This is a genomic window from Coprococcus sp. AF99-45 (assembly GCF_027663865.1).
Taxonomy (GTDB): Bacteria; Bacillota; Clostridia; order Lachnospirales; family Lachnospiraceae; genus Allocoprococcus; species Allocoprococcus comes.
Genome location: NZ_JAQDGZ010000015.1, coordinates 1 through 57,671, shown reverse-complemented (window position 1 = coordinate 57,671; position 57,671 = coordinate 1). Strand labels below are relative to the sequence as shown.

The following is a 57,671-nucleotide window of genomic DNA, read 5'->3' as shown; positions in this document are numbered from 1 at the left end:
CAGACCAAGTAATAAAGAAGAAAGAATATTCCTGGAGCAAGAATATGATGGCCATTGCCAGATCTGTTTAAAACAGATACGAAAATATAATGGAGAACATTACTTTGAAGCAATCAACATTATAAAATTTAGTAAACTACCAGAGAAGTTGGCAAATAGTGGGAAATACGGATGGAATTCGTTGTGTTTATGTCCAAATTGTGCGGCAGAATATAATTATTGCTCTAAGAAGATATCTTCTTTATATGATCAGGTAATGCAGATGGAAGTTGAACCAGGATCTGAGGAAACTTTAGATATTGGAATAGAGATGCCTGAAGGTAAAGCACGCAGGATTAGATACAGTCCAAGACATTTTATGGCATTGAAAGAGGCCTTCAAAATATTTGCCGATGAAAAATAAAAGGGATTAGAAAAATGGCATTAAATTTCTTTAAACAACGGGATATTGACGAAATAGACGTAAATGATATTCCGGAAGAATTTATCAATTATTTAGAGACATTAGATGAAGCTGGGAAAATAGGATTATTAGCTTCAAGACCTGATATAGCTAAAGTATTGGGTGTGTCAGTAGAAGACAGTAATCAAGATACAGTAAATACTACCGATGATTCTAGTGAAATAGTGCAGGAAGATGAAAGAAACCCGAAATCATCAGCAGTATTCGAAGAAGAACAAGACATACGGAATAGTGTGGATGTGGAACCGGATGTTGATGAACCGGAAGAAGTAAATGAAGAGTTTATAGCAATCCAGAATAATTACTATGAAGGAAAAAGATTAGCAGAAATATTGAAGGATAACATGGAGCCGCTGGAGGCATTAGCGATTCCGGATAAGACAGATAAATGTTTCATACATCGGGTTCTATTCAAAGAGAAACAAATTAGATATACGGGGAAAGGGGCAACATATGGTGTTGTCTTGAAAATATGTCCGCAATGTAATCGTATCTATTTGGAAGAATCAGGGAAAGAATATATTCATGAGGCATTAACCAAAAGAAATATTGCTCATACTTTTTATTCCTTGGAGACTAGCAACCAGTATTTAAGAAGTCAGATAAAGGCTTACGAAATTGCAGACCAGGACAAAATCTATATACCTGAAATCTGGACAGAAGACAATCCATTATGTCCTGTCCATGAGGAAGCACTTTTTGAAATTCCTTGTATAAAAAAATATAAAGATCGAAAAGTAGAGTTCACAGGATACTTTTGCGACAAATGCAATAAAATTCTTATGAGAAGTTCTTCTGTTGCAGAACTAGAAGACAACTGTGCCTTAAATGGTGTTCCGGTAATAGAAACAGAATCATTCGTTAAAAAGCGGCCGAAGAAACAGTTGATTAAAATGAGAGAAATAAAGCCGGACTATATCGTTGAAAACGGTAAACGTGAGATATATACATATAGTCATGCTGCGGATTGCTTCAAGTTGACTGAGGAGGATACCGTAGTAGTATCAGATTCTATTTATTGTTCGCTGGAAGGACATAAAACAGAGGAAGTATTGGTACTGATTTGGGTAAATCAAAAAAAGGGCGGCAGAAAATCTTATATTTTTGTGGTAGGATATTGCTCGCAGTGTCAGAAGTATTATATGGATATTGATGATTATAATGTGATTTACTCTTTGGGAAGACCAGAAGTTACAATCATAAGTGATGTAAATGATGCAGATTATCAAATTACTTCAGGTGAAGTATTTAATTTGGAAAGAAATCACCTTAATAATATAGAGTCAGGAATTACTGGTGAGATTAAAGAAATTCATGAAAGTACGGATTACGTAAATCCATATGCAGTAGGTGATTATGATGACGGAAATTTATCCTTTGCAAAATCGCTCAGTGCAAATAAATACGGGAAAAGATTAGAGGAGTTAGAAAATTATATACCAAAGCCATATTCATACAGAGTAGATATTTCAGCAGATGGTGCGACAGAAACATATTATATCGGTGCATCAGATGTTATTTTGAAAGATGGTAAAAAGGTAATTTCAGCTAATAGTGATTTGGGATATGAGCTGATCAATTATCAGACCATAAAGATTCATAAAGATGGAAAAGAATATGGCATTAAATTATCCAGACAATTTGATATTGATCAGGCGTCTTTATATGGATATGTGAATTTACGAACGGATGAGGATGTAATATTTCAAAGTGGTATTACGGATCCATTTCTGGTACGTGTGCTTAATATACGTAAAAAACAGCATAACCTTACAGATATTTTTGTAACCATTCAGGAAAATCAGAATAAGATTGTTAATACAGATTTTAATAAGAATATTATCGTACAGGGATGTGCAGGATCAGGAAAAACAATGGTTTTACTGCATAGACTTTCGGCACTAAAATATAGGCAACGGTATTTTGACTTTTCACAGAATGCTTTGATTTTGACACCAAACGAACAATTCAGCTTGCATATTAAAGGACTTGCAGAAGGTTTGCAAATAGGATCTGTACATAGAATATCTGTTGAGCAATACTATTTAGATATGCTTTTACAGTATGATTCTGCATTTAAACCGGAAAACAAAATTGTTTCTGAAATGCAGGTACGTCAGGATTATGTGGATTACATTTATTCTGATCAATTTAAGAATGATTTTGAACGTGCATATAACGATATTCTAGAAAAGCGTAATGGATTAGTAGACATTCTGATTCAACTGCAGGAGGCGATGAATCAGGAAAAGAAAACTATTTCCTGGACTGAAGAGAGCAGATTTACAATCCAGATGAAATATAGTGTAGATGCGTTGAATGATCTGTTAAGAAAAAAAGAACAAGATTTTGCATCTGCCCAAGATAAAATTACAAAAGCAGAAGAACGTAGGGCATTTCTGGAAGATCGAATTCCGGCTTCAGAACAGTTTGCAAAGAGCATTGTACAAGAATCTTTGCCAAGAGTTAATACCAAGATTGGTGAATACGTGTTGGAAAAGCAACAGGAGATTGAAGCACTTAATAAGAAAATTCAGGAGTTACAGGAAGAATATGCCCGTATTCAAGGTGCATTGATTATTTTTGGAAAACGGGCAAAGCTGGAAAAACTGGATGCAGATATTGAAGAAGTCAAAGCCAAGGTAATTCCTTTACAGACGCAATTGGATGAACAAAAGAAGATTTTGTCCATGAGACAGGATGGAAAGGAAGATGATGAAATCCTTGCATGGATGAAACAAGTCTCAGTATACATTAAGAAAGTACAGGATGAAGTACGATTATGCAGTAATGCAAAAGAAGAATATAGTCGTTTTTTCAATGAGTTGAGTGAATCTGATGATAATATTAAAGCAGCCTACGAAGGGTATCATCGTGTTGAAGCAGAACAATATTCGGAAGAGATAAAAAAGACAATTCAATATCTGTACGAACAATTAGAAAAATATTCTTTAGTGAATATATATCAGCAAATATATGATGAATCCGTGCAGGTGTTCAAAGAGAAGAATGGTGTTAAAAGCATCACAGGAAAATGTCATAGATATGACTTGTATGTACAGCTGATGTTTGCAATGAAGTATTTTAATAAGAAAATTGGAAATATGCAGTTTATATGCGTGGATGAGGGACAGGATCTGGCAGTAAATGAATATAGATTATTGTCGGAATTAAACCAAAATCATGTGGTTTTCAATATTTTCGGAGACACCAATCAGTTAATGAAATCTGGTAGAGGTATATCAGATTGGAATCTGTTGCTGTCGGAGCTTCAGGCAGAACAATATGTGTTGAATGAAAATTATAGAAATACGAATCAGATTACTCGTTTCTGTAACGATAATTTTGGACTTAAAACACTGCAAACAGGCGTAGACGGACCAAAGGTACGAGAAATCTCACGAAGAGATCTGGAGAAAGAACTTGCAGGGTTAATGATAACAACCGAACGAATTGCTATTTTATTACCAAGAACTGTACAAAAAATGAAATACCTTGATATGGATATTTTGCCAGAAAACATACGAAATATGATAGGCGAAACAATGGATAATGGTTTTATATCTGTTATGTATGTTGATGAAGTGAAAGGCATTGAATTTGATAAGGTTTTTGTCGTAAGTGCAGCGATGCATCGGAATGAAAAGTATATTGCGTATACCAGAGCGTTATCGGAATTGATTGTGGTAGTGGATGAAAAGTTGATGAATAACAATTCAGCGAAAAAAGTAAAGGAAAATATTGAACATAATAAAAAAGCAGGTATACATTCAGCCAAAATGACAGGTACTTTAAAATGGGAAAAAACTAAACAACCTAAAGCATATACACTGGAAAAAACCATTGATAATGACGTAATAACATATCATTTTACTGAAAACACTAAATCTATCATCAAAAATGAATTTGCAAATACAGATTCTATTTTACCATCTTCTATTGCATCTTCACCGTTAACTAATATTAAAAAAAATATTTATGCCCATTGCGTTTATATAGAAAATTCAATCTGCTATAATATTAATTGTAAAGAAAATATGGGAAAAAAATGTAATAAAGAAGGTAATTGCGATTATTATATATCACTCCCTGTTCCTCCTGATGAAGAGGAACTAATAGCAGAAGATATAGATAACGCCAAAAAGTATCTTGCTAAATATTCATGATACTTTGTACATTTCAAAAAATAAATTAACTTATGAGGGAATAAATATGCAAACAAACGATCGACAAATTACAGATTTAATGAAATCAATTGACAACGGCACTACCCAATTACCAGATTTTCAGCGTGGTTGGGTATGGGATGACAACAGAATCCGTGCACTAATAGCCAGTATCACAAACTCCTTTCCCGTCGGAGCAGCAATGTTTCTGGAATATGGGAATGCAAATATTCGTTTTAAATATCGAGTAATAGAAGGTTCACCAGCTAAAGATATTGCCCCATCCGAATTAATTCTTGATGGTCAGCAGCGTCTTACATCTATTTATTCGTCATTATATAATCCTAATCCCGTTCATACCAGAACGGATAAAGGCAAAGATATAAAGAGGTTTTATTATATCGATATTGAAAAAGCATTAGACTCTGCTGCCGATAGAGTAGACGCTATCATTTCAATACCAGAGACCAGACTTATTACATCCAATTTTGGAAGAGATATTGAATTAGATTTATCTACTCCTGATAAGGAATATGAACACAAACTATTTCCTTTAAATATTATCCTTGATAACTCAAAAACCTTTATCTGGATGCAAAACTACATGGCTTATCATAATAATGATGCAACAATTGTACAAGAATGGATGAACTTCCAAGGCAACATTATTATGCCTGTATTTCAGTATAAAATTCCTGTTATTTTATTGGATAAAAACACTCCAAAAGAAGCGGTGTGCCAGGTGTTTGAAAATGTCAATACCGGTGGTGTGTCCCTTACAGTATTTGAGCTCATTACTGCAGTATTCGCAATGGATGATTTTGAGCTTAGAAAAGACTGGGAGCAGCGAAAAAATGCATACTTTAATGGAGATTTATTATCAATTATTTCTGCTACGGATTTTTTAACTGCATGTACTCTACTTTCTACTTATCAAAAAGGTGGCACTGTAAGCTGTAAGAAAAAAGATGTTTTAAATCTTACATTAGACGAATATCAAAAGTATGCAGATGATTTAACAAACGGATTTGTAGAAGCTGAAAAAATTCTTCAGGAAGAACGAATCTTTTCCAGTAAAGATTTGCCATATTCAACACAGTTTATTCCACTTGCTGTATTATGTACAATCCTTTCTAAAAATAACCAGATTAAAACAACAACTATCAAGAATAAAATAAAACAATGGTACTGGTGCGGAGTATTTGGTGAAATGTATGGCAGTGCAAATGAAACACGATATGTTTTAGACGTTGTAGGTGTTATGGATTGGATTTCAGACGATACCAAAGTGCCAAAAACTGTTCAGGATTCCTATTTTAATCCTACAAGATTGCTATCATTACAGTCCAGATTATCCGCTGCTTATAAAGGGATTATGGCATTGATATTAAAAAATCATTGCCAGGATTTTATTTCTGGAAGAGAAATGGATTTTTCTGTTTATAAAGCAGAAAATATTGATATTCATCATATATTTCCAAAAGATTACTGTGAAAAACAGAAATATGATAAAGCAAAATGGAATTCGGTAATCAACAAAACGCCTATTACTTACTCTACCAATCGAGAAATTGGGGGTGTTGCACCAAGCGTATATCTTACAAAAATTGAAAATAAAGGACAAGTTTCTTCTGATATATTAGACACTTATTTGACAACTCATTGGATTGATGTGGTTTCTTGTAGAAATGATAATTTTCAAGAACATATTATTAAACGTGCAAAGATGTTATTAAATGCAATTGAAAAAGCTACAGGAAAATCGATTTCTGGAAGAGATAGTGAAGATGTTGTAAATGCATTTGGCGGAAAATTAAGTTAAACACTATTAGGGAATATTTTTGTAATCTATTAAAAGTTCTAAATCAGAAGGTATTTCGAATTAATGTACCATTGAATGAAAATTATTCTTACGATTATTGTTCAAATACCAAAGCAGTAAGTACAACTTTGGAGATTAAAGATGCAATTTTGGAACAAAAGATGAGTCAGAGATTATTCAGTTGATAAAAAAATCCATTTATCAAACAAAGCAAACTTCAGAAAAAACTGGCATTTCATTAGGAACAATAAAAAATAACATTGTGGATAAATTTAACAATTTCCATTCAGGAGTAACACTAAAATGACTAACGATAAAATCCAACAACTAACCCACGGTCTACAAACTGCTTTCATTGACCAGACAATCACTTCCAACCTGACCTATAAGCCACAGTTTGTGTCCAACAATTATAAAGAAGGACGAAAAGTGATCTCATCCATCGAGGATGAGCTTTTGTCATGCAACGAATTTTATATCAGTGTGGCATTTATTACCCAAGGCGGAATCACACCTCTTCTCCAGACTTTACGAGAATTGGAGCAGCGTGGAATCCCAGGTAAAATTCTTACAACCGATTATCTGACATTTAGTGAACCGAAAGCACTCAGGATGTTGGCAAATTTTAAAAATATCGAACTTAAAATGTTCATGTCAGAAGGTTCCAAAGATGGGTTCCATACCAAGGGATACATTTTCAAAAAAGAGGACATCTATCAGATTATTGTTGGAAGTTCCAATATGACACTTACTGCACTTACAACGAACCGGGAATGGAATACGAAGATCGTAGCAACAGAAGATGGTGAATATACACATACTATATTGGATGAATTTAATCAACTTTGGAACGCTGATCAGGCTTTACCTTATGAAGAGTTTATCGATGCATATAGTACGCTTTATACAAAAAATAAAATTATTCAGAAGCAAAAAGAAATTGCACGGCAGTCAGAAGTTCCTTCATTGGAGATTTATCGGCTTCAGCCAAATTCAATGCAGGTTGGATTTATCAATAATCTACGAAAAATTTATGAGGCAGGAGAGGACAGAGCCTTACTGATTTCTGCGACTGGTACTGGAAAAACATATGCCTCAGCCTTTGCTGCACGTGAACTTGAATTTAAACGTGTTCTCTTTTTGGTACATCGGAATCAAATTGCACGACAGGCACTAAAGTCCTATCGTAAGGTATTTAATGGAACAGTATCTATGGGAATGGTTACTGGGAAACAGCAGGATTATGATGCAGATTTTGTTTTCGGAACCATCCAGACAATCAGCAAAGAAGAAACTTTGAAACACTATGAGCGGGATCACTGGGACTTGATTATTATTGACGAAGCTCACCACAGTTCTGCTGCCAGTTACAAACACATCATGGACTATTTTATCCCTCGGCTCTGGCTTGGAATGACTGCCACACCGGACAAACGAGATGACAATCTGGAAGGAAGAAATATTTATGAGATTTTCAATCATCAGATTGCTTATGAAATCCGTTTGCAAAATGCAATGGAAGAAGATTTACTCTGTCCTTTTCACTATTTTGGAATTACAGATCTGGAAATTATCAGTGACTGTGGAAAATCATCGGAAGAGAAGATGGAGAATTTCCGGTATTTAACTTCGGATACCAGAGTCTTAAATGTTATGAAGCAGGCTGAGTTTTTCGGATGCAGTGGAGAGCGTGTCAAAGGACTTATTTTCTGTAGCCGAATTGATGAAGCAAAAGAATTATCCGTCAAATTCAACGAAAAGGGGTGGCGGACGATTGTTCTCAGCGGAAGCGACTCAGAATCAGTGCGTGAAGACGCAATTGAACGCCTTACGGGAGATGACAGCAAAAATGCCTTAGACTATATCATTTCTGTTGATATATTTTCTGAAGGTGTAGACGCACCAGAGATCAATCAGGTTATCATGTTGCGTCCAACAGAATCACCAATTGTATTTATCCAGCAGTTAGGACGTGGTCTTCGAAAAGCGGAAGGAAAAGAATACGTGGTCGTACTGGATTTTATTGGAAATTACCGAAATAATTTTATGATTCCAATTGCCCTGTCCGGCGATCGCAGTTACAATAAGGATAATATCCGCCGTTACATAACAGAAGGCGGCAGAGTAATTCCCGGTGCAAGCACGATCCATTTTGACGAGATTTCCAGGAAACGAATCTTCCAGGCGATTGATAATGCAAATTTCAGCGATATTAAGCTGATCCGCGAAAACTATACGAATCTGAAAAATAAACTTGGACATATCCCGGCACTTGCTGATTTTGACAAATATGGTGAAATGGATGTTTTGAGGATTTTTGACAATAACAGTCTAGGATCGTATTATAAATTTCTCGTAAAATATGAGAAAGAATACAAAATCCGTTTATCTGCTGACGAAGAAAAAGTAATCGAGTTTGTTTCAAAGAAACTGGCAAGTGGTAAGCGAATCCACGAACTGGAATTGCTGAAACGTTCATTGAAATATCATCACGGTCTGCTCGGTCTTTTGCAGGAGTCACTTTCCGAAAATTATCAGCAGTCCATGGATGAGAATTGTGCTGAGAATATCATAAACATGATGACTAATCATTTCCCGACAAACGCTGCGCAAAAGACTTATGCAAACTGTGTTTTCCTCGAAAAAGAAGAGGATGACTATGCCGTTTCAAAGACTTTCGAAGCAATGCTGCAAAACCCAGATTTCTATCATATTTTAGAGGAATTAGTAGACTTTGGTATTTCGCGGTACCATGCAAACTACTGCAATCGCTATCAGAATACAGACCTGGTATTATATCAGAAATACACATATGAAGATGTCTGCCGACTGCTGAACTGGGAAAGAAATGAAGTCCCTCTCAACATAGGTGGTTATAAGTTCGATAAGAAAACAAAGACTTTTCCGATTTTTATCAATTATGATAAACAGGATGATATCAGTGACACTACCAAATATGAAGATCATTTTGTAGGGGATAACCGTTTGATCGCTATTTCCAAAAGCGGAAGAACCATTGCTTCAGAAGATGTACAGAATTTTTTGCATGCAAAAGAACGGGGAATTGATGTTCAGCTTTTTGTGCGAAAAAATAAAGATGATAAGATTTCCAAAGAATTTTATTATCTTGGACGCGTGAATGCGACCGGGCAGGTAAAGGAATTCGTTATGCCGAATACGGATAAGACAGCAGTGGAGATCGAATGGATTCTGGATACACCGGTGAGAGAAGATATCTATGAATATATTGTAAATGGATAAAACGAAAACACTTTAACACTACTATACAACAGGAGATAACTACCATGAAAACAATCAGAGTCGTTGCAGCAATCATTCTTGCTGACAATAAAATATTTGCAACCCAGCGAGGTTATGGAGAATTTAAAGACGGCTGGGAATTCCCCGGTGGAAAGATCGAACCAGATGAAACGCCAGAACATGCCATCATAAGGGAAATTAAAGAGGAATTAGATACGGAAATCGAAGTCATTCAGCTACTTGACACCGTAGAATATGACTATCCAAAATTCCACCTATCAATGGATTGTTTTATCTGTAATGTAAAATCCGGCGATCTGATCCTAAAAGAGCATGAAGCTGCCAAATGGCTCACCAAAGAGACTCTTTACAGCGTAGACTGGCTTCCGGCAGATCAGGCGCTGATTGGAAAGATTGAAAAATATTTAGAGGAGCATGCTTAATTATGCCATTACAAATCGTCAGAAATGATATCACAAAAATGCCCGTAGACGCCATTGTCAATGCCGCGAATTCTTCCCTGCTCGGCGGCGGTGGAGTGGATGGCTGCATTCACCGTGCAGCAGGGCCAAAGCTTTTAGCGGAATGTCGCACTTTGGGCGGCTGTCATACCGGAGATGCAAAGATTACAAACGCCTATGATCTGCCTTGCAATTATGTCATTCACGCAGTAGGTCCTATTTGGAGAGGCGGACAGTTTCATGAGCGGGAGCTGCTTACTTCCTGCTATGAAAATTCCTTAGCACTTGCAAAAGAAAAACATTGTGAAACCATAGCATTTCCACTGATTTCTTCCGGAATTTACGGCTATCCGAAAGCTCAGGCGCTGAAGGTTGCAATCGACGCGATCAGCGCATTTCTTATGGAAAATGATATGACAGTATACATCGTCATTTTTGATAAAGCAGCTTATCGGATCAGCAGCAAACTGTTTTCTGATATTGCATCTTATATCGATGATCATTATGTAGAAACACACATTAACAAAACATCCGAAGCAATGAGGCGCCAGAAGCAGTTCCGGGAAATGGATCTCTGTGAAAGCATATCTTTACCAGAGCCATCAAATGTACCGTTAAGTAAGGCTGCAACTTTGGAAGATGCCTTGCAGCAAATGGATGAAAGCTTTTCTGAAATGCTGCTTCGGAAGATTGATGAAAGTGGAATGACCGATTCTCAGTGTTATAAGAAAGCCAATATTGACCGGAAATTATTTTCCAAGATTAAAAATGACAAGTACTACAAACCATCCAAACCGACCGTTCTTGCATTTGCGCTGGCACTTGAGCTTCCGCATCCGGAAATTCAGGATATGCTGATGAAAGCAGGATTTGCCCTGTCTCATTCCAGCAAATTTGACGTAATCGTTGAATATTTTATCTTAAAGCAAAATTATAATATTTACGAAATCAATGAAGCACTATTTGCCTTTGACCAAAGCCTGATTGGAGGCTAAGAAGAAAATAATTTTGCACACAGCGTTGTTCGCCTGATATGATTCTGTAGAAATTTTCTGATCCATAAAAAAGTGTCGCTTTTCATGCGACCATTTCCCCAGAAAATGGCAGTATCCTATAGTTACAAACAAAATAAGCCATTACTTAGGAGGAAATTTAGTATGAGAAAAAATCTGACAGAAGTTGTATTTATTTTAGATCGCAGCGGATCCATGAGCGGACTGGAAAAAGACACCATAGGCGGCTTCAATTCTATGATTGAAAAGCAAAAAAGAGAGGCAGGGCAGGCGCTGATTTCTACCGTGCTTTTTAACAATAACAGTAAAGTCCTTTATGACAGAGTAGAGGTGCAGAAGATTCCCTCTATGACAGAAGACGATTATTCTGTGTACGGCTGTACGGCTCTCCTGGATGCGATCGGCGGTGCTATCCATCACATTGGAAATGTCCACAAATATGCACGCACGGAAGATGTACCGGAGCATACCGTTTTTATCATCATGACTGATGGAATGGAAAATGCAAGCCACATTTATCGCATTGATAAAGTAAAGCAGATGATCGAACGACAAAAAGAAAAATATGGATGGGAATTTCTCTTTCTTGGCGCAAATATTGATGCGATTGAAACAGCCAGTCATTTTGGAATTGACGCCGATAAAGCTGCCAATTATCAATGTGACTGCGAAGGAACTGCATTGAATTATGAAGTATTAAATGATGCCATATCTGCTGTTCGGTGCAATGCAGCGCTTGATTCTAGTTGGAAAAAGCGGATTGATAAAGATTACAAAAAACGCGGGCAACATAGCCGCGTAGATTGATGAAACACACAAAGAGCAGGGGATGAACTTTCCAAAGTTCTTTCCCTGCTCTTTCCACATTCATTTATTCCATCACTTCTCCGATCACCTTCATCATTTCATCCACCCGGAACGGTTTCATAATAAACCCATCCATCCCAGCATCCAGCGCATGTTTCCGGTCTTCCTCAAATGCATTTGCAGTCATGGCAATGATTGGAATCTGTGCCTTCTTCACATCTGCAAGCTGACGGATTTTCTGTGTCGCTTCGTATCCATTCATCCGTGGCATCTGTACATCCATCAGGATAAACTGATATGTGCCTGCTTCCTTATCTTGAATTTCTTCCACACAGGCGCATCCATCCGGAACCCAGTTCACAAGAACCCCTTTATTTTTCAAAACTTCCATGGCAATTTCTGCATTTAATTCATTATCTTCCACCAAAAGTACATGCATTCCGTCAAGACCTATTTTGTATTCCTTTGCTTTATCTGATTGATGAAGCTGATTTTCCGTTGCAATCCGAAGGGGAAGTGAAATCTGTATTTTGGTTCCCTGACCGGAATTACTTTGGATTATCACATCACCATGCATCAGATCTACCAGTTTCTTCACAATCGCAAGTCCAAGCCCTGTTCCTTCAGTCTTGCTCTCGGTAGAAGTTCGCTCTCTTTCAAATGCCTCAAACGCATGTTTCTGAAATTCTTCAGTCATACCGATTCCGGTATCCTTTATCGTGAATTTGTATTCGGCAAATCCAGGTGCGATCATTCTCTGGACGCAGCTAAATGTGATCGTTCCTCCCGCTGGGGTAAATTTAACTGCATTATTCAGTACATTTACCAGTACCTGCTGCAGTTTTGTCGCATCACACCATACCAGTGGATTCTCTATTTGATCCTCAACTTTGAAATCAATCATTCCCTTTTGGATGCTGTATTCGAGCATCATTTTCAGATTTTCTTCCATTTGCTTCAGGTCAGTTACCATCTCCACAATTTCTGCCTTTCCACTTTCGATTTTAGACAGATCCAACACATCATTGATGATCTTCAGAAGAATCTCACCAGATGCCTGAATTTTGGAAATTGCATTTTTTACAATTTCTTCATCATCCGGATGTTCTGCAATGATATCAGAAAATCCAATGATCGCATTCATCGGGGTACGGATATCATGGGACATATTTGCAAGGAAAGCATTCTTTACCTCACCGGCTACTTTCGCTTTCCGTGTCGATTCTTTTTCCAGTTCCAATGCTTTGGACAGTCTTTTCCGGTGTTCAAACTCCATCTGATCTTGCTGGTGCTCCACCATGAACAGGTAGGAGAGCAGTGCTCCGATTACCAGGCAGTACGGTTGGAACGGATATGCCCCATAAAGTGGAATGATATAGGTATTTGCCAGAATTCCGATCAGTGGGACTGCTGAAAACAGTGCCGATTTTATGAGATATCTGACACCCTTTGTATTGTTCATGAATAAAATAAAGAATGTCTGTGCAAATGTATAAACGTAATAAAACAGATTGAGTACGGCAAACACTCCGAAAAATGTACCGCGTATATAGGTCCGGTTCCGTGAAAATCTCCAGACAATTCCCGTCGGAACTGAGAGAAGCACCATCAGAACCAGGAGAATGAACGGAATCATTTCCGCAAATCTTTGCTTCTTTGAACGGTTAATCCCCATATAACTCTGCATAAACAAATGCCACACATATGGCATGATTACATAAACCAGATAAAAGAAAAACACAACCATCTTAAACTGCAAAAGGTTTCCTGACTTACCTAAGAGTTCTTTCATAAACAATGCATCCATTAACACATAAAGCTCTACCATGCCAATAAAGATCATCGTATATTTTTTACTCGGGCTCCATGTAATATAATACCGGATCCTTAAAAAGATGATCGTCAGTATTATCATCATAAATATTGCGTTGCTCAAATAAATACTACTCATTTTCCAGTCCCTTTTTTCTTTCGTTTTGTCTCATTATTTCTTTCATTATTGTATACTTTTTCTATGCGTTTCGCAATCCATATGTTATACTATTGAGTAAAGGTATCTCAAGGAGGATTTTACAAATGAAAATAGCAGTAACATACGAAGGCGGATCTATTTTCCAGCACTTCGGAAAGACAGAAACTTTTAAAATGTATGAGGTAGAAGACGGAAAGATCACTTCAATGCAGATTGTTCATGCTGGTGGCGCCGGACACAGTGCGCTTGCAGGATTCCTTTCTGAGCAGAGTGCAAATGTTCTGATCTGTGGCGGTATCGGAGAAGGTGCACAAGAAGCGCTGAAAGAAGCCGGTATCAAAGTTATATCCGGTGCAGCAGGAGAAGTAGATGCGGCAGTGAATGCCTATCTTGCAGGAGAACTGGAATCTGCAGGTACAAATTGTGACCATCACCACGAAGAAGGTCATTCCTGCTGTGGACAGCATGAAGAAACAGCAACAGAAGAAACTTCTGCTGAAGAAGAACATTCCTGTGGCGGACACTGCAGTGGATGTAGCGGATGTGGTGGCGCACATGTGCCGGATTTTGAAGGTCCGAATGTCGGAAAGACCTGCCGTACCCATTACAGAGGTACCTTTGATGATGGTACCCAGTTTGATTCTTCCTATGACCGCGGAGAGCCATTGGAATTTGTATGCGGAGCCGGACAGATGATCCATGGTTACGATAAAGCCGTTGCAACAATGGAAATAGGACAGACCATCAACATCCATCTGATGCCGGAAGAAGCTTACGGCATGCCGGATCCACGCGCCATTTTTACGCTGGAAATCGCACAGCTTCCTGGATCAGAAGATCTGGAAGTCGGTGCACATGCATATCTGACCAACCAGTACGGACAGCCATTCCCGGTAACCGTAACCGAAAAGACAGAAACCAACATCACATTTGATGCCAACCATGAGATGGCTGGAAAAGAACTGAACTTCCAGATCGAACTGGTAGAAGTAAAATAGTAAATACTAAGATTATATTTTTGGAAATCGATAATTAGACAACGGAAGGGAGATTTGCCCGTGCTAGATTCAGAATTAAAAACATATCCATGGAATCCAACCGTAAAAAAGAAAGCCCGCCGCGTGTTCATGCTGAGATGGTTGTTCGTCATCCTGGATGCCGCTGCAATCTTTTTTCTGACCTATCAGAAACTCACTACCAATGTCTGGGGACTTACGGCTTTCCTTTGCCAGCTTCTTGCCGTTATCGAACTTGCTTTCGGGCTCCAGTTTGTAGAAGCCGGATGGAGCAGAAAGATATCGAGTAGAATGCCACTGGACGAACACTATGAGTATGCGCTTTATATGTATCATATACAATCTGTCCGCGATCTTGCTACGAATAACCGCATGCTGCTCCTGATTGCAAGCCTTGAAATCCAGCTTGGGAAATACGATCATGCTACACAGACAATTACACAGATTTCTGTTGAAAAATGCACACCGGTCCAGTTAAAACAGTTGTATTATATGCAGATCTTACTGGCAGCAGAAGTGGGAGATACTGATACAAAAAATCAGTTTTTAACCCGTTATACAGGAATTCCTGACACAAACGGTGAATATCCATCTGAAGCAGAACTTACCACCTGGATTGAAGCAGACGAAATGGACAGACTTATTTCTGCATTAAAAAATTTCACTCCGACAAGAAAAGAGCATATCCTGCGTACTTGTCTGATTACAATCGTTCTGGCATACAGTACCTTTTTCTACGGTGCATGGTATGGTATCAATAAAAGCGCAGGATATGCAATCCGCTATTATTTTGCTGAAATATCCACCATCTGCGTTTCCGTCACCTTGTCCTGCCTGCTGATCTGGGGCATGATCTGTCTGTATAAAAAGCAAAAAAGTCTCCTTAATAGAAAAGCAGCAAGACGAATAATTGCCGTTTCTTATGCCGCACTGACTCTTTTCTTACTTTCTCTGATTGGTTACAGCTTTTTAATTGTGAGCTTTGGCGTAGAAGGAACGGAAACCGTAACTGGTCAAGATCAGCATTATATTTATCTTTCCGTACAGCCTGATTACGGAATCGCTACACAGTACCGAACTGATAACCTGATTTATATGCAAAAAACGGGTTTGTTTTTGCCGAATACAGACACTTTAACAGAATCCTCTGTACCGGATTCTGACCCGAATGATTCGGAAACACAAGATAGTAGTACCACTGATTCTACCGAAAATTCTCCGGCACAGGAATCCCAGAATACTTCACCGCTTCAGGACGAAATGCGTGCTGTGTATCAATATATCCAGCAACAGGATCCACTTCCGGATATGAATTTCACTTACACAGCAAATGCAAAGGGAGAAAATTACGCGATCCTCTCTGAGACAACAGAAGAGAAGGATGGTACAACAGTAAATGTCAATTACTGTCTGTATGATAACGGTTCTAAGACAGATGAAAATAATAATACTTTCGAAGAATTGGTTCTGGAAAAGGTATATCCGGATGGTGGATATGAGACAGAACTGGTTGATTTCTATCTGGTAAATCCGGAGACTTTGGAAGTTATAGATGAGCAGAAATCAAGCTGGTAATTCTATTTATCCTATTTAAAAAATACTTACCAAATGATAAAGATTACCGGTCTGCTCATAAAGCGTCTTTCCGGCATCTGTAAGCGTAATTTTCTTTGTACCTCGCAAAAAGAGTGATACCTGTAATTCTTCCTCCAGCATCTTCATCTGATAGCTCAGCGGTGGCTGGGTCATGTGAAGAACTCTTGCTGCACCGCTGATCGTTCCGGCATCTACGATCGCACGAAAATATTCCAACTGTCTGATTTCCATAAAAATGTAATTCATCTCCTGATTATTTAAAAATGAAAATATATTATCCATATGATTTTTATTGAATTATCATATAAAAACAATAATTTACATATATATTACATCATGTTAGAATTAAAAAGCAAGAAAAATAAAAAGGAATGAATTTACAAATGAAACGAGTCGATTTTGAAAATGGAACGATAACCAGTAATATCCTTGGAGCATCGCTCCCGATGCTGGTTGCCCAGATTTTAAGTTTACTTTATAACATTGTAGACCGGATTTATATTGCACGTATCCCGCACATCGGAACTGCAGCACTTGGTGCAGTCGGTCTTTGTTTCCCGGTAATTGTCATCATTACCGCATTCAGCAATCTATTCGGAAGCGGCGGGGCACCATTATTTTCGATTGAGCGCGGCAAAAATGAGCCACAGGAAGCGAAAAAAATTATGAATATTTCTTTTTCCATGGTCTGTGTCTGTGCCATTGTACTCATGGTAATTGGCTTTTTATTTGCCCGCCCGATCCTGGTACTGTTTGGTGCCTCAAAAGACTCTCTAATCTATGCATATCCGTACCTGATGCTTTACCTGATCGGAACTCTGCCTTCTATGATTGCAACCGGTATGAACCCGTTTATCAATGCACAGGGATATTCAACCATCGGCATGCTTTCAGTTACCATAGGGGCAGTAACGAACCTGCTGCTTGACCCGTTGTTTATTTTTGTGTTCGGGCTTGGCGTGCGCGGTGCCGCAATTGCAACGGTCATTTCTCAGACACTTTCTGCTGCATTTGTCTTTTTCTTTCTTACAAAGAAAGCAGAACTGAAAGTGAGGCTCCTCAAAAAAGAGGAACTTGCCAGCTGTACAGCTTATGCAAAAAACATTGTAAGCCTGGGAACTGCCGGATTTATCATGCAGTTGACAAACAGTCTGGTAACGATTGTCTGCAACAATGTACTTTCCGTCACAGGCGGAGATATCTACATTTCTGTTATGACCATCGTATCCAGTGTCAGACAGCTTGTAGAAACTCCGATTTATGCAATCAACGAAGGAACTTCGCCAATCCTGAGTTACAATTATGGTGCAAGACGCCCATGCCGTGTAAGAAAAGCCGGTGCCATGATGGCACTTATGATTCTCGGATACACAGCTGTGATGTGGAGTATTATCATCATCGCGCCGAAAACCCTGATCGGAATTTTCAGTTCAGATGCTACGTTGATGAAAGATGCAGTTCCTGCCCTGAAGCAGTATTTTGCAGCGTTTATCTGCATGGATATGCAATACATTGGCCAAACGGTCTTTAAATCCCTGAATAAGAAGAAGCAAGCAATCTTTTTCTCACTACTTCGGAAGGTATTTATCGTCGTGCCTCTGACATATCTAATGCCGTATGCCCTGCATATGGGAACAGACGGCGTATTTCTCGCTGAGCCGGTTTCTAACGTCATTGGTGGAGGATTATGCTTCATCACCATGTTACTTACCGTATTGCCGGAATTAAAGCGTATGGAGCGGAAGAATGCTCTCTATGAGACAGGCACGATCTTATAAATGCGTAAACCACTGTCAAGCTGTAGCAAATTTCGTTATACCGAATTATAAATCTACAATATTTCAGGAGGAAATGACAAATGAGCAGTAGAGAAGTAATAGAAAATGTACAAGCAGATCTCTTTGCAATACAGGATCTTGCTTATCGGGATTTTCAGGCAAAACTGATGCCGACAGTCAATAAGGAAACCGTCATCGGTGTGCGGACTCCTTCTTTGCGCGCATACGCAAAAAAATTCGGTAAAACAGACAATGTTTCTGCATTTCTTGAAGTGCTTCCACATAAATATTATGAAGAAAACAACCTTCATGGACTGCTGATTGAACAGATTAAAGCGTACCCATCCTGTATTGCCGCACTGGACCGTTTTCTCCCGTATATAGACAACTGGGCAACCTGTGATATGATCGCGCTCCGGACAGTAAAAAAACATCTGGACATATTTATCCAGGAAGTCTGCTGCTGGATAGCATCGGATCACCCTTATATCGTCCGTTTTGGAATTGGAATGCTGATGCGGTATTATCTGGATGAACAGTTTAAACCGGAATATCCCAAAAAGGTAGCCGAAGTTAAATCAGACGAATATTATGTAAACATGATGCGTGCTTGGTATTTTGCTACCGCTCTTGCAAAGCAGTATGACCAGATCATTCCTTATCTGGAAGAGCAAAGGCTGGACACCTGGACACATAATAAGACGATTCAGAAAGCAATTGAAAGCTACCGGATCACGCCGGAACAGAAGAGTTATTTAAGGACATTAAGAGTAAAGAAATAATAAGTTTTACCGAGCTTTGACAATTTACGGTTCCCGCAATTTTACCACATTTGCAGCACTACGTCGTCTGTCTTCATCGATTGCAGCGTAGTGCTTTTTCGTTGTATTGACATCTTTGTGCCCCAGAACATCCGCTACCAGATAAATATCCCCCGTTTCCTTATAAAGGGCAGTACCATAGGTACTTCTGAGCTTATGTGGCGTGATTCTTTTATTTGTAATCTGACTGGCATACTTTTTAACCATATTTTCAACCGCCTGTACACCGATCCGGCGCCTTTGGGTTGATAAAAACAGAGCATTTTCATAGCCAGCAAGGGGCGTTACCGCTTTACGGTATGTCTCCAGATAATTGCGAAGTGCTTTTTCCACCTCTTCACCAAAATAAACAACCATCTGGCTTCCACCTTTTCGTGTCACCATGACCCCATTATTGTTGAAATCCACATCTGACAGGTCCAGTCCAACTAACTCCGATACTCGAATACCTGTTCCAAGTAGAAGAGTAATGATCGCAATATCACGTTCTTTCGTCTTATTATAATAGGAGAGTGCCTGACCGGTTAATTTGGAACCACAGGATTCCACATAATCCAAAAGCTTTGCAACCTCATCGGTATCCAAACGTATGATCGCCTTATCATGTAGCTTCGGCATGTCTACAAATAAGGTCGGATTTTTCTGAATTATCTGTCTTTTAAAGAAATAATTATAAAAGCTGCGTAATGCAGACATTTTGCGAAATAAGCCGCGTTCAGAGTTTGTGACCTGTTTGGTTTCTTTGGTATGAACATCTGTAGTATCATAGACCTTCAGATATTCCAGATATTCCTCAATATCAACCGGCTGAATAGCTTCCAGATCCTGTACCCGAAAGTCCTTAATTGAGTGATGTTTATAAACAGGATTTTCTTCAATTAAAAACTGAAAGAACAAACGGATGTCATATGCATACGATATTCGTGTCTTTGGTGATGTGGTTGGTTCAATGGCACGAAAATAATCACGTGCAAAGTCAGGCATGGTGTTTAAAACACCACGAAGACGAATAGTATTATCAATATAAGTTTCTTCCTGGTATGTTTTTGTATCAGATGGCATGATCCTAAGAACCTCCTAAATTCCATAAATTTCCCCGATATAGGTATGATTATAGCATGGTTTCGGAAGATTTGTCTATATCTTTTGGAAAAATCGGTATTTGTCGTATAGATTGGTTATTCAAAATACTGCTGTCCCAAGACAACTTTTTGCCAGGGACAGCTGATTCTAATTACTAACACGGTCTGTTTCCTTTTTCAAATGGATATTCAATCCCCCAGTCTTTTCTAAGTCCATCCATCTGTTCCATGATGCGAATACTTTCTTCATGCGGCATTTCCATACATTCAAGTTTTCCTTCACGGATAGCCTTCATAGAAGCGCGTACTTCATATTCAAACCCAGTGATCTGTTCTGGCATTGTAATTTCCCTTACAAATTCCCGATCCGGTGTATATACTTTTACCGATGTAATATCATTAATATTTTCCGCAATCAGATACCCCTTGGTTCCATATATCATACCATATTGTTCTGTACCGGTAAGTGCACTGCTTTGTATAGAAGCCATCGATCCATTTTTGTATTTCAGAATAATGGAATTCTGTGCATCCACTCCACTGTCAAATTTTACGCAGGAAGAAAGCGTTTCTTCAACATCATCGCCTAAAACCATGCTTGCAAAATTCAGTGGGTAAATACCTACATCTAATAGCGCTCCACCGGCAAGCTTCGGATCGATCAGACGTTCTTTTGTATGCATATCATATCCGAGATTTGCTGAAATCCCCTTTATTTCTCCGATTTCACCACTTGCAATAATATCATCGATTATTTTACGGGATGGAAGGTATCTTGTCCAAATTGCCTCCGTAATAAAGACTTCTTTTTCCTTTGCGAGAGCAAATACTTCTTTTGCTCCAACAGCATTTACAGTAAATGGTTTTTCACAAAGTACCGGTTTCCCATGATTGATACAAAGTTTGGCATGTTCTATATGAAACGGGTGTGGTGTCGCGATATAAATCAACTCTACTTCCGGATCATTTACCAGTTCTTTGTATGAGCCATATGCCTTTTCAAATCCCCATTCTTTGGCAAATTTCTGCGCTCTGTCAAGATTTCTTGCAGCAATGGCATATGCAGCCGCATCGTCCATACCGTCCAGTGTTTTCGCCATATTTTCTGCAATTCGCCCAGCACCGATAATTCCAACTTTCATCTGTTCCATTTCTTTACACTCCTTTTTTCACATATTATTCTACATAGAAATCCATCCAAATGCATTCGCCACAGAACTGATCAAAATAATCAGAACAAAGATTGGACACAGATATTTAATCATAACAGCAAAAATCTTCTTTCTGCGGAATGCACTTTCTCCATGAATAATCTCTTCTTCTATCTTCTTTACCCCAACAACTCTAGCTACCAAAAGACTTGTCATCAGTGCCGCGATCGGCATCATTACCGAATTAGTCAGGAAATCAAAGAAATCCAAGAACTGCATACCAATAATTTTCACAAATGCAAGTGGTCCATATCCAAGTGAAGATAAACTTCCTAATACTATCATGATCACACCAACAAGCACAGTAGACTTTTTACGACTCCAGCCGATTTCATCTTCAAATGTAGATACTGCACTCTCTGTCAATGCGATTGAGCTTGTCAGCGCAGCAAAAAGAACAAGCAGAAAGAACAGAATTCCAATTGCTGTTCCCAATCCCATATTCTCAAACACCTTTGGTATTGTAATAAACATCAGTGCCGGCCCTGCCTGTAACGTATCCGGATTTCCACCTGAAAACGCAAATACGGCTGGGATGATCATAAGTCCTGCCATAATTGCAATCGCTGTATCAAATACTTCTACATTTCTTGTAGAATCTTCAATCGAAATATCTTTCTTCATATAAGAACCAAATGTGACCAAAATTCCCATAGCGATCGATAGGGAATAAAACATCTGTCCCATAGCAGCTACCACAGACATCCATGAGAAATTCTTTGGATTTGGCACCAGAAAATACTTCACGCCTTCCATTGCACCTGGTCGTGTTACTGAGTAAATGGAAATGATCAGCGAAAGCACGATCAAAATCGGCATCATAAACTTTGAAACACGCTCAATTCCATTCCGAACACCTGCATAAATAATAATCAATGTAATCAGACAGAATATAATAAAACAGATTTCTGTAGAAAATCCATTTGAAATAAACTCTGAAAAATATCCATCTTGAGCCAGACTACTGCTGTTCCCTTTTACATATTCCAAAAGGTACTTGATAACCCATCCTCCAATTACAGAATAATATGGTACAATCAGAACCGGAATAATCGCATTAATCCATCCCCCAAAAGAAATCCATTTTGACTTTCCGAAAGATTTGAACGCACCTACCGGACTTTTTCTTGTCATACGGCCAATTGCTGATTCAGCAATTATCATCGTATAACCGAAAGTAAGGGCTAACAGAATATAGATAAGCAGAAAAATTCCTCCGCCATATTTTGCCGCAAGATAAGGAAACCTCCAGATATTTCCAAGACCTACAGAAGCTCCTGCTGCTGACAGTACATATCCTAATTTACCAGAAAATGTACTCCTTTTTTTATGATTATCCATAACAAAATCTCCTCTTTTATTCTAAAATTAAATACACTCATTTGATTTTATCATGATAATCCTTTAAAGTCACTAGTAAAATCAAGTATAGCCTTAAAAATATAAAATAAGTTTTGTCTTATAATTTATCCATACATTCCGTGTATTCTTTTAAAACCTGTTCCAGTAATAATTTCTTAGTATAAAATTAAAAAGTCCGGAAAGACTAAGACGGGGTGAGCGATGGGATCTTGGTTAGAGACCTTAAGAATGTCTTAGTCTTTTAGACTTTTATAAAAAATAGAGTGTATATAATGTGCTATCAGGCAGATTATTCGCTGCTACCTGACAGCACAGATGGTCTTTAATAAACAGAATCATCTCCATAATACGAAACAACCAGATAGTCTCCTTCCTGGAGATTATTCCTGTCTTTTAAACTTAAATGATTTGCTTCTGCCAGCTCATCCATATATTCATATATGGAATCTTCTGTTCGTCTGTATCTTTGTGCAATGCTCCAGAGTGAATCCCCTTTTTCAAGCTGGACACTTTTATAATATCTCTCTCCGGAAGGTTCTTCAGCTTTGCTATCGTGCGCACTGGAGAAAAAGCTTCCAAATCCAAAACTCAATGACATAACCATCACCAGAGCCGCAATCCCTGTCACAAACCGTCTGATAGAATTCGTCTTACGGTGCTTTGCATAATGACAGTGCTTCTGTCCTTTTGCTCCTGCATGATATCGATCTGCATACATATCTTTTCTTTTCTCTGATCTCATGATAATTCCTCCCTTTTCTTCTGTAATCTTTTCAGTTCTCCTATATACCAGAAAGCATGTTCTCGAACAACTGTTCTGTTACCAATATACAGCAAGAACATACGTTTGTCAATATGCAAATCGAACGTATTTTCTAAACATTTGTTTGCTATTTTTTCTTCTGTATGATATGATAATTTTAATAGTTCGGATAATAATTCAAATTGATATAGATACAGATTTAGGAGGTCTTTTATGAGTAAAGGTAATATTAGCAAGAAACAGGAAGAGATACTTGAATATATTAAGTCCCAGATCCTGCAACGTGGTTTTCCACCGGCTGTACGTGAGATCTGTGATGCTGTGAATCTGAAGTCAACTTCTTCTGTACACTCTCATCTTGAGACTCTTGAGAAGAACGGATACATACGACGTGACCCAACCAAACCACGTGCAATCGAGATTCTGGATGATTCATTTAATCTCACAAGACGTGAGATGGTTCAGATTCCGATCGTAGGCCATGTAGCTGCAGGAGAACCGGTTCTTGCACAGGAGAATATTGAAGATTACTATCCTGTTCCTACTGAATATATTTCATCAAATAAAGAACTCTTTATGCTGAAAGTTCAGGGTGAAAGTATGATAAATGCCGGTATACTGGATGGAGATTATGTCATTGTGGAAAAGCAGGCAACTGCAGAGAACGGTGATATGGTTGTTGCTCTGATTGATGACGGTGCAACGGTAAAGACGTTTTACCGAGAAGAAGGTGTGATCCGTCTTCAGCCGGAGAATGATGCAATGGAACCATTTATCCTTGAAGATGTTACGATTTTAGGGAAAGTTGCTGCTGTTATGCGCTTCTTCCGTTAATTTTAAAAAAACAGGTGATTACTTGCAGAAGCATCTCAGATAGAAGTGCTTTTTGCAAGTAATCACCTGTTTTTTATATATGTTCTTCTCCATATCCCTTTTTTTCTTACTATCATAAATATTTTTTCAAATGCATCAAAAAAGCCGGATAAGATGTACAGGTATTCTCAACCTGTCATCTTATCCGGCTATTGTTTCCATTGAACAACTCACCCTTCGATGCTCGTATCTATTATGACATATCCAGATAATTCAGTCAGCACTGTTTTCTACTATTTTTTTGCAAGTTCGTACATCGCTGCTGCCGTAATCTGCAGTGCACGGAGAAGCTTTTCTACTTCCACATGTTCATCTGGCTGATGGATCACGTCTGCTTCACCTGGAAATACCGGTCCGAATGCAACCATGTTCTGGAATTTCTTTGCGTAAGTTCCACCACCGATTGCAAGTGGTTCCAAGTGCTCGCCAGTCTCTTCTTCATATACATGAACGAGCTTTGTCACCAGTTCAGAGTCTTTTGGTACATAGAGAATTTTGTGGTTATTTTTCCGGAGCACATCGAATGTGTAACTGTTGATATGATTGATCAGTGTATCATCAACAACTTTCGGATCTGCATTTTTTGGATAACGGACATCTAATGTAAAATAGGTCTCTTCTCCATCATAATAAACAATACCAAGGTTTACGGTTGTCTCACCAGTTTCTTCATCCACATAATGTACTCCCAGTGATTCTCCATTTGTCTCCGTTCCGATCTCTTTCAGAAGAAATTCCATCAGTTGCTGGAATTCTCCACCAAATTCATTCTCTTTCACTGCATTCAAAAGAAGAATTGCTGCATTTACACCAAGATGCGGGGTACTTCCATGTGCACTTCTTCCCACCGCTTCAACGATTGTTTTTCCGTTTTCATGCGTCACAGTGATTCCTTCTGTCTCTGCTACCTTAATGTCTCCTTTTACGATCAGTTTACAAGTTGGAATCACGACATTGTCAGCAATTCCACCACCAAAATATTCCACTTCGATATGACCTTTGTCATAAACCTTAGAACCGCCTTTGATTCCGGTCGTTCCTTTTTCACAGAAAATAACAGGAAAATCTGCATCCGGAGTAAATCCGATCGTCGGCATCTCATATCCGTTCTCTACGTAATACGCCGCGCATGAAGAGCCACATTCCTCATCAGATCCAAAAATAACACGGATTCTACGGTCAATTGGAAGATTCAGGTCACGGATCGCCTTCAATGCGTAAATTGATCCAATGATCGGTCCCTTATCATCCAGACATCCTCTTCCCCAAAGAATTCCATCGTGGATCTCGGCACCATAGGCAGGATAAGTCCAACCGGTATCGCCAGCCGGTACAACGTCTACATGACCAAGAACGCCTACCATCTCTTTTCCTTCTCCATATTCTACCCAGCCTATACGATTGTCTGCCTGCCCAACCTTGAAGCCAAGCTTGCGGCCAAGTTCAAGGGCATCTTCCAGAGCAGCCTTCGGTCCCGGACCATATGGCGCGTCTGGCTGTGCCTCACCACGCACGCTTTCAATTCTCATGTTCTGTTGGATTCCAGCAAGAATTTCATCCTTCATCTCCATAATCCTGCTGTTTAATGCTTCATAACTCATTATTACATTCCCCACTTTCTTGTGTATTCCATCTGTATTCTATTATACACGATACATCTTTAGAAACCAAATAATAATTTAACAAATCTGCTCCGAATCCAGCACGATCGTAAATGGACCGTCATTTAAAAGAGATACCTTCATATCCGCGCCAAAGCTTCCTCTTTCCACAACCGGGATCACTTTCTTACATTCTTCAATAATATATTCATACAGTTCATTTGCCATATCCGGTGCACCTGCCTCAATAAAACTTGGGCGGAATCCTTTTTTACAGTTTGCATATAAGGTAAACTGGGAAATCAGAAGAAGTTCTCCATCCACATCCTTCAGGGCAAGATTGGTCTTTCCGTTCTCATCTTCAAAAATGCGAAGTCCTGTCAACTTCTTTACCATTTTGTCTGCAATCACCCTGGTATCATCCTGTGCCACTCCGATCAGCACCATAAATCCTTTCCCAATCTTTCCGATCACTTCTCCTTCTACCGCAACCTCGGCATGTGTTACTCTCTGAATTACAAATTTCATGTTTTCTTGTCTCCTCTTTCTTCTCTTTATTTGACACTATAATGCCTGTGTTCCGAAATTATCAGAACATAAGTATTTTGCTACAGGTCTAAAAAACGGGGGATTTTTATTTCCCCCGTCTTATAACATTATAATCGCTGTTCTTACTCTTCCAAGCTTGCCTCTAATTCAAGAAAATCCTTGATAGCTTTCACACATCCGTCAACACCAAACTTGGAACTGTTTATACAAATATCATAACTTTCGGCATCGCCCCATTTTTTGTTGGTATAATAATTGTAATAGCTTGCCCTGCGTTTATCTGTCTTATGTATCAGATCTTTTGCTTTGTTATCTGTCAGTTCATTCAGCTTTGCTACATTTTTAATCCTGTCTTCCAGATCTGCATGAATGAATACACTTAGTACATCATCCCGCTCTTCCAGTGCATAATCCGCACATCTTCCTACCAGTACACACGGCCCTTCCTCCGCAATCTTTTTGATCGCATCAAACTGCGCAAGGAAAATCTTGTGATTTAGTGGCATTTCATTGACAGAACCGGATGCAAATCCCATAGAATATGTATCCATTACCAATGAATAGAGAAAACTGTTCGTCGGTTTTTCATCATGTGTCTCAAAAAGCTCTTTGCATATCTTACTGTCCTTTGCTGCCCGTGACAACAATTCTTTATCATAAAACTCAATTCCCAGTTCATCTGCCAGACGTTTTCCAATCTCGCGTCCTCCGCTTCCAAACTGACGACCTATTGTTATAATTGTATGTGTTTTACTCATAAACGTCACGCTCCTTTGCAGGTCATTATTCCATGATTATCCTATACATATTATATAACAATTCATAATAAATGTATAGATTTTCATGACATTTTGCGTAGTTTTTTCAATAAATTTTCAAAATATTCCGGAAGTGGGGCATCAAATTCCATATATTTTCCGGTTCTCGGATGGATAATTCCAAGAATTTTCGCATGAAGTGTCTGCCCCTGTAGTGTCCACGGACATTTTGCCGGACCATATACACAGTCTCCAAGCAACGGATGATGGATACTTGCCATATGCACACGGATCTGATGTGTGCGACCGGTTTCAAGCTCACAGGCAATATAAGTATATTCGCCAAAACGCTCCAGGACCCGGTAGTGTGTCACTGCATTTCTGCCATTTTTCTCATTGATACTCATTTTCTTCCGGTCAATCGGATGGCGTCCGATCGGCGCATTCACAGTACCGGAATCCTCTTTGATATTACCGTGTACAATCGCATGATAAATCCGCTTAATGCTGTGCTCTTTTAACTGTTCTGCAAGGATCTGGTGTGCGGTATCATTTTTACATACCAGAAGAGAACCGGTAGTATCCATATCGATCCGGTGTACGATTCCCGGACGCATTACACCGTTGATTCCTGAAAGCCGGTCTTTGCAATGATACATGATCGCATTGACCAGGGTTCCGGTATAATGACCTGCTGCCGGGTGCACTACCATACCTTTCGGCTTATTAACCACCAGGATATCATCATCCTCATAGAGAATATCCAATGGTATATTTTCCGGCAGGATATCCGGTTCCGTCAAATCCGGTATCGTAATCTGAATTTGATCTCCTTTTGCAACCTTATAGTTAGATTTGATTACTGTGGAATTTACCTTTACATTTTTTTCTTTTATCAGTTTTTGAATATAAGAACGGGAAAGCTCCGGCACTTTCTCTGTGAGAAATTTGTCGATTCTCTCCCCTGCATTTTCTTCACTCTGAAATTCTTTAATCTGCATGTTTCTGCTCCTGTCTGCGCGAATAAATAGAAAAATCTTCGTCCTTATAATAAAAAAAGATCAGCAGAACCAGAACGATAAACGTCACAGTCACATAAATATCCGCCACATTGAAAATCGGAAAATCAATCAGTGAAAAATAAAAAAAGTCAACCACATATCCTCTGGTCAGACGGTCAATAAAATTCCCGATTGCTCCGGCTGTCAGAATGATCATACAGATTCTGAGTGGCAGATATCTTTTTTCTACCGGAGTTCTGCCATAAAACCAGCTCACAATAACAAGGATCACAACGGTCATGATGACAAAGAACCATCGCTGGTTCTGAAAAATCCCAAATGCAGCTCCTCTGTTTTCAAGATAATGCAATTCAAAAACATTATTCCACAACACAAATGCAGACTGATCCTTCAAATGTGCAATTGCCAGAAGCTTTGTATACTGATCCAGAAGCACCAGGATTACGACTCCAAGTGCTGCAAAAATATATTGTTTTAACCCTGGTCTGTTCTTCATATGCTCTCCTTTACTGCTAATGCCATTAGATATACTTTCGGATTGTAACATAATAACGTCCTTTTTTTGTCTCGGAAAGAACTCCTTCGTACTGAAAACGTCCCATCTGTCTTACGGAAATGATATCGTTGTCCTTTACATGATATCCATTACTGGTAATCAGCTTTCCGTTTACGTATACACGCCCAGCCTCAATCAATGCAGTAAGTTTACTTCTGGACGAAGAAAAAGCCAGTGAAAGAAGGGAATCCAGGCGTACTGATGCAACAGTCCCCTTAATCTCTTCGTACTTTGGCTCCCATTTAAAATCTGCATTTTCTACTTCTACGGCACGAACGGTTGTATGACGTACCCTGGTCAGTTCTTTTACAAGAAACTCCGTCAGTTCCTGATGTACAAACACATAAGCTTCCTTATCGTGAATCAGAATATCTCCCGTCTTTGCCCGTGTGATCCCAAGGTTCAGAAGTGCACCCAGATAATCTCTGTGTGATAATTCCTCAGCAAATTTCGGCTGCAGCGGACTGATCTTCAGAATGCGGATCGGATATGTACTGCGGATACTTTCCTCATCCATATACATATAAAAAGCATCAGGTAGAAATGCTGCCATCTGACGCTCTGACGGATCATACCCGCCAAAGGTCCTGTATGGAACAGGGAAAGAATCCTTCGGCGTAGTATGTAATATATTCAGTTCATTCAGGTTCAGGAAATCGGAATACATAATGATTCCTCTCTGATAAGCATTGTTAGACAGCTCAATCAGACGTTTACGAAGTAAAGTCTCTTCTTTTTCCATACCCTGTCTTCTTTCTTCTAGTAACGGTTCTGGATCGGCACATCGAACGAAGTATTCAGAAGATCCTGCATATCGCCGGAAATATCAACATTTGCCGGTGTTACCAGAAAAATATAACTTGAAATCTTCTGAAGATTACCATCAATTGCAAAAGCAGATCCTGATGTGAAATCAATAATTCTCTGCGCGATCTCAAGATCCATACCTTCCAGATTCAAAATAACAGTTCTTCCCGCGAGAAGAGTCTCTGTAATCTCGCGTGTATCATCCATTGCGTTTGGTTTGATTACACAAACTTCCATTGCAGGAGCATTTCTGCGTGTAGAAGGCTGGCGCATCGGGGTGACTTTATTTGAACGACCTGATTTTTTAAGCTGATAATCTTCCTCTTCTTCTTCGTAAGCAGCCGGTTTATCTTTCTTTCCAAAAATATTCTTTTTTGGCTTCTCTTCTTCATATGACTCATCTTCAAAATCGTCATCTTCATCGTAGAAATCATCATCATACTCATCATCGTCGCCGTTTAATTTCATAACGTCTAAAAACTTATCTAATACTCCCATTTTTCTTATACACTCCTATCTGTGGTATCTAAATCTGATGAGCATAATTTCGCTCGCCAAAAATTGCTGTCCCTATCCGAACCATGGTGGCTCCCTCTTCTATAGCAACTTCAAAATCATTGGTCATCCCCATTGAAAGAATACTCATGTTAACATTATCAACTTTTTCCTTTGCAATGTCAACAGATAATTTTCGTAAGTTTGCAAAATGTATACGATTTTCTTCCGGGTTTTCTACAAACGGAGCAATTGTCATCAATCCTTGTACTTTTATGTGTTGAAATCTGACAATTTCATGAATAAAATCCATAACTTCCTCTGGCATCAGACCGAATTTTGTATCTTCTTTTGCCATGTTTACTTCGAGAAGCACATTTACAACAATACCTTTTTTCGCTGCTTCTTTATCAATTGTTTCCGCAAGACGAATAGAATCAACAGAATGGATCAGCTCTGCCTTATCGATGATATATTTTACTTTGTTGCGCTGCAGATGACCAATCATCTGCCAGTGAATATCCTTCGGCATTATGTCATATTTTTCATCCAGTTCCTGCACTTTATTTTCACCAAAATAACGGCAACCGTAAGCATACGCTTCTTCCAGCATTTCTACCGGTTTGGTCTTGCTGACAGCAATCAGTGTTACATCCTCCCGTTTTCTGCCGGAGCGTTCGCATGCAGCGCATACACGTGCTTCCACATCTTTTAAGTTTTCTGTGATCATTTCTTTCACTCCATTTCTTATTGACTTACTATCTGATTATCCCGAACAGAATCTCCGTTCAGGGCAATATGATCATAATTGGATAGACTGTAGCTGTTTCCTTCTGCAATAATATAGTATTCATCACTCTCACTCAGGATCTGAACCTGCTTGAATACAGCATAGCCTTTATTGACATTATAAACTCCTTTGATGCTTTCGGTTTTCAAAAGATCCATCGTATCGGAAGATTCCGGCAACAAAAGAGTATCTCCTTTTTTCAGATTCTCTGTATCCAGATATGCAATACCCGATTCCGTATCCTCGTTAATGATCGTCACCGGAATAAATTCCGTTGTCGTCTTTCCTTTTTTGGTCGTCTGCCTGTAGACACCTTCGTTCTGAGAAGCCCCGCCGCTCGTAATATAATCTATCGGAACAGCATAACAGTCTTTCTCCGTTACCGAGGTTTTCGGAATCTTAAGCCCGGACTCGTCTTCCAGGATCAGTTCAATATTCACGAACCGTTCATCTGCATACCGGATCATGGAATCCTTAAAAGTAATATTGGCATAAATATCATTTTTCTTTTCCGTAAGTCGCATAGTTCCCCACAGGTCTTTATTATCCTTCAGGAATCTGACCTCAACAGAAAGGGAATCTTCCCCGTTCATTTTTGTCTGGAAGGTTTGTGCCAGATCAGAGGTCAGGCGTACCGTTACCGTCCACTCTTCATCTGTGACCAGGCGATATACCGGCTGCCCTGCATCAATCTTCTGGTTGCCTGAAAGCTCTGTGACACTGTAATTTGCCTTATCAAACATCTCATCCGTGATATTATCTGTCGTCAGATTTTCATAGCCATCTACCGAAAGCTCCACGATTCCGTCATCCGGGCTTTGAAATGCATCTACATTTCCGGACTGCAGAATAGAATTCAGCTGTGCAACCCTGCTCTGTGTCGTATTGTTCTGTAAGATCGCTGTTACTTCACTTTTCAGATTTGATGCCGTCTTAAACTCCTCCGGTGAATAGGATTCATTAAATCCCTGTGCCTTCAGCAGAATACTGTTCCATTCATCTGCATTCAGGGAAACTTCTTCATTGCTGTCCTGATCCGTCTGTGTCTCGAGCTTGGAAGACGTAATGGTGTAAATATTGGTTCCAAGTGCAACCTTCTGTGCATCGTCTACAAAATAATTGACATATCCGCTTTTTTCAGCATTTACCACCGTTTCTTTTCTGAGAACCATTCCGGTAAGATTCCTGTCTTTTAAAATGCTTCCTTCCCGTACCTCATATACACTCACTCTGTCTTTTGTAAAATAGATCAGAACGGTAAAAACAAGATACACAAAAATAATTCCAAACAGAATCGTACCAATATTTAAATGTCCTTTTCGTTTATATTTCTGGAGGCTGACGACCTCCGTATTCTTCTTTTTCCCAGCCAAAAATCAAGCCTCCAAATCTATTCGGATTTTAACAGGCACAGTGCCGCACCATTCAGATAATCACAGCACCTGCCCTGATACCTGCCTTCCTCTTCCATCTTCTGCAGCAGTTCGTCCCTCAGCCTCCACCAGCTGCATCCCCAGTTACAGAACACCGCATCTTTCTCAGGAATTCTTGAAAACATTCGTTCTACTGCCACGGTTTCCGGAATCTGTTCAAGAAACGTAATCACTCTTTCAAAATATTCTTCCTTTGAACATACCGTTATTTTACCATTTTCATACCAATCACACAACCGTGTATTTCTGGCAATATAAAGCGAATGCAGTTTCACAATATCCACACCAAGCGCAGTAAGGATTCTTGCAGTCTCTTTTGCATCCGCTGCCGTATCTCCCGGAAGATTAAGAATCACATGGGTACAGATTGAAATACCAGTATATCTTTTAATCCGCAGTACTGCATCGATAAATTCTGCAAGACCATGTCCCCTGTCGATCATCTGCAGTGTATGATAATTTGCTGTCTGTAATCCAAGTTCTACATTCATCTGAATTCCGGTCATCGCGCGGATATCTCTCATAATATCAAGATACTCAGCCGAAACACAATCCGGTCTTGTGGAAACAGATATCTCCACGACACCCGGAATCCTGGTAGCCTCCATCAGATAACTGCGAAATCTATCCGGAGGAAGAAAGGTATTGGTATAATTCTGAAAATATGCAATATATTTGTTGGCATGGTATTTTCTCGTGATCATCTGTCTGGTCCGTGTCAACTGTTCTGTGACAGAAACTGCAGCCGACATTGCCTCAAATCCGGTTCCTGCACCGGCACAGAATGCACATCCATCTCCGTCAAGACGGTTTGGACATGTGACCGGAAGGTTCACCGGAAGCTTGTATACTTTTTCACCATATTTGTTTTTCAGGTAATCCGAATATTTATAATATAACATATTTTTCCTCTCATTTATGAATAATCACAAAGTTTTAACACATACTAACCGTATAGAATCGTATAAGGAGGATATTTACATGAAATGGTTTGATAATACAGCACTCACCGTCGTGATCATCGGTGCTGTGAACTGGCTTCTGATCGGTATATTCCGTCTGGATCTTATTGCCTGGCTTTTTGGAAACATGTCATGGCTCTCACGTATCGTCTACACGATCGTCGGACTGTGTGGACTCTACCTGATCAGTCTTTTTGGTAGAATCGGATCCATGTCCGAATCTTAATACGCCCAGGTAATGTACCTGATACCATCTCGGTGTATTTTCTACATGCTTGAAAAAAAGAAAGGGGCTCCCAGACAAGAGATGCCCCTTTTTGTGTATACGATAAGATTCACACACCACATTTACTGCTGACCAGACGGGATTGCCTCAATCAATGATGTCATATCCTCATACAGAACCGGTTTTTCTGAGGCTCCCATAACAATCGATATGTATGGATTGTCACTGGAATCTTTTTCCATCAGAATCAGACAATATCCTGCTTCATCCGTTGTCCCAGTCTTCCCGCCTACAATCGTAACATTCTCCGGCACATCCACCTCTCCCTGCGCATAGAGATTGGTCGGTGTAAACAACGCCTCCTGGCTGTTACCGTCCACATCTGTATAATATGCGGTATATGCTTCACTCTGTATGATATTTACAAAATCTTTATGCTTTATGCACTCATTAAATATCAGATAAAGGTCATACGCTGTTGTATAATGATTGTCATCATGCAGTCCGTGCGGATTCATAAAATGAGTCCCGTTCGCCATCAATTCCTGGGCTCTGCGGTTCATCATATTAACAAACGCTTCTTCTGATCCACCTACATATTCCGCGATTGCAGTTGCTGCATCATTTCCAGAATACAAAAGAAGAGCTCCCAAAAGATCCCTGAGTGTCCAGACTTCTCCTTTCGCAAGGCCGCACACCTGTGCATCCGCCGGAAAACTGGATGCATCTGCGTTTCCACTGATCGTCACCTGGTCATCCAAATTTGCATTCTCAATAGCGAGAAGTGCCGTCATGATCTTGGTTGTACTGGCAGGATACAGTCGTTCATGCGCTTTATAAGAATATAATACACGTTCTCCTGTAAGATCAAATAATGCAGCACTGTGCAATTCAGTATCTTCTGTATATCCCTCTAACGCCACATCATTTTGTGCTACACACAGCTCCTCTGCATAAAGCTTTCCCTGGTATAAATCCTGATTATAATTTTTAAGTTCATATGCTGTCACAGGTGTTGCTCCTTTTCCTCCGATGCAACCACCTGTAAACAGACTTATCGATGCCACACATACCAGTGCGGCACTTTTTGCTCTACTTATACATCTCACGCCAATCCAAGTCTCCTCTGTCTAATGCAAGTATAATGATTTCTGCCGTTGCAAGATTGGTAGCCATCGGGATGTTGTGCATGTCACAAAGACGAATGACATCATTTACATCCGGTTCATGTGGCTTTGGATTCTGTGGATCCCGAAGAAAGATTAGAGCATCAATTCCATTCTGTGCAATCTGCGCACCGAGCTGTTGTTTGCCGCCCAGCGGTCCCGCAAGATATTTGTGAATAGAAAGATTAGTAACTTCTTCGATCAGCCGGCCGGTTGTACCGGTCGCATACAACTCATGCTTGCTCAAAATCCCACGATATGCAATACAGAAATTCTGCATCAGTGTTTTCTTAGAGTCATGCGCAATAAGTCCGATATTCATTTTCTCAGCTCCTTTTACTGATATTTTTTAGGCTGAAGCCCTATATTTAATACAATGCCAATTCCCATATATAAGCTGATAAGCGAAGTCAGTCCGTAACTAACAAACGGAAGGGGAATTCCTGTATTTGGTAAGATCCCTGTTGCCACGCCGATATTGATAAACGACTGAAATCCTATCTGCGCGGCTACACCGCAGCAAATAATCCGCCCCGCCAGATCTTGTGCCCTGAGTCCTATCAATATGCATTGTACTACAATCAATAATAACAGACCAATCACGATACAGCAACCCACAAAACCTAATTCTTCACCTACAATTGCAAAAATAAAGTCTGTCTGTGGCTCAGAAATAAAATTTCCGTTCTTCACGGATGTGGTTGTATTATTATTCAGTCCTTTACCGGTAAGCTGTCCGGAACCAATCGCCATAATTGCATTATTCTGCTGGTAAGCTTCATCACTTGCATATTTCTGCGGTTCCAGCCATGCCAGAATACGCTTTTGCTGATAATCGTGCAGAAATGGCTGATTTGGCTGTACAACAATACTGATAAAAATAATCGTAACCGGAACCAGAATCGCAATCAGGGTTCCGATAAATCGATAACTCAGTCCCGCCAGATACATCATAGCACAAAAAACAAGCGCTATGGATAAGGTTGTTGAAAGGTCTGGCTGAAGAACGATCAGGATCAGTGTTGGTGCAATCAGTCCTACTGCTTTCAGGATGGTTGCAGCACTGTTCAGATCATCCTCATGATTCATCAGAAATTTTGCAAAGAATACGACAACCAGTATTTTGCTGAGCTCTGATGGCTGAAAATTCGTCACTCCGATATCGATCCACCGCTGTGCACCATTTACATTGGTTCCAAACAGCTTTACACATACCAGTGCAATGATATTGATCCCGTATAAAATCCAGTAAAAGTTCAGAAGCCATACATAGTCTATCATCGAAAGAATGATCATCAGGATCACTCCGGCGACAAGTCCTATGATCTGTCTTCCCTGTACTGCCTGCTTTGCACTTCCGATTACCATAACTCCGATAATCGATATAGCAATAACAGAAATGACCAGACCGAATTTCACATCTTTTAAATGATAAGGTTTTGTCTTTTTTGGTAATCTCACGATTTTTCTCCTGTCAAGTTGATTCTAATCTGTGAACGTGTTATTTCCACTTTAAAATTATCTTCGGTTATCTTCATGTATTTTCCGATTGTGTGGTATAATTCTCCGCACAAAAGTTCATAAGTATCTGGCTGACACTGCACCCGGTCCGAAACAAGAAGGCTTTTCAAACGTTCTTTTGCAATGCGGACAGATGAATGGTGCATACCTCTTTCAAATACATGCATGATACATCCTCCTAATTTCTTTTAAACATATGGGAAAGTTTGTAAAACAAACTTTCCTGTTTATCCAGATCGAGAAATGGCACTTCTTCACCGGTTATACGCCGGCAGATATTGGTATATGCTTTTCCTGCCAGCGAATCCATATCTACAACCGCCTCTCCCTGGTTCGTTCCGATCACGACCTGTTCATCATCCGGAATTGCTCCGATCAGATCGATAGGAAGAATCTCTGTCACATCTTCTACTGACATCATCTCTCCTCTTTTCACCATATCCATCCTGATACGGTTAATAATAAGATTCAGTTTTTTCATGTGATTCTGCTCCAGCAGCCCAATGATGCGGTCAGCATCACGAATGGAGGATACTTCTGGCGTTGTCACAACAAATGCTCTGTCAGCTCCGGCAATCGCATTCTGGAATCCCTGCTCAATCCCTGCCGGACAATCCAGTAAAACGTAATCAAATTCATCTCGAAGCTCATTTGTAAGCTTGATCATCTGCTCCGGTGTGATCGCTGACTTATCCTTTGTCTGTGCCGATGGCAGCAGATACAGATTTTCATGACGCTTATCACTGATCATCGCCTGCTTCAAACGGCAGCCACCTTCGATTACGTCGACCAGATTATATACGATCCGGTTTTCAAGTCCCATGACAACATCCAGATTCCGAAGACCTAGATCCGTATCGATCACCAGTACCTTTTTCCCGAGCCTTGAAAGTCCGGCACCTATATTTGCTGTCGTTGTTGTTTTTCCGACACCGCCTTTTCCCGATGTCACTACAATAATTTCACCCATTTTTCAGATCCTCCTACCACTCTAAATTCTCCAGTGGATCGATATAAATGCGCTTGCCGTCAAGACGGGCGATACTTGGTCTTACGGTTTCGTCCTGAAGATATGTATGTGTTGATACAATATCTGCAATCTTCATTACATGCGGTCTCATCGACAACGCCGTAATAAACGCATTCCGATCTCCTGTTGCCCCGGCATGTACCGTTCCCCTTACCGCACCCAGCACAACAATATTGCCCTTGGATACTACGGTTGCACCAAACTCTACATCGCCAAGTATAATAATACTCTGTTCTGTCTCCAGTACCTGCCTTTGTCTGAGCGTACCTTTGTAGAACTGACCTTCTTTTCTGGTTAAACTGTTAAGAGAGTCTTCTACTACTTTTTTGTATAATCTTTCTGTATTTTCATTAGCATCAAAAATACAGACAATATGGATATGAGCGACATCAGTGATCAGACCAATGACCTCTTCTTCCTGTGGTTTTGTAAGAATCCGCCCTTCAAACGTAACCGCCATGGTCGCATCTTTGAAAAAGCGGGCAGATTCGGTAAATTTTTCTCTCAATTCCTTCAGAATCTCTGTATACTCTGCATCAGGATCCATATGAACAATCAGACCGTATTTATTACTTTTAATGATGACTTTCTGTTTCATACCTGTGATCCCCCTCAATCTAGTCTCCATGTGTCGATGATGAACCTGCTGCCGATGCATGCCCTGTGATCAGCTCATCACGGCTTGTCTCTCCATAATAATAGCGCATCAGGTCTCTTCCAATCTCTGACGGATATAAAGATTCATAACCATTTTTGATACGGATCGCAAATGCGACTTCCGGGTCGTCACTTGGCGCATAGCCAACAAACAGACCGTGATCCGGATGTGTATTACTCTGCTGTGCCGTACCGGTTTTACCTGACATTGTAATATTTCCCAGCGAAGAATATGTACTGTTGCTGGTAACAACCGCCCGCATTCCCGACTGAACAGCATCCCATGTATTTCCGGAAACACCCTCTATCTGGTTCAGCACATTCGGTTCGTAAGTTTTTGTTACCTTACCATCCTTATTTTCCACATGATCCAGAAGAGAAAGATTATAAACAGTTCCTCTGTTTGCAATTGCTGTAACATATCTTGCAAGCTGAGTTGTCGTATAGTTATTAGTACCCTGACCGATTGCAGAACGTACAGAGTCCTGATCAGATACCTGAGGTGACGATTCCGGAATTTCGATTCCTGTTGTCTGGTTCAGTCCAAACATAGTCGCATATTTCAGAAGCGTCTCACATCCCTGGTCAGAAGAATATCCCGACTCGCTGCTCTTTGCATTACTGAGCATCTGGTTTGTAAGTCCCAGACGGTATCCAACTTCATAGAAGAACATATTGCAGGAATGCTGGATCGCACTCGTCACATTCAGACTTCCATGCGACCCCGGATAAATCCAGCATCGTGGACTCGGTGAAATTTTCTCATAGAGTCCGCCGCAGCTGATATACGTGCTGGTATCAATGACGTCTTCTGTCAGTCCGGCAACAGCAACCAGTGGTTTGTAAGTAGATCCCGGTGCCGTCTTCTCCTGCGTCGCATTATTATATAACGGTGCTGACTGATCATTTAAAAGCTTTGTATAATAGCCTGAATCCATGGTATTTGCAAGCCGGTTATTATCATATCCCGGGTAGGATACACAGGCAAGAAGCTGTCCGGTCTTCGTGTCAGTTACTACGACCGATCCGGTAGATGGTTCCAGTCCAAGCTGTCCCGGTGTGATTTCCAGATCTTCAATCTTGGAATACATGAAATCATAGGCGGTCATTGTACCATCCGCAAGCTTATTATAAACATCTGCATCATAATTCAGAATTCCCTGCTCATAAAGCATCATACCAATCTGGCTTCCTGTGATTTCTTCATTGCGTATCATATACTTGTAGATCAGTTTGTCAAATCCGGAATTCTTAGGAAGATTTGCACTGATATACGCCAGAATCCCCTGATATACTTCATTCTGATCCGAATACTCACTGTCACTGTTCATATAATCAGTCAGTTTTGATGTATCGATCCAGTTCTTGGAGATCGCATAATTCAGATAAGTATAGAGACTGATGCTCTCATCATTTTCCCACGCAATATATGTAGAATCATTGGTATCAATCGAATCTTTCTGAATGATTGCTGCATTCTGGGTAAGTACAGTACTGATAATATAACTGAGATATGCCTGCATATCCTCATCACAGTCTTTATATGCCGGCGCACCTGAATCACTCAGCTGTGCCATCACATCTGCAAGCACTGCCTCCTTTTTGGAGGAAAATGACGCATACACACTTTTCTCAGTCTCCCAGGCATCCGCAGCCTCAAAATGTCCCACATTCAGAATCTCATTGGAAATAAATGCATTGTAAACATCACCAATCGGTATCTTCACATCACTTCCCTCTTCTGCCTGTGTACGGTCATAGGTCAAAGACGTAGTCAGATTGGAAAGGATGATTCCGGCAAGCTTTTCTTCCAGGAGATCATAAGCTGCCTTTTGCAGATTGGCATCAATAGAAAGATAGACATCATTTCCTGCTTTTGCCTTTTTCCCCTGCTTGGACTCAATGACCTTTCCCACACTGTTAACATAAAGTTTGATTTCACCTTTTTCACCTTGAAGTGTTTTATCCAGTGTCTGCTCCAGCCCTGCTTTTCCAACCACATCCGTAAGAGAATACGAGTCCGACTCCTTTTCATCCAACGCATCATATTCATCTTGTGAAATCACGCCCGTATAACCAAGAATAGACGCAAAATATTTGCTGTCCGGGTAATAACGGATTGAATCCTCTTCAATATTAACTCCCTGAAGAGTATCCAGGTTCTCCATGATAGCAGCTGTTGTACTTTCACTGACATCACTTGCAATTGTTGTAGCCACATACTTCTGATAGCGATTCAGTCCCATGGAATACCGGATTGTTACCAGCTTCAGGATTTCTTCTTTGGACAGTTTCTGTTCGTCCAGTCCATAACCGTAGGTCTCATCTGTACAGAGATAATGCATCAGATCTGCCGCACTGTATGCCTTCTGCTTGTTACTGAGCTTATCAATGGTTGCTTTTCCAAACACATCCGCAAGGAACCGCAGACGCTGCACCTCGCTTGTCATGGAATAAGCATATTCTCCATTATCATTGAGAATAATTTTGAAATCATTGACAATAGAATCTCCATTCGATTCAACAATACTGATCACTTTCTCAATTGTTGCATTGATGATTTTATTTTTCTCTTTGACCGTATCATAGTCACCGTTGTCTTCAATCGTGACGGAATATGCGAGCTTGTTATCTGCCAGAACCACTCCGTTCCGGTCCAGGATACGGCCTCTGGTTCCCTGTACCTCTTTTGTTTTCTGGATCTGAAGCTTATAGTCATCCAGATATGCCTGTCCGTTTACGATCTGTAAAACAAACACACGCTGTATCAAAATTGTAGAAAGCACAATAAACACAAGCATCAGCACAAACACTCTAGATTTTACCAAGTCGATAAACCATCTTTTCAGACGATCCAATAAATCAAACAAATCTGCTAGCACTCCTTTTTTCTTCTTCTTCAAGTCTTCGGTTAATATGCAGAATGATCTGATACAGAACAAGTGTAACCAGAATCGTGTAAACCAGTTCCGGCATGATCACATGTCTCAGATAATTCAAAAAATGGAAATCACTTTTTAACATGAATAAAAGGACATAAATCACCATACCATATAGAAACTCACTGCCGGCAATAAGTGCCAACGGGAGTTTGATGTCTTCGTCATAAAATACTCTCTGGAAAAATCCGTTGCCATATCCGATCAGCATATAGATCAGCGCATAAAATCCAAGCAGATTTCCACCTAGTATATCTTTTAAAAGTCCACAGAAAAAGCCGATGATCATTCCTTCTTTTTGTCCCCTCATAAATCCAAATGAGGACGTCACGATAATCAGGAGATTCGGAATAATCGAGGCAAACGCCAGCTTTTGAAACACCGTTGTCTCCAGAAGAAAACAGACAGTGATCAACACAGCACAGATCAGGATCCTTTTAATCTTTTTCATGTCTATTCGCCTCCGTTATCGCTTCCACTTTCACCTTTTCCATCGATCAGATCCTGCTTTGTTGTTGTAATAACAAGAACTTCCTGTAATTCCTTAAAATCCGTAGCAGGAATGATATATCCGGATCTTGTCAGGTTATTGGAATCTACATTTACCTCTGAAATATATCCAACCAGAAGTCCCTGCAGATATTTGCTGCTGATATTCGATGTTACAACCTGTTCTCCAACCGCCACTTCATTTTCATTATTGGCAAGCTGTTCAAATTTTAAAAGTCCGTCCTGCACCGTCTGCAGATCTCCGCTTACAATACATTTGTCAAAGGTTGTCAGGATCATGGCACTTACATTTTTATCATCGATAATCGAACTTACTGTTGCCCAGTTCGGTCCGACTTCTGTGACGATTCCAACCAGTCCGGTTCCAGATAGGACATTCATATCTTCCCTGATCCCATCATTGCTTCCCTTATCAATCGTAAATTTCGAAAACCAGTTGCTATTCTCGCTGGCGATTACATTCGCAGCAACTTTCGGATAATCCGCTGTATTCTGATCCATCTTATATAATTCTTTATATCTTTCCAGCGTTGCTGAATTCTGCTGCAACCGGTTATTCTCAGTCGTCATCTCTTCCAGGCGGGATTTCAGTTCTTTGTTTTCTTTTTTTATTTCCTGAAGTGTTGCAAAATTCTCTGAAACATCGCCGATCCACATCCCGACACGGTTGATTCCTTTCTGCATCGGCACGATCGTGTAACCTGCTGCCCAGGAAAGCGGTCCTTTCCCGGACTCTGCAAATCCGGAAAGTCCCATCAATACAATACATATGATAGCAAGGATCAGCAACCAGTATTTATTTGATGTCGAAAATTGATTCTTTCTTTTCATCTATCTTATCCACCTATAATTTTCATCCAACATTGAGTACGAAAGTTTTTTAAGTTCTTTTGAATTGATCATCCGTCGCAGCCCTTCTACTGCACACAGATCCGGCTTAGCAGCCACATGCACCGGATATCCAGTCACAGCTTCTATGTACCGGTCAAGCCCCGGTAGCCTGGAAACACCACCCGTCAGACAGATTCCATTCTTTCTGATTGAACGGGCTACCTCCGGTGGGGTCCGTTCAATCAACTGACCAATCTGCGAAGTACAGGTTTCCAGAGATTCTTTCATCGCAGCCCGTACCGCACTGCTTGGGATTTCCTGGTATCTTGGTACACCAACAACCAGATTACGTCCGGCAACCACCATGGAAGCTTTTCCGTTTCCGCCAAGCACTCCAAAACGTTTTCTGAGAGCCTCGGCTGTCTGTCTTCCGATCAGAAAATCATAATTCCGGCGGACCATATTCTGAACTGCCACATCAAATGTCATACCACCGATCTTAAGCATTTTATTAAGTACCATGCCACCTGAACCTACTACAGATAATTCGGTTGTAGCCGCACCAAAATCAACGATCAGCATCCCTTTTGTCTTCCGGACATCAATTCCCATTCCGATACACTGCGCAACACCGCGTTCTACAATACTCACTTCTTTTGCTTTCGCCGTTGAATGAACAACCAGATCAAAAAACGCCCGTTTTTCAACTTCTGTGACATCCGTAGGTACTGCGATCAGATATTCTGATCCTCTTGTAAAACGGCGCTCTTTCTTCAGCAGATTCTGAAGAAGATACTGCATATCCGTAAATCTGCTGATTACACCTTCTTTCATCGGAAACACCACTTCAATATTTCCCGGTGTTCTCTCGAACATCGCATATGCTTCATCGCCGACAGCCAAGATCTCTTTTCCGTCCACAATAGCAATTACATTCTTCTCTTTCCACGTACTGTCCTGCTTTTTATCATACACCTTGATCTCATAAGTCCCGAGATCAAGACCGTAAATATTTCGCGCCATAATCTAAAGTTCCTTTCCATACTACTTTTCCTTAAGCAGCTTCTGCTCTGCGAGTGATACATAGCAGTTATCACCAATAATGATATGATCCAGAAGTTCAATTCCAAGAAGGCTTCCGCCCTCCCGGATGCGCTGCGTCACAAGAATATCTTCCCTGCTCGGCATCGGATCACCACTTGGATGATTGTGCAACAGTATAATATAGACTGCGTTCTTTTGCAATGCCTCTATAAAAAGCTCTCTCGGGGAAATTACGGACATATTTACTGTCCCTCTCGAAATTTCGCTTTCTCCGATCAGTCTGGAACGCGTATTCAGCATCAGCAGTTTCAAATGCTCCTGCCTGTAATAGCGCATATCTTCCATATAATATGCTGCAATTGTATCCGGTCTTGAAAAATCCAGATCTTCTCTGGCTGAAAGCTGGGACATTCTCTTGGAAAGCTCACAAAGGCATAAGATCTGAATAGCCTTTACTCTTCCGATTCCACTGATTTTCAGCAGTTCTTCTTTTGTCCAGCTTTGAAGATGGGCTTTGGCTTGTGGCTGTGTACCTTCTCCGGGATAAAAAAGCTTCCTGGCAAGATCCAGTGCACTCTCTCCCTTTGTTCCAGTCCTTAACAAAACAGCGAGCAATTCAATATCTGTTAAACTGCCCGCCCCAAAGCGTTCACATTTTTCATATGGCCGCTCTTCTGATAACATTTCTCGAATGGTATTTTTTTGATTCATCCTTTTGCAGGATTTGTTGATTCACACCAGACTCTCCACCCTTGTATATGGGATGCTTTATACATCCTATAAGAAACGATAAATGAATATGGAGATAATCACTCCAATAATGCTTGCGATCGTGATCTTAATCGTAAGACCAAACGTAATAACGACAAGTCCGAGGTTCAAAACAATCGGTGTCTCTACCCCGAAAGTCTGTCCATAAGAAAGCCAGCTAAGTGCTGGAACCCCTTCTGCAAGCACACCGATAAAGCCACCCAGAACAATTCCTGCCAAAATCAGCAGAAATAACGCCCAGGCATTCTTACTTCCGGCTCCTCTCATCTGTACTCCTCCTCTTTTGAATCACAAACTGGTATCATTTTAGCATATTTTAAAAAACGTGTATAGACTTTTTAAATATTATTTTTTTCTTAACACAGCTGTTTTCTATAAAAACGGTGCATATTTTTGTCGAATTTTCTCTGCGATTTTAATACCGTCTGCTGCCGCCGACGTAATCCCGCCGGCATATCCTGCGCCCTCTCCGCAAGGATAAAGTCCTCCAATCACGCTTTCCAGCGAATGATTATCTCTTACGATCCGTACCGGCGAAGAGGTTCTGCTCTCCACTCCGGAAAGAATGGAAAGAGGATGCGAAAAACCTCGAATTTTCTTGTTAAAATCTTCCATCCCATCCACCAGCGCGCTACTGATCTTTGCCGGAAAAATCCCCGCCAGGTCTGTCTCTTCATACGCACCCTTCATACATGGCTCATGTCCCTGATACCAGACTTCTGCTTCGGTCTTTTCCTTTTCTTTTCCGGTCACACTCCGGTAAAAATCCCCGTATCTCTGTACCGGAATTTTCCCTTTTCCTGCTTTGTAAGCTGCCTTTTCCAGTTTTCTCTGGAATGCAATTCCAGCAAGCGGATGGTCGCTTTCAAAATCCTCCGGTGTAACCGTCACAACGATTGCGCTGTTGGCATTGTGGCTGTCGCGGGCATGATAGCTCATTCCGTTGACCGCAAGATATCCCTCCTCCGAAGACGCATTAACCACATAGCCTCCCGGACACATACAGAACGAATATACACCTCTTCCATCCGGCAGTTTTGCAGTCAGCTTATAGGCTGCTGCCGGAAGAGATGCCTTTGCATCCCCATACTGGGAATGATTGATCAGCTCCTGCGGGTGTTCTGCACGTACACCAACCGCAAAGGATTTTGCCTCCATCGGAACCTTTTTCTCGAAGAGCATCGCAAAGGTCTCCCGCGCACTGTGTCCCGGTGCCAGAACCAGCGTCTCCGTCTGTATTTCTTCTTTTTCTTTTTTCAGAAGATCTTCATATACGATCCCTCTGATCCGCCTTGTATTTTCCGTAAAAAGGACCTCTGTCATCTGTGTATGAAAATGGATTTCACCACCCCACACAAGGATTTTCTCACGCATATTTCTGATCACAGTCCGTAGAATATCCGTTCCAATGTGTGGTTTATTCACATAAAGAATGTCTTTTGGTGCTCCGTTTTCCACGAAAATCTCCAGCACCTTACGATTGCGCCCCACCGGATCCTTGATCAGTGTATTTAGTTTTCCGTCTGAAAACGTCCCTGCTCCGCCTTCTCCAAACTGCACATTGGAATCCGGTTTCAGCACCCCCGTCTTCCAGAACTCCTCAACATCTTTCTGTCGCTCTTCTACCGGTGCCCCCTGTTCCAGAAGAACCGGCTGATACCCATATTCTGCAAGAAAATACGCACAGAAAAGTCCGGCAGGACCGCATCCGACAACTACCGGACGTGACTTCAATTTTTCGTTGCCTCCTGCCGGAAAAACATATGGCATTGCTTCATGGAGTTGCACATTGCCTGCACGCTTTTTTCGGGTAAGCATCTTCAAAAGCTGTTTTTCATTGTCCGCTTTTACATCCACAGTATAGACATAGAACAGCTCCGGCTTCTTTCTGGCATCCAGAGACTGCTTGATAATCTCATAGCTCTGTACCGCTTCTGTCCTGCACATCAGTGTGTGCACAATCTTTTTCTTCAAATCCTCTTCCGTATGCGTAACCGGAAGCTTCAGCTGACTGATTCTAAGCATTTGCCGCTCCTTTCCCTGCCAGATAACCACTGGTCCATGCCCACTGCAGATTGTAACCTCCGCAGATTCCATCTACATCCAGAATTTCTCCTGCAAAATAAAGTCCTTTTACAAGCTTCGACTCCATCGTGTCCGGATCAATTTCGCTTGTATCTACACCACCCGCACAGATCTGCGCCTGTTCAAACGGATTTGTCTTATCAATATAAGTACGGAAATGCTTACAGATCCGGCAAAGTCTTTCCAGATTCTCTTCACTAAGGTCATGCACCGGCATTGTTCCTGAAATTCCAATTCTCTTAAGCAACGCACCGGCAAGCTTTTTGTGGAATAACCCATTAAAATACTGTTCCATCACAAGACCATCCAGCCTTATCTTCCGTTCCTTTAACATCTGCAAAAATTCTACATCTCCAAAATCCGGCATAAAATCCAGTTCTGCAAAAACTTCTTTCTTTTCATACAGACCTCTCGCTGCATAACGGCTGATCTGAAAGACCGGAATCCCGGAAATACCATAATCCGTAAGCTGCAGCTCGCCGATATCAGAAGCCGTTTCTGTCCCATCGATAAAAACCGTTACTTTTCCATGAGTACGAACGCCTGCGACTTGCCGGTACAGCTTTTCCCTGCACCGGAGCTGTACCAGAGCCGGGACAACCGGAACCAGCTTATGTCCCAGCATTTTTGCCAGGTCATATCCACTTCCGTCACTCCCTAGCTTTGCAGCTGCCTTTGATCCGGCCGCAAGGATCACAGCCTCACCGGAAATCATTCCTTTTTTCCCATCTTTTGAAAAACTGATCTGAAAACCATTTTTCTTTGGTATGATCCCAAATACGCGAACTCCGGTATGAATCCGGATCTTTGCCAGTTTCAGCGCAGACTCCAGCGCTTCCCTCACTGCCGAGGCTTGCTCGGACCAGGGATACAGATAGCCATTTTTATCCTTCGGATAAATTCCAAGATTTTTAAAAAAAGATGTTGTCTCAGGCTCAGAAAATTTTCCGATTGATTTCCATGCAAATCCGCTATTATCGCTTCGATAGCAGGATGAATCCTGAAAACGATTGGTAAAGTTACATCTGCCATTACCCGTCGACAGTATTTTTCTGCCAATTATTTCATTCTGTTCCAGAAGCAGTACATCTGCGCCGTTCTGCGCCGCCGTAAGTGCAGCCATACTGCCAGCTGCTCCGCCGCCGATGATGATGACTCTTTTTTTCATTCTATAATTCCTTTACAATTCCTTTTTCATATAACTTCTGAAGAGACATTAAAATACCAAGTTTTGCATGCGCCCAGGTGAGGCCTCCCTGAAAATATACTGCATACGGTTCTTTGATCGGTCCATCTGCACTCAGTTCGATGGACGATCCCTGTACAAATGCCCCTGCCGCCATAATCACATCACTGTCATATCCCGGCATTGCCCACGGTTCCGGTGTTACATAACTGTCAACCGGTGCTGCCGCCTGGATTCCCTGACAGAATGCGATTACACCTTCCGCACTTCCAAGTGTTACCGCCTGAATGATATCGTGGCGTTCCTCTTTTCCGTCCGGTACAACTGCATAACCAAGCTTTTCATATACATTCGCCGCAAAAATAGCACCTTTTAATGCACCTGCAACAACAGTCGGTGCAAGGAAAAGTCCCTGATAAAACGACTGCATCACACCAAGTGAAGCACCCACTTCTTTTCCAAGTCCAGGAGAAGTAAGGCGGTAAGCACACTGCTCGATCAGATCCTTTCTTCCAGCCACATAGCCACCGATCGGGGCAAGTCCGCCACCCGGATTCTTGATCAGGGAACCGACAACCAGATCCGCACCCACATCACTTGGCTCCTTTTCTTCTACGAATTCACCATAGCAGTTATCCACCATACAGATGACTTCCGGTTTGATCTTCTTGACAAATGCAATTGCTTCCCCAATTTGATCCACAGAAAAACTCGGTCTTGTCTGATATCCTTTGGAACGCTGAATCGTGATCAGCTTTGTTTTCTCGCCAATCGCTTTTTCAATCGAATCAAAGTCAAAGCTTCCGTCCGGCAGCAGGTCCACCTGGTTATAGATTACTCCATATTCTGCAAGGGAACCTGTGGATGGGCGGATTCCAATGACCTCTTCCAGTGTGTCATAAGGCTTTCCTGCGATGGAAAGCAGTTCATCACCAGGTCTTAAATTTGCAGAAAGTGTTAAAGCAAGTGCATGGGTTCCACAGGTAATCTGTGGTCTTACCAGCGCATCTTCGGTATGAAAGACATTTGCATACACCTTTTCCAGCGTATCTCTTCCAAAATCATTGTATCCATAGCCAGATGCATAGTTAAAGCATTCTGCATTCACCCTTGCTTCCTGCATGGCATGAATGACCTTCAGCTGGTTCAACTCTGCCATCTTATCGATCTTATCAAAACGTTCTTTCAGTGATTTTTCAATTTTTTCTCCAAAATCATGAACTTCCGGTGAAATTCCGGTCTGTTCATATAATTTCTGTATTTTCTGACTGATATCCATTAGTCTATAATCTCCTTTTCTTTCAGTATCACAAGCATTGCCTGCAAAATCTTCTCTTCATCGTATCCGAATTCCTCTTTCTGGATCCAGTTCACATCCCGCTCTCTGCGGAACCAGGTCAACTGACGTTTTGCAAAATGACGGGTATCCCTTTTCAGGATCGTTACCGCTTCTTCAAGTGAATTCTTTCCATCCAGATAATCCAGAATTTCCTTATATCCAAGTCCCTGCATTGAAACCATTTCCCTTGTGCATCCTCTGGTCTTTAAAGCAGTCACCTCATCTACAAGCCCCTGCTCCACCATCAGATCCACACGACGATCAATCCGCTCATACAAACGGCTACGCACATCATTCAGAACAAAATACGCAAACTGATACGGGGAATCCTTCTCCCGTTCTGCTTCATTATGTTCGGAAATCTTTGTTCCTGTCTCATGATAATATTCCAGAGCACGAATCACCCGTTTTACATTATTTGCATGAATTGCATCTGCCGACTTTGGATCCGCTTCCCTTAGCCTGTCATGGAGTGCCTGCGCACCATACTCCTTTGCATACGTTTCCAGCTTCTTTCGATAGGCAGTGTTTTCTTCTCCCTTTTCAAAATCAATGTCATACAAAAGCGCCTGGATATAAAATCCCGTGCCACCTACAACAATCGGAATACGTCCTCTCTTATAGATCTCTACCATTGCATCTTTTGCCATCTTCTGAAAAACAGCTACATTAAATTCCTCTTCCGGATTAAGCACATCGATCAGATAATGTTTCACACCTTTCATCTCTTCTGGCAAAATCTTTGCGGAACCAATATCCATGTGCCGGTATACCTGCATCGAATCCGCCGAAATGATCTCTCCTCCAATTGCTTTTGCAAGGCCAATCGACGCAGCCGTCTTTCCGACAGCAGTCGGACCTGTCAATATGATCAGTGGCTTTTTCTTCTCTGTCATCTGTGTCATGTTCTTCTCCTACACAATACGCTTAAATTTCTTTTCCAGTTCCCGCTTTGTCATCGCAATGATCGTTGGTCTGCCATGCGGACAATGATATGGATTATCCAGGGACAACAGTTCATTGATCAGTTCATCCATTTCTGCATAGGACAGCTTCATATTTCCTTTGACAGCTGCCTTGCAGGACATGGACGCAATCTTCTCATCAATCAGCTCTGGTTCCAGACTGGTCGATAACCCATCCGACAGGGAATCCAACATTTCAAGAAGCAGTTCCTTTTTGGCGATTCCAAACAGATTATCCGGAATTGCGCGAACTGCGTACTCGTCACCACCAAATGGCTCAATTTCAAACCCGATTGCCGTAAAGCGGTCTTTAAATGTCTCCAACACATCAATCTCCTGCATAGAAAGGCTCAGGATGATCGGTGGGCTCAAGTATTGTGAAGTATACTCTCTCTTCTTCATTCCTGCAAGGGCCCTTTCATAAAGGACTCTTTCATGTGCGGCATGCTGGTCTATAATATAGAGGCTGTCACGATACTGGATCAGCCAGTAGGTTTCAAAAACCTGTCCGATGATCCGGTATTCCTGTCTTGCCTCTTTCTTTAAAATCTGCTCTTCAAACAAATCTAACTGTTTTACTTTTTTTGCTTTCAAATCCTTCAAAAACAGATTTGACTCTGTTTTTTCCGGATCACGCTCTGTTTTTTCTTTACTTTTATAAGAATACGCTCTGTTTTCTATTCCTTTATTCTGGATATCTACAGCCGGATTTTCATCTAATGCAGCCATCTTTGACTCTTTAGCACCGATATTCTTCTCTTGCTCTTCTTTTGCTTCTGTAAGATGACTGGCATAAACCCGCTCCCTCATCTTCTGCATAAAATAATCCAGCTTTTCGTCACCGGTTGAGACTGTCTTTTCTGTACTTATCTGTGTCTGAAGTTCTGCTGACGGCATCTCTGACTGCGACCAGGATTCCGCTCGCTCTGCCCCCTCCTGAACGGAACTCTTTCGCATCTTGGGTGAAGTGCCATCTGTCCGATATGGATTTCCCGCATCTCTTATAACAGTTTTCTTTTCCTGTCTTTTTTCAGACATTCCCGGTACTTTGATCGCAGACATTTCCACTTCCGGAATCAACTCCGGCTCATGCAATCCTTTACTGATCGCCTCATAAAGCAGATTGTAAATCCCCTGCTGGTTACTGAACCTAAGTTCCATCTTGGATGGATGCACATTTACATCAATTTTTTCCGGATTGATCTCAATCTGGAATGCAACAAACGGATAACGATGCTGCATCGTAAAATCTTTGTATCCATCTTCAATCGCTTTTGCAAGAATACTGTTCCTTACATAACGCCCGTTGACAAAATAATTTTCAAAATTTCGATTTCCACGGTTAATCACTGGCTTTCCCAGATATCCGGACAGCTTTACACCATCTTTTTCAAATTCCAGTGGGATCAGATTGTTCGCAATTTCCCGTCCGTAAATGTGGTAAATGACATCTTTCATCTTCCCGTTCCCGGAAGTATGCAGCTTTACCTGTCCATTGTTGATAAACCGGAAGGAAATATCCGGATGCGAAAGGGCAAGTCTGGTCAGCAGATCACTGATATGGCTTGCCTCTGTCATCGGCGTCTTCAGAAATTTGCGTCTGGCAGGTGTATTGAAAAACAGCTGACGCACCAGAAAGGTCGTCCCATCCGGCGCTCCGGTCTCCTCCGGCGTTCTTCCTTTTCCGCCTTCTATGATATATTTTGTCCCAAATACATCTTCTCTTGTCTTTGTGATCAGTTCCACTCTTGCAACTGCCGAAATACTCGACAACGCTTCTCCGCGGAACCCAAGAGAAGACAAATGTGTCAGATCCTCTGCACTGCGGATTTTGCTGGTCGAATGGCGCAGAAATGCATTTTCCACGTCCTGTTTCGCGATCCCACAACCATTATCCGTAATTCGTATCAGAGAAATCCCGCCCTCTTCAATCTCCACAGTCACCGCTGTAGATCCTGCGTCAATCGCATTTTCCACCAGCTCTTTCACAACAGAAGCCGGGCGTTCAATCACTTCCCCGGCTGCTATCTTATCAATTGTAATCTGATCCAGCAATTCTATATGCGGCATTCGATTCTTCTTTCCTTTCTCTTATGGATCAGCCTACCATCTGTTCCGCAGCTTATTCTGCAGCTGATACAGTTTGTTCATGGCATCCATTGGCGTCATATGGCTGATATCCAGTTCCTTTAACTCATTTAACACATCATCATCTTTTACGGTATCAAACAGAGAAAACTGTGTCAGATCCACCTCATCCAGCTTCTTCTGCGTTTTTTTCTTCGTCTCACTTCCCTGTACCGCAATATCCTTTACTTTTCCGGTAATATCCGCTGTCACCAGCTCTTCTACGATCTCTTTGGCGCGGTTAATGACCGGATTCGGCACTCCTGCAAGCTTTGCGACCTGGATACCATAACTCTTGTCTGCTCCACCCTTTACGATCTTACGCAGGAATACGATATCATCACCTTTTTCCTTGACCGCAATACAATAGTTGTTGACATTGCTAATCTTGCCTTCCAGCTCGGTAAGCTCATGATAGTGGGTTGCAAATAAGGTCTTTGCCCCAAGAAGCTTGCTGTTGCTGATATACTCGACAACCGCCCAAGCAATACTCAATCCATCAAAGGTACTGGTTCCTCTTCCAATCTCATCCAAGATCAGAAGGCTCTTGCTTGTCGCATTTCGCAGAATATTTGCCACTTCGTTCATCTCCACCATGAAGGTGCTCTGTCCGCTTGCCAGGTCATCTGACGCTCCCACACGGGTAAAAATGCGGTCCACAAGTCCAATATTTGCTGAAGACGCCGGCACAAAGGATCCCAGCTGTGCCATCAGTACGATCAGCGCAGCCTGACGCATATAGGTGGATTTTCCAGCCATGTTTGGTCCGGTAATGATGGAAATGCGCTGTTTTTTATCATCCAGATAAGTATCGTTGGCAATAAACATATCATTCGGGATCATCTTTTCCACCACCGGATGTCGCCCATCACGAATGTCGATCACGCCCTTTTCATTGATCTTTGGCCGTACATAGTTGTTGCGCTCGGCAACCAGTGCAAGAGAAGCTATCACATCCAGCTTTGCAACTGCCTTTGCTGTTCTCTGTATCCTGGTCAACTCTGCTGCGATAGTATTTCTCACCTCACAGTAAAGCTCATATTCCAGTGCACAGAGTTTATCCTCTGCTCCCAGAATCGTATCTTCCAGCTCTTTCAGTTCTGGAATGATATAACGCTCCGCATTGGCAAGGGTCTGCTTTCTTGTATAATAATCCGGAACCAGATCTTTGAACGAATTGGTAACTTCCAGATAATAACCGAATACTTTATTATAACGGATCCGCAGGTTTTTAATCCCGGTCTTTTCCCGTTCCTTGGTCTCCAGATCAGCAAGCCAGTTCTTTCCTTCGGATTTTGCTTTTCGAAGACGATCCACTTCTTCATTATAACCGTCTTTGATGATTCCGCCTTCTTTCATGGCAAGTGGCGGTTCTTCCTGAATCGCCCGTCCGACCAGATCACAAAGTTCTTCCAGCGGATCCAGTTCTTCATAAATTTCTTTTAAAAGGTCACTCTCCATATCCTTTAATATACATTTTACCGACGGGAGCATGGAAAGGGAACTCTGAAATGCAATCAGGTCTCTTGGATTTGCTGACTGATAGGTGATTTTCCCGACCAGACGCTCCAGATCGTACACCGGATTCAAATATTCCCGGATTTCTTCTCTGCAAATAGCATTGTCCTTCAATTCCGCAACCGCATCCAGCCTTTTGACAATGGATTTCTTGTCGATCAACGGCTGTTCTACATATTTCCGAAGGGTTCTCGCCCCCATTGCCGTCTTTGTCTTATCCAGTACCCACAGAAGAGATCCTCTTTTCTGCTTTTCACGCAAAGTCTCAACCAACTCCAGATTACGCCTTGTAGCACTGTCCAGAACCATATAATTACCCGTTGCATAACGTGTCAGACGGCTCATATGAGACAGGGAATTCTTCTGCGTCTCTTCCAGATATTTTAAAAGCGCACCGGACGCGATCATCCCACATTCATAGTCCGAAAGTCCAATTCCTTCAAGAGAAGCCACCTTAAAATGCTCCTGCAAAGTTTCCCGGCAGAGTGCATCATCAAAATACCATGCTTCCAGTGAATAAATTGCCATATGCAGACGGTTTTTCAGATCATCCAAATCCAGTCCACTCATGTAAAATGCTTCATTGCAGACAATCTCAGACGGCATAAATTTGTAAAGCTCATCCATCAGTTTTGTCTGGGAATCCAGTTCTGTCACCAGATATTCCCCGGTTGTAACATCCGCAACCGAAAGTCCGTACCGGTCTGCCATATAGACAATACACATAATGTAATTGTTCTTTGTTTCATCCAGTCCCTGAGTATCCAGGTTGGTTCCAGGTGTTACTACACGGATAACTTCCCGTTTTACAATTCCTTTTGCTGTTTTCGGATCTTCTACCTGCTCACAGATTGCTACCTTATAGCCTTTTGATACCAGACGGTTCAGATAACTGTCAACTGCATGGTACGGGATTCCGCACATCGGTGCCCGTTCTTCCAGTCCGCAATTCTTTCCAGTCAGAGTAATTTCCAGCTCTTTTGATGCTGTGAGAGCATCGTCGAAGAACATTTCATAAAAATCTCCTAAGCGGTAAAAAAGGATACAATCCTTGTATTCCTCTTTTGTCTGCATATATTGCTTCATCATCGGTGTTAATTCATTACTCATATCAAAATCTCCTTATTTTATAAGGGTTTCAGCGTTTGTGGTATGCTAATTTGACCATCTTTTGACCAAATTTGTAAATCCTGATCAATTGTTGCATTTGAACGGAATAAATATTTATGCATATAATCTGTATATTTATTAAACTCGCTGTTAATAAATACGGAGTCCGGATGTGTATAATGTTTCATCATATCAATATCATTATGTCCGGAAATAAGCATTATAGACGCTGGATCCATATGAAATTCATAACACAATGTAATAAACGTATGGCGGAATAAATGAGGATGAATATTGGAAATATGATATTCCCTATTTTCTGTTAGTGCCTGTTGTTTTTCATGATTATTCATTATGGAAGTTATCCGTCGGCACTCTTTTTCTGCCTGTGTCGGCATAAAACAATTTCCCTCTTGTGTCGTAAAAATCAATTGAGGATAATCATTTAATAACAAATTTTTAATCCCCCACTTTTTTTGTACTTTCTTTTGTCAGCAAGCTGTTTTTCGCGCCAACTATATAACGCATCAACTGCCGCCTTGAATAGAGGGATTTTTCTTATACTTGCGGTTCTTTTTGGAGATGTAATTTGCTTGATGTAATAAGGTCTATCTAGTTTGTTCCCGTTGTCATCGTAATAAACAGGGACAATATTGATTGTTTTATACACATGGAGATAGTTGTTTTGAAAGTCAACATCTTTCCATTCCAATGCACACGCCTCTCCAATCCGCATTCCTGTAAAAAGAAGCAGTATATATAATTCGTAATATCGAGTATCTCTTGCTACATCAAAAAACCTTATGATTTCGTCGTTTGTCATGCGTTTCAAATTCTGTCCTGCCATTTTGACCGGTTTGAAGTTTTTATTCGTTATTTCCGGATAAACAATCCCTCTGCATGGATTGAATAAAAGCATTTTTCCGATTACAGCTCTTTCAAGACAGCTGGATACGACAGAAACAGTAGAACGGATAGTGGATTTTTTATAGCCTTTGTTAGCTAGTTCAATAACCATATTTTGAACATGCGTGATTTGAATATCTGCTAATTTCATATAGCCTATATATTTTATACACCGATTATACGAATCGATATAATTCCGAATTGTTGTTTTTTTTATCCTATTTACGATATAGAGTTCCATCCATTTTTTAAACCACTGATTTAGAGTTATTTTGTGTGTGTCTATATCTAATCCGTATTTTGTTTTTTCTAATAATTTTCCCTTTTCTTTTTAACTTCTTTTAAAGTATGACCATATAGGCATATCGGTTTCTTTCCTCCTCCAAGTGATATGCGTGTTTGATAACGCCCATCTTTTCGTTGGGTAAACCCTTTTCCTAATTCTTTGCCTGTTAGATCTTTTCCCATGACGATCACCTGTCTTTTCTTGACCCATGGACAGGTACTTCATCCGTTTAATAGTATCAAATTTTAATGAGCTTTTCAAGAAGCTCTTTTTGGGTACTATAGGATAAAATACTCAATGCCGCACTTGATAGTCAATCCATTTTTCTAATTTTTTTTTGTGAATTAAAGTTCTTTTTCCTATTCGCACCATCATTTTTTGCTCATAAGCTAAAGAACGCATTGTTTTTTCGGACACTCCTGTTAACTTGCAGGCTTCTTTTACTGATAAAAGAAGTTTTGGATACCTGCTTTTGGTCAGGTGAAGTACGTGTATCCATGCCCAGAAGTCTCTGAATAATTTCAAAATCACGGTCACTCACCAGTGGCTCATGATTTTTCTCAATCCGGATCCAGTCATCTTCCGGTTTCACATAAGTCTGCTTCACTTTATGGTTCGGTGTTGTCCTTTTTCCCTGCACAAGATTTCCGATATAAACCTCGTTTTCCAGTATCCTACGGACTGTAACAGAACTCCAAAGTGCCTGCTCTTTCTGCAGGAAGCCAGTTTCATAATGACTGCCGCTGCTGATTTTATATTCAAATGGTGAAAGAATACCCAGTTCATTTAAACGATTAGCGATCGCATCCTGACTCATTCCCCGTAGCTTCATCTTAAAAATATCCTGTACTACACTGCCTGCAGATGGGTCAATCTCTAATTTATGCTTATCTGTCTTTGTCTTCCTGTATCCAAATGCTACAAACGGAGTCACGCATTCCCCTTTTTCCCTCTTAATCTCAAGATTACTCCTGATCTTAATAGAAATGTCACGGCACGTATGTTACAACCGGCAATCGAGAAGGATTTGAACGTTGGGCAAAACTAAACAATCTAAAAGAGACAGCCCGCACCTTCAACTATTTCTCCGAAAATAATCTGCTGAATTATGAAGATGTCCAGCAGCATATTTCTGACGTTGATGCTTCTGTTAAAGCGGCTGAACAGAGAATAATACAAATTAACAGTGCGCTGAGCACACAGAAAATCATTCAAAAGCACTGCGATTCTTACCGGCTCTGCCGTAAAGTGATTGAAGATTGCAAATCTGCCAAAAACCCAAAAGTATACCGCACCAAACATCAGGCAGAATACCAGCTCCACGCTTCACTAAAAAAAGAGCTTGAGGATCTCGGTATTACCAAAATCCCAAGGTCTAAGAAAATCCAGAAGCAGATTGAAAATCTTGAATCTGAACAGACTTCTACTGTTCGGGAAAAACAGGAATTACAGAAAAAGCTGAAAACTCTGGAAATCATTCAGCAGAATTTCACAGCACTGCTCAATGCTCCGGAGATACAAATTCCTGTATCAGGGAAAGAGCCAACTCTTTAAAAAGAAGAGGTACCTATGTAACGGTGCCTCTTCCCTTTCCATCTAATCTGTTTTATTGCTCTACCCTATCACCCTTAATATGCTGGTGGAAGATGTATTCCATGTGGAAGATTGAGCTGGGTATTTTATCCAGCTCAATCTTCCGCTCCCTGTAAATGAGAATTTGTCCGCTCCTTTATATAAAATAATTCCATTTTTCAGAACTACTAACTATTTTTCTTCAGCCCATAAAATTAAATGATCAGAACACTCTGTTGGTTGCGACACTCTACATGTATTTTTTATAAATCCTTTAATAAAGATATGATCAATAGGTGATGCTGGAGTAGTCAATTTAGTATTAATTGGGGAAATCAATGCTCGTATGATTCTGTATAATTTCTGTGAATTAGTGACTTCTCACGCTGTGGTAAAAACATCTAAAAATACCAAACACGTCTATAAAATTAATTTCGCCACC

The 57,671-nt window shown here is 40.7% G+C and carries 51 protein-coding genes and 2 pseudogenes (1 of these 53 running past the window's edge); 14 read left to right on the top strand and 39 right to left on the bottom strand.

Annotated elements, in window-relative coordinates; genetic code table 11:
• From PGR14_RS11220 to PGR14_RS11190, 7 genes are all read left to right on the top strand, one after another.
• Positions 1-403 carry the end of a sacsin N-terminal ATP-binding-like domain-containing protein gene (locus PGR14_RS11220; protein WP_270223405.1) on the top strand. The gene continues 2,774 nt to the left of window position 1, outside the view, so the window shows 403 of its 3,177 coding nt (coding positions 2,775-3,177); the start codon falls outside the window, past its left edge; its stop codon occupies positions 401-403.
• Positions 404-417: 14 nt separating this feature from the next.
• A complete protein-coding gene (locus tag PGR14_RS11215) occupies positions 418-4,629 on the top strand; it encodes a hypothetical protein (protein WP_270223403.1) in 4,212 nt (1,403 codons plus the stop codon).
• A gap of 46 nt (positions 4,630-4,675) precedes the next feature.
• On the top strand, positions 4,676-6,451 hold the full coding sequence (locus tag PGR14_RS11210) for a GmrSD restriction endonuclease domain-containing protein (protein ID WP_270223402.1): 1,776 nt from the start codon (positions 4,676-4,678) through the stop codon (positions 6,449-6,451).
• A 303-nt stretch (positions 6,452-6,754) separates the two neighbouring features.
• Positions 6,755-9,712, top strand: a complete 2,958-nt coding sequence (locus tag PGR14_RS11205; protein WP_055297573.1) for a DUF3427 domain-containing protein — start codon at positions 6,755-6,757, stop codon at positions 9,710-9,712.
• 44 nt (positions 9,713-9,756) lie between these two features.
• Positions 9,757-10,155, top strand: a complete 399-nt coding sequence (locus tag PGR14_RS11200) for a (deoxy)nucleoside triphosphate pyrophosphohydrolase (protein ID WP_055297572.1) — start codon at positions 9,757-9,759, stop codon at positions 10,153-10,155.
• Positions 10,156-10,157: 2 nt separating this feature from the next.
• Complete coding sequence (locus PGR14_RS11195) at positions 10,158-11,168, top strand: O-acetyl-ADP-ribose deacetylase (RefSeq protein ID WP_055297571.1); 1,011 nt, start codon at positions 10,158-10,160, stop codon at positions 11,166-11,168.
• Between the two features lie 162 nt (positions 11,169-11,330).
• The gene (locus tag PGR14_RS11190) at positions 11,331-11,993 is read left to right on the top strand and encodes a vWA domain-containing protein (protein WP_055297570.1); all 663 of its coding nucleotides are present in this window, start codon (positions 11,331-11,333) and stop codon (positions 11,991-11,993) included.
• A 64-nt stretch (positions 11,994-12,057) separates the two neighbouring features.
• Here PGR14_RS11190 and PGR14_RS11185 read toward each other — a convergent pair whose 3' ends face one another.
• Positions 12,058-13,944, bottom strand: coding sequence for an ATP-binding response regulator (locus PGR14_RS11185; RefSeq protein WP_055297569.1), 1,887 nt, complete (start codon positions 13,942-13,944; stop codon positions 12,058-12,060).
• 125 nt (positions 13,945-14,069) lie between these two features.
• On the opposite strand from PGR14_RS11185, the gene PGR14_RS11180 reads away from it, so the two are divergent.
• Together PGR14_RS11180 and PGR14_RS11175 are read left to right on the top strand one after the other, a co-directional pair.
• Positions 14,070-14,963 carry a NifB/NifX family molybdenum-iron cluster-binding protein gene (locus PGR14_RS11180; protein ID WP_055260563.1) on the top strand — a complete coding sequence of 298 codons (894 nt, stop codon included), beginning with the start codon at positions 14,070-14,072 and terminating at the stop codon, positions 14,961-14,963.
• A gap of 60 nt (positions 14,964-15,023) precedes the next feature.
• Entirely contained in the window at positions 15,024-16,556 is a 1,533-nt protein-coding gene (locus tag PGR14_RS11175) for a hypothetical protein (protein ID WP_055260564.1), read from the top strand.
• Positions 16,557-16,571: 15 nt separating this feature from the next.
• On the opposite strand, the gene PGR14_RS11170 is transcribed toward PGR14_RS11175, so the two are convergent.
• A complete protein-coding gene (locus tag PGR14_RS11170) occupies positions 16,572-16,808 on the bottom strand; it encodes a LysR family transcriptional regulator (RefSeq protein ID WP_055260565.1) in 237 nt (78 codons plus the stop codon).
• 152 nt (positions 16,809-16,960) lie between these two features.
• On the opposite strand from PGR14_RS11170, the gene PGR14_RS11165 reads away from it, so the two are divergent.
• On the top strand, positions 16,961-18,355 hold the full coding sequence (locus PGR14_RS11165; RefSeq protein ID WP_055260566.1) for an MATE family efflux transporter: 1,395 nt from the start codon (positions 16,961-16,963) through the stop codon (positions 18,353-18,355).
• An 80-nt stretch (positions 18,356-18,435) separates the two neighbouring features.
• A complete protein-coding gene (locus tag PGR14_RS11160; RefSeq protein ID WP_055260567.1) occupies positions 18,436-19,137 on the top strand; it encodes a DNA alkylation repair protein in 702 nt (233 codons plus the stop codon).
• 24 nt (positions 19,138-19,161) lie between these two features.
• Here the strand turns inward: PGR14_RS11160 and PGR14_RS11155 are convergent, their stop codons facing one another.
• From PGR14_RS11155 to PGR14_RS11140, 4 genes and pseudogenes are all read right to left on the bottom strand, one after another.
• Entirely contained in the window at positions 19,162-20,238 is a 1,077-nt protein-coding gene (locus tag PGR14_RS11155) for a tyrosine-type recombinase/integrase (RefSeq protein ID WP_055260568.1), read from the bottom strand.
• Between the two features lie 175 nt (positions 20,239-20,413).
• Positions 20,414-21,412, bottom strand: a pseudogene (locus PGR14_RS16270) (Gfo/Idh/MocA family protein); the annotation flags it as partial.
• Between the two features lie 27 nt (positions 21,413-21,439).
• On the bottom strand, positions 21,440-22,810 hold the full coding sequence (locus PGR14_RS11145) for a sodium-dependent transporter (RefSeq protein ID WP_055297567.1): 1,371 nt from the start codon (positions 22,808-22,810) through the stop codon (positions 21,440-21,442).
• 343 nt (positions 22,811-23,153) lie between these two features.
• The gene (locus PGR14_RS11140; RefSeq protein ID WP_055157086.1) at positions 23,154-23,573 is read right to left on the bottom strand and encodes a LysM peptidoglycan-binding domain-containing protein; all 420 of its coding nucleotides are present in this window, start codon (positions 23,571-23,573) and stop codon (positions 23,154-23,156) included.
• A gap of 234 nt (positions 23,574-23,807) precedes the next feature.
• Between PGR14_RS11140 and lexA the strand changes: the two genes are divergently transcribed.
• On the top strand, positions 23,808-24,428 hold the full coding sequence (gene lexA, locus PGR14_RS11135; RefSeq protein ID WP_055157087.1) for a transcriptional repressor LexA: 621 nt from the start codon (positions 23,808-23,810) through the stop codon (positions 24,426-24,428).
• Between the two features lie 272 nt (positions 24,429-24,700).
• Here the strand turns inward: lexA and pepV are convergent, their stop codons facing one another.
• From pepV to PGR14_RS11085, 10 genes are all read right to left on the bottom strand, one after another.
• Entirely contained in the window at positions 24,701-26,068 is a 1,368-nt protein-coding gene (gene pepV / locus PGR14_RS11130; protein WP_055157089.1) for a dipeptidase PepV, read from the bottom strand.
• Positions 26,069-26,146: 78 nt separating this feature from the next.
• On the bottom strand, positions 26,147-26,596 hold the full coding sequence (dtd, locus tag PGR14_RS11125; RefSeq protein WP_055157091.1) for a D-aminoacyl-tRNA deacylase: 450 nt from the start codon (positions 26,594-26,596) through the stop codon (positions 26,147-26,149).
• Between the two features lie 143 nt (positions 26,597-26,739).
• On the bottom strand, positions 26,740-27,375 hold the full coding sequence (locus PGR14_RS11120) for a cytidylate kinase-like family protein (protein ID WP_022221014.1): 636 nt from the start codon (positions 27,373-27,375) through the stop codon (positions 26,740-26,742).
• An 83-nt stretch (positions 27,376-27,458) separates the two neighbouring features.
• Positions 27,459-28,376: an RluA family pseudouridine synthase gene (locus PGR14_RS11115; protein ID WP_055260964.1), complete on the bottom strand. Its 918-nt coding sequence runs from the start codon at positions 28,374-28,376 to the stop codon at positions 27,459-27,461.
• Positions 28,366-28,893 carry a signal peptidase II gene (gene lspA, locus PGR14_RS11110; protein ID WP_022221012.1) on the bottom strand — a complete coding sequence of 176 codons (528 nt, stop codon included), beginning with the start codon at positions 28,891-28,893 and terminating at the stop codon, positions 28,366-28,368. The genes PGR14_RS11115 and lspA overlap by 11 nt, the downstream gene beginning before the upstream one ends.
• 25 nt (positions 28,894-28,918) lie before the next feature.
• Positions 28,919-29,695, bottom strand: a complete 777-nt coding sequence (locus tag PGR14_RS11105; RefSeq protein WP_008370265.1) for a YlmH/Sll1252 family protein — start codon at positions 29,693-29,695, stop codon at positions 28,919-28,921.
• Positions 29,696-29,712: 17 nt separating this feature from the next.
• Entirely contained in the window at positions 29,713-30,258 is a 546-nt protein-coding gene (locus tag PGR14_RS11100) for a cell division protein SepF (RefSeq protein ID WP_008370263.1), read from the bottom strand.
• A 28-nt stretch (positions 30,259-30,286) separates the two neighbouring features.
• Positions 30,287-30,985 carry a YggS family pyridoxal phosphate-dependent enzyme gene (locus tag PGR14_RS11095; RefSeq protein ID WP_008370261.1) on the bottom strand — a complete coding sequence of 233 codons (699 nt, stop codon included), beginning with the start codon at positions 30,983-30,985 and terminating at the stop codon, positions 30,287-30,289.
• 17 nt (positions 30,986-31,002) lie between these two features.
• Positions 31,003-32,418: an HlyD family efflux transporter periplasmic adaptor subunit gene (locus tag PGR14_RS11090; RefSeq protein ID WP_055260968.1), complete on the bottom strand. Its 1,416-nt coding sequence runs from the start codon at positions 32,416-32,418 to the stop codon at positions 31,003-31,005.
• Between the two features lie 17 nt (positions 32,419-32,435).
• A complete protein-coding gene (locus tag PGR14_RS11085; RefSeq protein ID WP_055260970.1) occupies positions 32,436-33,380 on the bottom strand; it encodes a TIGR01212 family radical SAM protein in 945 nt (314 codons plus the stop codon).
• Between the two features lie 79 nt (positions 33,381-33,459).
• On the opposite strand from PGR14_RS11085, the gene PGR14_RS11080 reads away from it, so the two are divergent.
• The gene (locus tag PGR14_RS11080) at positions 33,460-33,666 is read left to right on the top strand and encodes a DUF378 domain-containing protein (protein WP_022221010.1); all 207 of its coding nucleotides are present in this window, start codon (positions 33,460-33,462) and stop codon (positions 33,664-33,666) included.
• A 122-nt stretch (positions 33,667-33,788) separates the two neighbouring features.
• Here PGR14_RS11080 and PGR14_RS11075 read toward each other — a convergent pair whose 3' ends face one another.
• The 23 genes and pseudogenes from PGR14_RS11075 to PGR14_RS10970 form a co-directional block, all read right to left on the bottom strand.
• Positions 33,789-34,775 (bottom strand): D-alanyl-D-alanine carboxypeptidase family protein, encoded by a 987-nt coding sequence (locus PGR14_RS11075; RefSeq protein WP_055260972.1) that lies wholly within the window; start codon positions 34,773-34,775, stop codon positions 33,789-33,791.
• Entirely contained in the window at positions 34,759-35,154 is a 396-nt protein-coding gene (locus PGR14_RS11070; protein ID WP_008370250.1) for a methylglyoxal synthase, read from the bottom strand. The genes PGR14_RS11075 and PGR14_RS11070 overlap by 17 nt, the downstream gene beginning before the upstream one ends.
• Positions 35,155-35,168: 14 nt before the next feature.
• The gene (locus PGR14_RS11065) at positions 35,169-36,293 is read right to left on the bottom strand and encodes an FtsW/RodA/SpoVE family cell cycle protein (RefSeq protein ID WP_055157102.1); all 1,125 of its coding nucleotides are present in this window, start codon (positions 36,291-36,293) and stop codon (positions 35,169-35,171) included.
• On the bottom strand, positions 36,290-36,520 hold the full coding sequence (locus PGR14_RS11060) for a cell division topological specificity factor MinE (RefSeq protein WP_022221008.1): 231 nt from the start codon (positions 36,518-36,520) through the stop codon (positions 36,290-36,292). The genes PGR14_RS11065 and PGR14_RS11060 overlap by 4 nt, the downstream gene beginning before the upstream one ends.
• Before the next feature lie 11 nt (positions 36,521-36,531).
• The gene (gene minD / locus PGR14_RS11055; RefSeq protein WP_008370246.1) at positions 36,532-37,323 is read right to left on the bottom strand and encodes a septum site-determining protein MinD; all 792 of its coding nucleotides are present in this window, start codon (positions 37,321-37,323) and stop codon (positions 36,532-36,534) included.
• Between the two features lie 13 nt (positions 37,324-37,336).
• Positions 37,337-37,981, bottom strand: coding sequence for a septum site-determining protein MinC (locus tag PGR14_RS11050; RefSeq protein ID WP_022221007.1), 645 nt, complete (start codon positions 37,979-37,981; stop codon positions 37,337-37,339).
• Positions 37,982-38,000: 19 nt separating this feature from the next.
• Complete coding sequence (locus PGR14_RS11045; protein ID WP_442872483.1) at positions 38,001-40,841, bottom strand: penicillin-binding transpeptidase domain-containing protein; 2,841 nt, start codon at positions 40,839-40,841, stop codon at positions 38,001-38,003.
• A 61-nt stretch (positions 40,842-40,902) separates the two neighbouring features.
• Entirely contained in the window at positions 40,903-41,430 is a 528-nt protein-coding gene (gene mreD / locus PGR14_RS11040) for a rod shape-determining protein MreD (RefSeq protein ID WP_173826051.1), read from the bottom strand.
• A 2-nt stretch (positions 41,431-41,432) separates the two neighbouring features.
• Positions 41,433-42,320: a rod shape-determining protein MreC gene (gene mreC / locus PGR14_RS11035; protein WP_008370236.1), complete on the bottom strand. Its 888-nt coding sequence runs from the start codon at positions 42,318-42,320 to the stop codon at positions 41,433-41,435.
• The gene (locus tag PGR14_RS11030) at positions 42,321-43,343 is read right to left on the bottom strand and encodes a rod shape-determining protein (protein ID WP_008370233.1); all 1,023 of its coding nucleotides are present in this window, start codon (positions 43,341-43,343) and stop codon (positions 42,321-42,323) included.
• Between the two features lie 21 nt (positions 43,344-43,364).
• Positions 43,365-44,075: a RadC family protein gene (radC, locus tag PGR14_RS11025; RefSeq protein WP_008370231.1), complete on the bottom strand. Its 711-nt coding sequence runs from the start codon at positions 44,073-44,075 to the stop codon at positions 43,365-43,367.
• 66 nt (positions 44,076-44,141) lie between these two features.
• Complete coding sequence (locus tag PGR14_RS11020; protein WP_008370229.1) at positions 44,142-44,402, bottom strand: DUF4321 domain-containing protein; 261 nt, start codon at positions 44,400-44,402, stop codon at positions 44,142-44,144.
• A 105-nt stretch (positions 44,403-44,507) separates the two neighbouring features.
• The gene (locus tag PGR14_RS11015) at positions 44,508-46,160 is read right to left on the bottom strand and encodes an NAD(P)/FAD-dependent oxidoreductase (protein WP_173692524.1); all 1,653 of its coding nucleotides are present in this window, start codon (positions 46,158-46,160) and stop codon (positions 44,508-44,510) included.
• Positions 46,153-47,388, bottom strand: a complete 1,236-nt coding sequence (locus PGR14_RS11010; protein ID WP_055157111.1) for an NAD(P)/FAD-dependent oxidoreductase — start codon at positions 47,386-47,388, stop codon at positions 46,153-46,155. The genes PGR14_RS11015 and PGR14_RS11010 overlap by 8 nt, the downstream gene beginning before the upstream one ends.
• 1 nt (position 47,389) lies before the next feature.
• Positions 47,390-48,685, bottom strand: coding sequence for a methionine gamma-lyase family protein (locus tag PGR14_RS11005; protein WP_008370218.1), 1,296 nt, complete (start codon positions 48,683-48,685; stop codon positions 47,390-47,392).
• On the bottom strand, positions 48,685-49,650 hold the full coding sequence (gene miaA, locus PGR14_RS11000; protein WP_270223397.1) for a tRNA (adenosine(37)-N6)-dimethylallyltransferase MiaA: 966 nt from the start codon (positions 49,648-49,650) through the stop codon (positions 48,685-48,687). Before miaA ends, PGR14_RS11005 begins: the two co-directional genes overlap by 1 nt.
• Before the next feature lie 9 nt (positions 49,651-49,659).
• Positions 49,660-51,780, bottom strand: a complete 2,121-nt coding sequence (gene mutL, locus PGR14_RS10995) for a DNA mismatch repair endonuclease MutL (protein WP_055248548.1) — start codon at positions 51,778-51,780, stop codon at positions 49,660-49,662.
• 33 nt (positions 51,781-51,813) lie between these two features.
• Positions 51,814-54,465 (bottom strand): DNA mismatch repair protein MutS, encoded by a 2,652-nt coding sequence (gene mutS, locus PGR14_RS10990; RefSeq protein ID WP_330376265.1) that lies wholly within the window; start codon positions 54,463-54,465, stop codon positions 51,814-51,816.
• A gap of 17 nt (positions 54,466-54,482) precedes the next feature.
• Positions 54,483-54,920, bottom strand: coding sequence for a tyrosine-type recombinase/integrase (locus PGR14_RS10985; RefSeq protein WP_156330665.1), 438 nt, complete (start codon positions 54,918-54,920; stop codon positions 54,483-54,485).
• Positions 54,911-55,642, bottom strand: coding sequence for a tyrosine-type recombinase/integrase (locus PGR14_RS10980; protein WP_270223410.1), 732 nt, complete (start codon positions 55,640-55,642; stop codon positions 54,911-54,913). Before PGR14_RS10980 ends, PGR14_RS10985 begins: the two co-directional genes overlap by 10 nt.
• 38 nt (positions 55,643-55,680) lie before the next feature.
• Positions 55,681-55,839 (bottom strand): hypothetical protein, encoded by a 159-nt coding sequence (locus tag PGR14_RS10975; RefSeq protein ID WP_008370207.1) that lies wholly within the window; start codon positions 55,837-55,839, stop codon positions 55,681-55,683.
• 112 nt (positions 55,840-55,951) lie between these two features.
• Positions 55,952-56,059 carry a hypothetical protein gene (locus PGR14_RS16405; RefSeq protein ID WP_368281639.1) on the bottom strand — a complete coding sequence of 36 codons (108 nt, stop codon included), beginning with the start codon at positions 56,057-56,059 and terminating at the stop codon, positions 55,952-55,954.
• Positions 56,060-56,099: 40 nt separating this feature from the next.
• Positions 56,100-56,654, bottom strand: a pseudogene (locus tag PGR14_RS10970) (recombinase family protein); the annotation flags it as partial.
• 251 nt (positions 56,655-56,905) lie between these two features.
• Here PGR14_RS10970 and PGR14_RS10965 point away from each other — a divergent pair.
• A complete protein-coding gene (locus PGR14_RS10965) occupies positions 56,906-57,211 on the top strand; it encodes a hypothetical protein (RefSeq protein WP_270223394.1) in 306 nt (101 codons plus the stop codon).
• Positions 57,212-57,671 lie beyond the last annotated feature (460 nt).

What these genes read in the sequence shown, in the direction of transcription:
- PGR14_RS11215 (WP_270223403.1), top strand. Translation starts at nt 418, where the DNA reads ATGGCATTAAATTTCTTTAAACAACGGGATATTGACGAAATAGACGTA.
- PGR14_RS11210 (WP_270223402.1), top strand. Translation starts at nt 4,676, where the DNA reads ATGCAAACAAACGATCGACAAATTACAGATTTAATGAAATCAATTGAC.
- PGR14_RS11205 (WP_055297573.1), top strand. Translation starts at nt 6,755, where the DNA reads ATGACTAACGATAAAATCCAACAACTAACCCACGGTCTACAAACTGCT.
- PGR14_RS11200 (WP_055297572.1), top strand. Translation starts at nt 9,757, where the DNA reads ATGAAAACAATCAGAGTCGTTGCAGCAATCATTCTTGCTGACAATAAA.
- PGR14_RS11195 (WP_055297571.1), top strand. Translation starts at nt 10,158, where the DNA reads ATGCCATTACAAATCGTCAGAAATGATATCACAAAAATGCCCGTAGAC.
- PGR14_RS11190 (WP_055297570.1), top strand. Translation starts at nt 11,331, where the DNA reads ATGAGAAAAAATCTGACAGAAGTTGTATTTATTTTAGATCGCAGCGGA.
- PGR14_RS11185 (WP_055297569.1), bottom strand. Translation starts at nt 13,944, where the DNA reads ATGAGTAGTATTTATTTGAGCAACGCAATATTTATGATGATAATACTG.
- PGR14_RS11180 (WP_055260563.1), top strand. Translation starts at nt 14,070, where the DNA reads ATGAAAATAGCAGTAACATACGAAGGCGGATCTATTTTCCAGCACTTC.
- PGR14_RS11170 (WP_055260565.1), bottom strand. Translation starts at nt 16,808, where the DNA reads ATGGAAATCAGACAGTTGGAATATTTTCGTGCGATCGTAGATGCCGGA.
- PGR14_RS11165 (WP_055260566.1), top strand. Translation starts at nt 16,961, where the DNA reads ATGAAACGAGTCGATTTTGAAAATGGAACGATAACCAGTAATATCCTT.
- PGR14_RS11160 (WP_055260567.1), top strand. Translation starts at nt 18,436, where the DNA reads ATGAGCAGTAGAGAAGTAATAGAAAATGTACAAGCAGATCTCTTTGCA.
- PGR14_RS11155 (WP_055260568.1), bottom strand. Translation starts at nt 20,238, where the DNA reads ATGCCATCTGATACAAAAACATACCAGGAAGAAACTTATATTGATAAT.
- PGR14_RS11145 (WP_055297567.1), bottom strand. Translation starts at nt 22,810, where the DNA reads ATGGATAATCATAAAAAAAGGAGTACATTTTCTGGTAAATTAGGATAT.
- PGR14_RS11140 (WP_055157086.1), bottom strand. Translation starts at nt 23,573, where the DNA reads ATGAGATCAGAGAAAAGAAAAGATATGTATGCAGATCGATATCATGCA.
- lexA (WP_055157087.1), top strand. Translation starts at nt 23,808, where the DNA reads ATGAGTAAAGGTAATATTAGCAAGAAACAGGAAGAGATACTTGAATAT.
- pepV (WP_055157089.1), bottom strand. Translation starts at nt 26,068, where the DNA reads ATGAGTTATGAAGCATTAAACAGCAGGATTATGGAGATGAAGGATGAA.
- dtd (WP_055157091.1), bottom strand. Translation starts at nt 26,596, where the DNA reads ATGAAATTTGTAATTCAGAGAGTAACACATGCCGAGGTTGCGGTAGAA.
- PGR14_RS11120 (WP_022221014.1), bottom strand. Translation starts at nt 27,375, where the DNA reads ATGAGTAAAACACATACAATTATAACAATAGGTCGTCAGTTTGGAAGC.
- PGR14_RS11115 (WP_055260964.1), bottom strand. Translation starts at nt 28,376, where the DNA reads ATGCAGATTAAAGAATTTCAGAGTGAAGAAAATGCAGGGGAGAGAATC.
- lspA (WP_022221012.1), bottom strand. Translation starts at nt 28,893, where the DNA reads ATGAAGAACAGACCAGGGTTAAAACAATATATTTTTGCAGCACTTGGA.
- PGR14_RS11105 (WP_008370265.1), bottom strand. Translation starts at nt 29,695, where the DNA reads ATGGAAAAAGAAGAGACTTTACTTCGTAAACGTCTGATTGAGCTGTCT.
- PGR14_RS11100 (WP_008370263.1), bottom strand. Translation starts at nt 30,258, where the DNA reads ATGGGAGTATTAGATAAGTTTTTAGACGTTATGAAATTAAACGGCGAC.
- PGR14_RS11095 (WP_008370261.1), bottom strand. Translation starts at nt 30,985, where the DNA reads ATGATCACAGAAAACTTAAAAGATGTGGAAGCACGTGTATGCGCTGCA.
- PGR14_RS11085 (WP_055260970.1), bottom strand. Translation starts at nt 33,380, where the DNA reads ATGTTATATTATAAATATTCGGATTACCTGAAAAACAAATATGGTGAA.
- PGR14_RS11080 (WP_022221010.1), top strand. Translation starts at nt 33,460, where the DNA reads ATGAAATGGTTTGATAATACAGCACTCACCGTCGTGATCATCGGTGCT.
- PGR14_RS11070 (WP_008370250.1), bottom strand. Translation starts at nt 35,154, where the DNA reads ATGAATATCGGACTTATTGCGCATGACTCTAAGAAAACACTGATGCAG.
- PGR14_RS11060 (WP_022221008.1), bottom strand. Translation starts at nt 36,520, where the DNA reads ATGCATGTATTTGAAAGAGGTATGCACCATTCATCTGTCCGCATTGCA.
- minD (WP_008370246.1), bottom strand. Translation starts at nt 37,323, where the DNA reads ATGGGTGAAATTATTGTAGTGACATCGGGAAAAGGCGGTGTCGGAAAA.
- PGR14_RS11050 (WP_022221007.1), bottom strand. Translation starts at nt 37,981, where the DNA reads ATGAAACAGAAAGTCATCATTAAAAGTAATAAATACGGTCTGATTGTT.
- PGR14_RS11045 (WP_442872483.1), bottom strand. Translation starts at nt 40,841, where the DNA reads ATGCTTGTGTTTATTGTGCTTTCTACAATTTTGATACAGCGTGTGTTT.
- mreD (WP_173826051.1), bottom strand. Translation starts at nt 41,430, where the DNA reads ATGAAAAAGATTAAAAGGATCCTGATCTGTGCTGTGTTGATCACTGTC.
- mreC (WP_008370236.1), bottom strand. Translation starts at nt 42,320, where the DNA reads ATGAAAAGAAAGAATCAATTTTCGACATCAAATAAATACTGGTTGCTG.
- PGR14_RS11030 (WP_008370233.1), bottom strand. Translation starts at nt 43,343, where the DNA reads ATGGCGCGAAATATTTACGGTCTTGATCTCGGGACTTATGAGATCAAG.
- radC (WP_008370231.1), bottom strand. Translation starts at nt 44,075, where the DNA reads ATGAATCAAAAAAATACCATTCGAGAAATGTTATCAGAAGAGCGGCCA.
- PGR14_RS11020 (WP_008370229.1), bottom strand. Translation starts at nt 44,402, where the DNA reads ATGAGAGGAGCCGGAAGTAAGAATGCCTGGGCGTTATTTCTGCTGATT.
- PGR14_RS11015 (WP_173692524.1), bottom strand. Translation starts at nt 46,160, where the DNA reads ATGCTTAGAATCAGTCAGCTGAAGCTTCCGGTTACGCATACGGAAGAG.
- PGR14_RS11010 (WP_055157111.1), bottom strand. Translation starts at nt 47,388, where the DNA reads ATGAAAAAAAGAGTCATCATCATCGGCGGCGGAGCAGCTGGCAGTATG.
- PGR14_RS11005 (WP_008370218.1), bottom strand. Translation starts at nt 48,685, where the DNA reads ATGGATATCAGTCAGAAAATACAGAAATTATATGAACAGACCGGAATT.
- miaA (WP_270223397.1), bottom strand. Translation starts at nt 49,650, where the DNA reads ATGACACAGATGACAGAGAAGAAAAAGCCACTGATCATATTGACAGGT.
- mutL (WP_055248548.1), bottom strand. Translation starts at nt 51,780, where the DNA reads ATGCCGCATATAGAATTGCTGGATCAGATTACAATTGATAAGATAGCA.
- mutS (WP_330376265.1), bottom strand. Translation starts at nt 54,465, where the DNA reads ATGAGTAATGAATTAACACCGATGATGAAGCAATATATGCAGACAAAA.
- PGR14_RS10975 (WP_008370207.1), bottom strand. Translation starts at nt 55,839, where the DNA reads ATGGGAAAAGATCTAACAGGCAAAGAATTAGGAAAAGGGTTTACCCAA.
- PGR14_RS16405 (WP_368281639.1), bottom strand. Translation starts at nt 56,059, where the DNA reads ATGCGTTCTTTAGCTTATGAGCAAAAAATGATGGTGCGAATAGGAAAA.